Source organism: Streptomyces sp. NPDC060035 (assembly GCF_042736635.1).
Classification (GTDB): Bacteria; Actinomycetota; Actinomycetes; order Streptomycetales; family Streptomycetaceae; genus Streptomyces.
Genome location: NZ_JBHWVO010000044.1, coordinates 1 through 45564, shown reverse-complemented (window position 1 = coordinate 45564; position 45564 = coordinate 1). Strand labels below are relative to the sequence as shown.

The window sequence follows — 45564 nt, the reverse complement described above, 5'->3', positions numbered from 1 at the left end:
CCGCTCGGCGGGGCGCCCCTTCCTCATGCTCCGGTCCTCTCGCTTCCTAGACCACGCACACGAGATAACGGAAGACGTTCGGCATCCATACCGTCCCGTCGGGCCGCCGGTGCGGATGCAGTGCCTCCGCGACCTCCTTCTCCACCTGGGAACGGTCCGTGGCCCGTATCGCCGTGTCGAAGAGGCCGGTCGACAGCAGTCCGCGCACCGCGCTGTCCAGGTCCGCGTATCCGAACGGGCACGAGACCCGGCCCGATCCGTCCGGTTTCAGCCCCGCCCGCGCCGCCACATCCTCCAGATCGTCCCGCAGCGCAGGGCGCCAGCCACCGGAGCGCGGGGTGCGCGCCGACTCCGCGAGCCGGGCCGCCACCCGGAGCACCGGAGCCGTGGCGCACCGCTCGGGCGGTCCCCAGCCGGTCAGGATTACGGTGGCTCCCCGCGCGGCCAGCGGCACGGCGGAGGCCAGCGCGGGCGAGAGCCCTTCGGAGTCACCGGCCGCGCAGCCGATCGGATCGAACGCCGTGAGCAGGTTGTACGGCGGTTCACCGGCCGGCGCAGCCGCCGACGGGGCGCCGGTGATCAGCCGCGCCCGGGCCGCCGTATCCGGCCGCCCGGGCCCGGTCTCCCGGCCCTGGCCGGACACGAGGCGCTCGCGGGCCAGGGCGAGCCGTTCCCGGTCGGTGTCGACTCCGGTGACGCGTGCCCCGCGCGACGCCGCGATGAGCAGGGCGAGCCCGGAGCCGCAACCGATGGAGAGCATCCGTGTGCCGGCCCCGACCTCGAGCCGCTCGTACACCGCTTCGTAGAGCGGCGCCAGCATGCGCTCCTGGATCTCGGCCCAGTCACGGGCACGGGTACCGCCATCCACGGTGGCGGACGAATCCGCATACCGGTGGTGCCGGACGAGCGTTGGTGTCATGGAATGCGCCCCAATCCGCCGAGAGGTCGGTCGTGCCCTAGTGGGCGGCCCCCCATGTCGTAGGTGCGCCCGCAGCCCCCGTATGTCAGAGAACTCCGCATCTGCGGTCCCGTCCAGGGGTTGGATGGCTTTGCTTGCGTGCTCCGGTTGTGCGCCCCCGGCTCCACGTCGTGGCCGGGGGTGCCGGGGGCCGGGGACCAGCACGCACGCTGCTCGCTCTTGTTCCCAGTCTTACCCGACACACGGGACGGAGCACGTCGAACGCTCCCGGAGCCGACCGGCGGGGTTCGTGGCCGCCCCGCCGTGCCGGGTAATGTCGCCCGCGGGGCTACCCCGCCTACGCGCCGGGGCGTACGACACGCTACGTACCGCCTTGGTGTGAGCTGCGAGCCTTCTCCGCAGATCTGCGCACCCGCCCTCGTCCGGACGCATCGACGGCAACTGACTGGTACGTGCAAATTATTTGGGATGCCCCGGAATAGGAACACCGGGGCACTCAGGCTCGTTATCACGACGTGAGCACGACACCACCTGTACTTGCCGCAGAGCTGGCACAGGCGTGGGCCGACATTCAGCGGTACCACTCCGAGCTGCCCGATCTAGCCGCGCCAGAGTCCCTGATCGGAGAGTCCTCGTCCGCCTGTGGCGGCGAGCTCTCCTTCGAACGACTGCTCCACGAGGCAGTCCACGGCATCGCCGCCGCGAGAGGTGTCCGTGACACCTCCCGTGCCGGCCGCTACCACAACCGACGCTTCCTCGCGATCGCCGAGGAGCTGGGTCTCGATCATGCCGAGGAACCCCATGCCAGCAGCGGATTCTCGCTGGTGACACTGAATCCCGAGGCCAAACGCAGATACCGTCCGACGACGGAACGGCTCCAGCGTGCCCTCAAGGCGCACACCGTGGCCACCGCGGCCGACACCAAACGCTCCTTCCGCGGGCCCGCTGCCCGGCACGGCTCCTCCGGAGGAGGCGTACGGGTCAAGGCCGTCTGCGACTGCGGTCGCAATGTGCGTGTGGTCCCCTCGGTCCTCGCACAGGCCCCGATCGTCTGCGGCGGCTGCGGAAAGCCGTTCCGGATCCCGGAAGCAGTGGTCGCGGTGGGGTGAGGCGATGTGGTGTGGCACAATGGCTAGCTGTACTCGACAGCCGCATAGGACCCCTCTCTTCCTCCGGCTGACGCGTCCATCGGGCACTCGAGTACCGCAACCCCACGTGGCATTTCGTTGTGCCCAACCACGTCAGAGACACAGGAGACACCACTTCCGTGGCAGTCAAGATCAAGCTGAAGCGTCTGGGCAAGATCCGTTCGCCTCACTACCGCATCGTCGTCGCCGACTCCCGTACCCGCCGTGATGGCCGGGCCATCGAGGAGATCGGCCTGTACCACCCGGTGCAGAACCCCTCGCGCATCGAGGTCAACGCAGAGCGCGCGCAGTACTGGCTGTCCGTCGGCGCCCAGCCGACCGAGCCCGTTCTCGCGATCCTGAAGCTCACCGGTGACTGGCAGGCCCACAAGGGCCTCCCGGCCCCCGCGCCGCTGCTGCAGCCGGAGCCCAAGGCTGACAAGCGCGCCCTGTTCGAGGCGCTCACCTCGGACGGCGACGAGGCCAAGGGTGAGGCCATCACCCAGAAGGCCAAGAAGTCGGACAAGAAGGCGGACGAGGCGGCCGACGCTGCTGCGTCCACCGAGTCGACCGAGGCCTGAGCATGCTCGAGGAGGCTCTTGAGCACCTCGTGAAGGGCATCGTCGACAACCCCGACGATGTGCAGGTCGCCTCGCGCGATCTGCGCCGTGGACGTGTGCTCGAGGTCCGGGTTCATCCCGATGACCTCGGTAAGGTGATCGGCCGCAACGGCCGCACCGCACGCGCCCTGCGTACCGTCGTGGGTGCTATCGGCGGCCGTGGTATCCGCGTCGACCTCGTCGATGTGGATCAGGTTCGCTGAAAGAGTTGAACACCGGCCGGGGCCGGGGAGGGCTTTCGAGCCGTCCCCGGCCTTTGTCGTCCCTACACCATCATCGGGAGAAGTAGCGTGCAGTTGGTAGTTGCGCGGATCGGTCGCGCCCATGGCATCAAGGGCGAGGTCACCGTCGAGGTGCGCACGGACGAGCCCGAACTGCGGCTCGGCCCCGGGGCCGTCCTCGCCACGGAACCAGCGGCCACGGGGCCCCTGACGATCGAGACCGGCCGGGTGCACAGTGGCAGGCTGCTGCTGCGTTTCGAGGGCGTACGCGACCGTACGGCCGCCGAGGCACTCCGTAACACGCTGCTGATCGCCGAGGTGGACCCGGAAGAGCTTCCCGAGGACCCCGAGGAGTTCTACGACCACCAGCTGATGGATCTCGACGTGGTCCTCGCCGACGGAACCGAGATCGGCCGGATCACCGAGATCACCCATCTGCCCTCCCAGGACCTCTTCATCGTGGAGCGTCCCGACGGCAGCGAGGTGATGATCCCGTTCGTCGAGGAGATCGTCAGCGAGATCGATCTCGAGGAGCAGCGGGCCGTCATCACCCCGCCGCCCGGTCTGATCGACGAGAGCGAGGCCGTGGTCGCCTCCACGCGCGACGCCGCCGACGAGGCGGCCGGCGAGGAAACCGGTGAGGCCTCCGCCGAACCGGCGAAGGGCGACTCGTAATGCGGCTCGACGTCGTCACGATCTTCCCCGAGTACCTGGAACCGCTGAACGTCTCGCTCGTCGGCAAGGCGCGCTCCCGAGGGCACCTCGACGTACACGTCCACGACCTGCGGGACTGGACGTACGACCGGCACAACACGGTGGACGACACTCCGTACGGCGGCGGTCCGGGCATGGTCATGAAGACCGGGCCCTGGGGCGAGGCCCTGGACGAAGCACTGGCCGACGGCTACGAGGCGGGGGCGCACTCCCCGGTGCTCGTGGTGCCCACACCCAGTGGGCGGCCCTTCACCCAGGAGCTCGCCGTCGAGCTCTCGGAGCGGCCGTGGCTGATCTTCACTCCCGCCAGGTACGAGGGCATCGACCGCCGGGTGATGGACGAGTACGCCACCCGTATGCCGGTCGTGGAAGTGTCCATCGGGGACTACGTCCTGGCCGGCGGGGAAGCTGCCGTCCTGGTGATCACGGAGGCTGTGGCCCGGCTCCTGCCGGGAGTCCTCGGCAACGCCGAATCGCACCGTGACGACTCCTTCGCGCCCGGAGCCATGGCCGATCTGCTCGAGGGGCCCGTGTACACGAAGCCTCCCGAGTGGCGCGGGCGCGGCATCCCGGATGTGCTGCTCAGCGGCCACCACGGCAGGATCGCGCGGTGGCGCCGGGACGAAGCCTTCCGTCGTACCGCCCTCAACAGGCCCGACCTCATTGAGCGTTGCGAAGCGGCCGGCTTCGACAAGAAGGACCGCGAGATCCTCTCCATCCTGGGCTGGTCCCCGGAGTCGGGCGGCCGATTTTGGCGCAGGCCCCAGGCCGTGGAAGAATAGGCCCGCTGTACGTCCGGCGTGCGCCCCTGCCACAGGGGGAAAGACGCCCGCCCGATGTGATCAGCACCCGAACTTTCCCTCTCTCCCGTCGATGACCTGTGGCATCGGCGAAGAAAGCAGACAACATGACTTCCCTGCTCGATGGCGTCAACGCCGCCACGCTGCGTACCGACCTCCCGTCCTTCCGCCCGGGTGACACGGTCAACGTCCACGTGCGAGTGATCGAGGGCAACCGCTCCCGTATCCAGCAGTTCAAGGGCGTCGTCATCCGCCGCCAGGGCTCGGGCGTCAGCGAGACCTTCACGGTCCGCAAGGTCTCCTTCAGCGTCGGCGTCGAGCGCACCTTCCCGGTGCACAGCCCGATCTTCGAGAAGATCGAGCTCGTCACCCGTGGTGACGTCCGCCGCGCCAAGCTGTACTTCCTCCGTGAGCTGCGCGGCAAGGCCGCGAAGATCAAGGAGAAGCGCGACCGCTGATTCAGCGCCGGCGTCCACAGCGCGGCCGGATAGGATTCGGCCGCGATGGACACGGAAGCACAGCACACGGAGCGCGATCGCTCCTCCGCCCCTGAAGAAGGGCCGGAGGAGGGGTCGCGCTCCACGCATGTCCCGGACCGGTCGGACGCCTCGATGTCCTGGGGGCGATCCGCCTTCCTGGGGATGCTCTGCACGGCCGCTCTCCTGCTGTTCAGCGCGTTCGTGCTGCAGCCCTTCCTCATCCCCAGCGGCTCGATGGAGCCCACGCTGAGGGTGGGGGACCGGGTGCTCGTCAACAAACTGGCGTACCGTTTCGGCTCCGAGCCACAGCGCGGCGACGTGGTGGTCTTCGACGGCACCGGCTCCTTCGTCCAGGAGACGCCCGCGGAGAACCCCGTCACCGCGCTGCTGCGTGGGGCGGCCTCGTCCTTGGGGCTGGCCGAACCCGCCGAGACCGACTTCGTGAAGCGGGTGGTGGGCGTGGGGGGCGATCGCGTGGTCTGCTGCGACAAGCGGGGGAGGCTCGAGATGAACGGCCGTTCGGTGCACGAGGAGTATCTGTACCCGGGCGACGACCCGTCCGAAGTGGCCTTCGACATCGTGGTGCCCGACGGCACGCTGTGGGTCATGGGCGATCACCGCAGCAACTCGCGGGACTCCCGCGATCACCTGGGGCAGCCCGGCGGCGGCATGGTGCCCGTGGACCGGGTCATCGGACGGGCCGACTGGATCGGCTGGCCGCTCGGCAGGATCGGCTCCCTGGGCGGGACCGACGCCTTCACCGGCATACGGCCGCCGGACGCAGCCCATGGGTAACCGGGGCCGCAGGCGCGGAGAGCCGGACGCTGCCGTTCCGCTGCCCACCGGGACCCGGCCGACCACGGCCCGCTCACTGCCGACGAGAGCGGAGCGCCGCAAGCTGGCCCGCAAGGTCAAGCGGCGCAGGCGCAGGTCCGCGATCAAGGAAATTCCTCTCCTCGTCCTGGTTGCGCTGCTGATCGCGCTGGTGCTGAAGACCTTTCTGGTGCAGGCCTTCGTCATCCCCTCCGGGTCGATGGAGCAGACCATCAAGATCGGCGACCGGGTGCTGGTCGACAAGTTGACACCGTGGTTCGGCTCCAAGCCCCAGCGCGGCGACGTCGTCGTCTTCAAGGATCCTGGTGGCTGGCTGCAGCAGGAGAACGTCGCCAAGGAGGACCCGCCGGTCGGCGTCAAGCAGGTCAAGGAACTGCTGACCTTCATCGGACTGCTGCCCTCCGACGACGAGCAGGATCTGATCAAGCGTGTGGTGGCCGTCGGGGGCGACACCGTGAAGTGCTGCGGCACGGACGGCAAGGTCACCGTCAACGGCGTGGCACTCAACGAGCCGTACCTGCATCCCGACAACGCGCCATCCACTCTCACATTCGAAGTAGAGGTCCCGCAGGGGCGCGTCTTCGTGATGGGTGACCACCGTTCGAACTCCGCGGACTCGCGCTTCCACCTCGACGAACCGGGCACGGGCACAGTTTCGGAGGACGAGGTCGTGGGACGGGCGGTCGTGATCGCCTGGCCGTTCGGCCACTGGCGAAAGCTGGAGGAACCCGGAACGTACGCCTCGGTGCCCGATGCGCGTGCCGGGGCGACGGAAGCGAGCGGTCCGTCGAATAGTGTGTCCTACCAGGATCGCAACGGAATGATCCTGCTCCCGACCCCTGCGGAACTCCCGCTCGTTATGGGAGTGGTGGGCCTGCGCCGAATCGGTCGTGGGTGGTGGCACGGAGTGAGGAGTGGATGTGGGGGATTTGGCGGTCGGCGCACGATCCGGACACGACGAACCCGAGGACCGGCCTTCGAGCGGCGGGATCCCGGCGGAGGGTGACGGCGTCGCCCCGGGCGACGACTTTCCGGGTGACGGCTCTCCGGATGACGACTCTCCGGGCAGCGGCAGTACGGCGCAGAAGAAGCCGCGTTCGTTCTGGAAGGAGCTGCCGCTCCTCATCGGTATCGCGCTCATTCTCGCGCTGCTGATCAAGACCTTCCTGGTACAGGCGTTCTCGATCCCCTCGGACTCCATGCAGAACACGCTGCAGCGGGGCGACCGGGTGCTGGTCGACAAACTGACGCCGTGGTTCGGCTCGGAGCCGGAGCGCGGCGAGGTCGTGGTCTTCCACGATCCGGGCGGCTGGCTCGAGGATGCCGCTGTTCCCGAGCCGAACGTGGTGCAGAAGTTCCTGAGCTTCATCGGGCTGATGCCGTCCGCCGAGGAGAAGGACCTGATCAAGCGGGTCATCGCCGTCGGTGGCGACACGGTGCAGTGCAAGAAGAACGGCCCTGTGACGGTCAACGGCAAGGCGCTGGACGACAAGTCGTTCATCTTCGAGGGCAACAGTGCGTGCGATGACGAGCCCTTCGGGCCGATCCATGTCCCCGAGGGCCGGATCTGGGTGATGGGCGACCACCGTCAGAACTCGCTGGACTCCCGCTACCACCAGGAGCTGCCCGGACAGGGAACCGTGTCCACGGACGAGGTGGTCGGACGGGCCATCGTCATCGCCTGGCCGGTCAACCGCTGGGCGACCCTGCCGGTCCCGAGCACGTTCGACCAGCCCGGGCTGAACAAGGCGGCTGCCGCTGCTCCGGCAGCACTCGGTGTAGCCGGAGCGCTGCCCCTCGTGTTCTGGCGTCGCCGGAGGCTGACCAACGGGCGTACCGCCGGGTAGGGTGCCGACTCGGATCAGCGATTGTCGATCTCCGATGGGGGAGCGCTGGGATGAGCGGAATAGGACGTACGGATGATGGCCGCGGCCGGCTCGGCACTGTGTTGTCGAACCTGGCCGTGGCCGTCGGCTGTGTGCTCTTCCTCGGCGGATTCGCCTGGGGAGCGGTGGTGTACCAGCCGTACACGGTGCCGACCGAGTCGATGACCCCGACGGTGAACGCCGGGGACCGGGTGCTCGCGGAGCGGATCGACGGCGCCGACGTGCGGCGTGGTGATGTGGTCGTCTTCACGGATTCGGCGTGGGGCGATGTACCGATGGTGAAGCGGGTCGTGGGTGTCGGCGGTGACAAGGTCGCCTGCTGCGACAAGAACGGCCGACTGACCATCAACGGCAAGCCCATCGAGGAACCGTATCTGCAGGCGAAGGGCGGGGCGTCGCTGGTCTCGGCCGACGGCGAGGCCCCTGCTTCCGTCCAGGACTTCACGGCCGAGGTCCCCGAGGGGCAGCTCTTCCTCCTCGGTGACGAGCGCACCGGCTCGCTGGACTCCAGGGTCCATCTCAAGGATCCGGGTCAGGGCTCGGTGCCGCGCAGCGCCGTGCGGGCGCGGGTGGATGCCGTCGCATGGCCCATGAACGGCATGATCGACCGCCCGGAGGCCTACGCGGCTCTGCCGGGCGGGGTGTCGTCCAGCGGACCGCTGCTTCTGCAGATCGGGGCGCTGGTGGCCGGCGTGGTACTCATCGTGGGCGGGTCCGCCCTGGGTGCGCTCGCGGCGCGCTCCGCACGCGGGAACAAGCGGGCAGGGGCCTCCGCCGGTGCCCGCTGAGAGGCGCAAGGTCTCACGCATTGTGCTCCTGGACCCGGACGACCGCATTCTGCTGCTGCACGGGTTCGAGCCCGGCGACCCGGCGACGCACTGGTGGTTCACGCCGGGTGGCGGTCTGGAGGGTGACGAGACCAGGGCCGAGGCCGCGCTGCGCGAGCTCACCGAGGAAACCGGAATCACGGACGTTGTTCTGGGCCCGGTGCTCTGGAAGCGGATGTGCTCCTTCCCGTTCGACGGGCGGCGCTGGGACCAGGACGAGTGGTACTTCCTGGCTCGAACGACGCAGACCGCCACCGACCAGAAGGGGCTCACCGAGCTGGAGCTCCGCAGCGTTGCCGGGCTGAGGTGGTGGACTTCCGCCGAACTTCTCGCGGCGCGTGAGACGGTGTATCCGACCAGGCTCGGCGAGCTGCTGCGCACGCTGCTCGACGAGGGTCCTCCACGCGATCCGCTGGTTCTCGCCCCCGAAATCGTCTAATCGTCCAGGGGTGCGTGAGGCTGACGCACAATAGGGGGACGCACGGCTGAAGGGGAACATGCCATGAGCGCCGAGGACCTCGAGAAGTACGAGACCGAGATGGAGCTGAAGCTCTACCGGGAGTACCGCGATGTCGTCGGTCTGTTCAAATATGTGATCGAGACCGAACGGCGCTTCTATCTCACCAACGACTACGAGATGCAGGTTCACTCGGTCCAGGGTGAGGTTTTTTTCGAGGTTTCCATGGCGGACGCGTGGGTCTGGGACATGTACCGGCCCGCCAGGTTCGTCAAGCAGGTCCGCGTGCTGACTTTCAAGGACGTGAACATCGAGGAGCTCAACAAGAGCGACCTCGAGCTTCCGGGCGGATGATCCGCAGGCGTACCGCTCCCGGTTCACTCGTCCGGGTGGCCGGAATATTCACAACGAGTGAGTTGTCCACCAAGATCCAATAGATCGGGCAGTGCGCGTCAGAGTCGGTACCGGAGGTGGTGCCGACATGAACGCACGGGGGGCACTCGGGCGGTACGGAGAGGGCCTGGCGGCGCGGCTGCTGGCCGACGCCGGTATGGCCGTACTGGAGCGCAACTGGCGCTGTCGCGCAGGAGAGATCGACATCGTCGCCAGGGACGGCGACGCGGTGGTGTTCTGTGAAGTGAAGACCCGCAGGGCAGGATGCTTCGAGCATCCGATGGAGGCCGTCACACCCGCCAAGGCGGACCGGCTGCGCCGTCTGGCCGAGGTCTGGCTCGAACGGCACGGCGGACCGCCCGCGGGCGGGGCCCGGATCGATCTGGTCGGTGTGATCCTGCCCCGGCGCGGAGCCCCGGTCGCCGAGCATGTTCGGGGCGTGGCCTGATGGGGTTCGCACGGGCGTGTTCGGTGGCGCTGGTGGGCGTCGAGGGCGTGGTGGTGGAGGTCCAGGCCGATCTGGAACCGGGTGTGGCGGCCTTCACCCTGGTCGGACTGCCGGACAAGAGCCTGGTGGAGAGCCGGGACCGGGTCAGGGCCGCAGTCGTCAATTCCGGGGCCGAGTGGCCGCAGAAGAAGCTCACGGTGGGGCTGTCTCCCGCGTCCGTGCCCAAGGGAGGCTCCGGCTTCGACCTGGCCGTGGCGTGTGCGGTGCTCGGTGCGGCGGAGCGGATCGACCCCGCGGCCATCGCCGATGTGGTGATGATCGGGGAGCTCGGCCTCGACGGCCGGGTGCGACCGGTGCGCGGGGTGCTCCCCGCGGTCCTCGCAGCGGCAGAGGCGGGCTACCGGCAGGTCGTGGTTCCGGAGCAGACCGCGGGGGAGGCGGCGCTGGTGCCGGGCGTCTCGGTCCTCGGGGTGCGGAGCCTGCGGCAGCTGATCGCGGTGCTCGGCGACGAGCCCGTGCCCGACGAGCCGGCTGCCGACAGGGGCCGCCCCGACCCCATGCTGGCCGGGCTGATGATGCCGGGCGCCGGCGTCGGTACGGGCCTTGCGCCGTTCGGCGCGCAGGGTGCGGGGCACCGTCCCGACCTGGCGGACGTTGCGGGGCAGCCCAGACCGCGCAAGGCCCTGGAGGTCGCCGCGGCAGGCGGACACCATCTGCTGCTTTCCGGACCGCCCGGTGCCGGCAAGACCATGCTGGCCGAACGCCTCACGGCGATCCTGCCGCCGCTGACCCGGCAGGAATCCCTCGAAGTGACGGCTGTGCACTCGGTGGCGGGCATCCTCCCACCGGGTGAACCACTGGTCACCAGAGCACCGTACTGCGCACCGCACCACTCGGCGACGATGCAGTCGCTCGTCGGCGGGGGCAACGGGCTGCCGAGGCCCGGAGCTGTCTCCCTGGCGCACAGAGGCGTTCTCTTTCTGGACGAGGCTCCGGAATTCTCCGGACGGGCGCTGGACGCGCTGCGCCAGCCCCTGGAATCCGGACATGTGGTGGTCGCACGTGCGGCCGGGGTGGTGCGGCTGCCCGCCAGGTTCCTGATGGTGCTGGCCGCGAACCCCTGTCCGTGCGGCAGGCACACACTGACCGGCGCGGGCTGCGAATGCCCGCCCTCCGCGGTCCGCCGCTATCAGGCGCGGCTCTCGGGGCCGCTGCTGGACCGGGTGGACCTGCGGGTCGAGGTCGAGCCGGTGGGCCGGGAGGATTTGATGGGACGCGGTGGCCGGGGGGAGACCTCGGCCGAAGTCGCCGCCCGGGTGCGGGAGGCCAGGGCGCGGGCCGCGGACCGGCTTGCGGGCACGCCCTGGACCACCAACAGCGAAGTCCCCGGTCATGAGCTGCGGACCAGGCTGCTCGCGGCGCCCGGTGCGCTGTTGGCGGCGGAGCGCGACATGGAGCGGGGCAACCTCACTGCCCGGGGCCTGGACCGGGTGCTGCGGGTCGCGTGGACGGTGGCGGACCTGAGAGGCGCCGACCGCCCGGACGCCTCGGACATCGCGACGGCCCTGGAGCTGCGGACGGGCATTCACCGGGGGGTTCCCATGCGGGCCGGTGCATCGTGAACGGCCCGTCGGCCGGCGCCGGGCGGGAGCGGCCGGCGCGTGCCGCGCTGACCCGCATCTTCGAACCGGGGGACGAGCGTGCAGGCCGCTGGCTCCGCGAGGTGGGGCCCGTCGAGCTGATGAGACGCCTCACTGTCGCGGATGGCTCGGCAGAGGCGCTGAAGGGCATGACCGCGACACGGCTGGGCGGCTACCGCCTACGGGCCTCGAGTGCCGATCCCGAGCGGGACCTGGCGGACATGGCCGCGGCCGGGGGGCGGTTCGTCTGTCCCGGCGACCCGGAGTGGCCGAGCCAGCTCGACGACCTGTCGGACGCGCGGCCCATCGGCCTCTGGGTTCGGGGGCGGCCCGACCTGCGCCTGTGGGCGCTGCGCTCGGTCGCTGTGGTCGGAGCCCGTGCCTGCACACCGTACGGGGCGCACATGGCGGCGAGTATCGGTGCGGGCCTGGCCGAACGGGGCTGGGTGGTGGTCTCCGGTGCGGCCTTCGGGGTGGACGGTGCGGTTCATCGCGGCGCCCTGGCCGCCGGCGGGGCGACCATGGCGGTACTGGCCTGCGGGGTGGACGTCGCCTATCCGCGGGGGCACGCCGAGTTGATCGGACGCATGGTCGAACAAGGTCTGGTCATGGGGGAGTTGCCGCCCTCCGCCCACCCCACGCGCAGCAGGTTCATCCTCCGGAACAGGGTGATCGCCGCCCTGACGAGAGGCACCGTCGTGGTGGAGGCCGAGTACCGCAGCGGCTCACTGGTCACCGCCAGGAGCGCACAGCGGCTGGGCCGCTTCACCATGGGGGTACCGGGTCCCGCCACCAGCGGCCTGTCGGCAGGGGTCCATGAACTCCTGCGCGGTGAGGGCGTCCTGGTCACGGATGCCTCCGAAATCGCCGAACTGGTGGGGGAGATCGGCGATCTGGCTCCGGCCCGGCGAGGCCCGGTCCTGCCGCGGGACCTGCTGGACGCCGTCTCCGGCCAGGTGCTGGACGCGCTGCCCCGCAGGGGCGCAATGGAAGGGCGCGACGTGGCCCGTACGGCCGGAACCAGCATTGATGAGGCACTCGGGCGGTTGTACGAACTGCACTCACTGGGGTTCGTCGAACGTGAGGGCGACGGATGGCGGTTGACAGTGGGACCGACACGTCATGGCGACGCGCGGCGAGGCGGTACTTGACCAGGAGTATTCGGGTGAAAAGGTGATGCCGACGACCTCGGCAGTGCCTGGTCGGGCCTCCGGGGCCGGTGCGCGCGGTGACGGTCCCGGCCCTCGGTCATGTCCGAGGGCGTGGGATATGGAACGGAATCGCACAGCACGGATCCGCCGTCCTGCGCGCACCGCAACACTTCAGTCACGCTACGCTCACAAGGAATCCGCCCCAGAGACACGTCCCCAGTACTTCACAGCAGAACGGCTCAAGGCACCACATGCCCCAGCACACCTCCGGGTCTGACCGCGCGGCAGTACCACCGGCTGCGCGTGGCACTGTGCGCCCTCCCGCCCCTTCCTCGCTCGAGGAGTTGTGGCGTTCGTACAAGACCACCGGCGACGGGCGGCTCAGGGAGCAGCTGATCCTGCACTACTCGCCCCTGGTGAAGTACGTCGCCGGCCGGGTGAGCGTGGGGCTGCCGTCCAATGTGGAACAGGCTGACTTCGTCTCTTCCGGGGTCTTCGGGCTGATCGACGCCATCGAGAAGTTCGACATCGAACGCGCCATCAAGTTCGAGACGTACGCGATCACCCGGATCCGCGGCGCGATGATCGACGAGCTCCGGGCGCTGGACTGGATCCCGAGGTCGGTGCGGCAGAAGGCGCGCAACGTCGAGCGTGCCTACGCCACGTTGGAGGCGCAGCTTCGGCGTACGCCCTCGGAGGCCGAGGTCGCCGCGGAGATGGGTATCGCGCTGGAAGAACTGCACGCTGTTTTCAGCCAGTTGTCGCTCGCCAATGTGGTGGCTCTGGAGGAGCTCCTGCACGTCGGCGGTGAGGGGGGTGACCGGCTGAGTCTGATGGACACTCTGGAGGACACCGCAGCCGACAACCCGGTCGAGGTCGCCGAGGACCGTGAGCTCAGACGGCTGCTCGCCCGCGCGATCAACACGCTGCCCGACCGCGAGAAGACCGTGGTCACCCTCTACTACTACGAGGGCCTCACCCTCGCCGAGATCGGGAACGTCCTCGGAGTCACCGAGAGCCGGGTCAGTCAGATCCACACCAAGTCCGTGCTGCAGCTCCGGGCCAAACTGGCGGACGCCGGCCGCTGAGCCGGGGCGGCTTCGGCCACTCGATCCCAGCCGCGCACCCCCTCTCGAACAGATGCCGCCGTAGAGTGGAGGCGTGCCCAGGATTCGAGCGGCCTCCGTGGCCGAGCACCGGACCATGCAGCGCGGCGCCCTCCTGGACGCCGCACGCTCCTTGCTGTCCGAGGGCGGTACGGAGGCGCTGACCTTCCCCGCCCTCGCCGAGCGCACCGGCCTTGCCAGGTCCTCCGTCTATGAGTACTTCCGCTCCCGCGCGGCTGTTGTCGAGGAGCTCTGCGCCGTCGACTTTCCCGTCTGGGCCGCCGAGGTCGAGAACGCGATGGACCGGGCCGGGACACCCGAGGAGAAGATCGAGGCCTATGTGCGCCGGCAGCTCGATCTGGTGGGCGACCGGAGGCACCGTGCGGTTGCCGCGATCTCCGCGAGCGAGCTGGACGCGGGTGCGCGGGAGAAGATCAGGGCCGCGCACGGCGGACTGATCTCCATGATCGTCGAGGCGCTCGGAGATCTGGGCCATGGCCAGCCGAGGCTGGCGGCGATGCTTCTGCAGGGCTCCGTGGACGCGGCGGTGCGCCGGATCGAGCTGGGCGCGGCGGAGGAGCCCGGCGTGGTCGCGGACACGGCCGTGGCGATGGTCCTGCGCGGCGTACGCGGCTGAATCGCCTGCTGGGCCCCCTGCGGCGGGTGACAGCTCCTTCCATGAGCAGCAGCGCGACCGGCCCGTAGCCGCCCGCACCGCCCGTGCCGTAACCGGTCGGCCGCGCCGCGACCGAGGCGGCAGGCCGGGTCCGCGGTACAGGCTCCGTACTCCGCGGTGAAACGCCGAGGACCGGCACGGTCCCGGACTGCGGCTTCTGCCCCGGCCCGGTCAGTGGTACGCCGAAGACCGGCAGCAGGCGGGAGGGCCCTCGGCGCAGCAGTGACGGGGGAAGCAGCGACAGCGGATCCAGATAGGCGTCCCCCCGCCGAAGCCCCCAGTGCAGACAGCCGGACGCGCAGTGGGACGGGCCCGGCCCGGTCACTCCGACCACCTGGCCCGCAACGAGCTCGTCTCCCTTCGCGACGCGGGCCCGTACGGGTTCGTAGGTGATGCGCAGCGGCGGTTCGCCGCTTCCGGCGACCTCGACCGAGATCACCCCGCGCCCCGCCACCGGCCCCGCGAACGAGACCCGGCCCGGGGCAGCGGCCCGCACCGGGGTGCCCGGCCGTGCGGCGAGGTCGACGCCCCGATGGCCCCGCGAGTACGGACCGGCGGGCGGCTCCCATCCGCGTACCACCAGAGGCCTGCCCGCGAGCGGCCAGGCACGGTCACCCTCCGGTGCGGGCCCTGGGGCTGCCCAGGCACCGGACCGTCCCAGCAGCACGGTCAGGAGCGCGCACAGCGCGCACAGCACGGGCAGCAGGACCGGCGGCAGGACAGCGCGGATCCGGCGTACGGTCGCTTCAGAAGTGCGGTACATGGCGGAACGATCTCCCGGTGGGCGGTTCCGCGGGGATCATGGACCGGATCTGTGGACAGTCGACGGGTTGTGGACATCGCCGTCACCCGGCACTCGACGGGTCCCGTACACTTCTTTTGGCGATCCGGGTCACCGGGTCGACTTCGCACGCCCCGCCACCTCCCTCTATGGAGGTGGCCGCGCTCCTCGGTCCCTCGTGGCACGGCGCGTCGGGGCGTCAGGCGCGACAGCAAACCTGCGGTCGCGATAACCGAGCACCTCAAGGAGTACGGCCATGGCCGTCGTCACGATGCGGGAGCTGCTGGAAAGCGGCGTCCACTTCGGTCACCAGACCCGTCGCTGGAACCCGAAGATGAAGCGCTTCATCTTCACCGAGCGCAACGGCATCTACATCATCGACCTGCTCCAGTCGCTGTCGTACATCGACCGCGCCTACGAGTTCGTCAAGGAGACCGTCGCCCACGGCGGCTCCATCATGTTCGTGGGTACGAAGAAGCAGGCCCAGGAGGCCATCGCCGAGCAGGCGACGCGCGTCGGCATGCCGTACGTCAACCAGCGTTGGCTCGGTGGCATGCTCACCAACTTCTCCACCGTCTACAAGCGCCTTCAGCGTCTGAAGGAGCTCGAGCTCGTCGACTTCGAGGACGTGGCCGCCTCCGGCCTCACCAAGAAGGAGCTCCTGGTTCTCTCCCGCGAGAAGACCAAGCTGGAGAAGACCCTCGGTGGTATCCGCGAGATGCAGAAGGTGCCGAGCGCCGTCTGGATCGTCGACACCAAGAAGGAGCACATTGCCGTCGGTGAGGCGCGCAAGCTCCACATCCCGGTCGTCGCGATCCTCGACACCAACTGCGACCCCGACGAGGTCGACTACAAGATTCCGGGCAACGACGACGCGATCCGCTCCGTCACCCTGCTCACCCGTGTGATCGCCGACGCCGTCGCCGAGGGCCTCATCGCCCGTTCCGGTGCCGCGACCCGTGACTCGAAGCCGGGCGAGAAGGCCGTCGGCGAGCCCCTCGCCGAGTGGGAGCGAGACCTGCTCGAGGGCGACAAGAAGGACGACGCCGAGGTTCAGTCCTCCGCCGAGACCGAGAAGGCCGCCGACGCCGAGCCGGCCGTCGCCGCTGCCGAGGAGGCCGAGACCCCGGCCGCCGAGGCTCCGGTTGCCGAGGCTCCGGCCGCGGAGGCCCCCGCCGCCGAGGCTCCGGCCACGGACGAGCAGGCCTGACACCCGTCAGTCACGGCTGAATGACGGCGGGGGCCGGTGCGCAGGCACCGCCCCCGCCGTTCACCCGTAGATCTTTCAGACTTCGAGAGAGAAACAGACTCATGGCGAACTACACCGCCGCTGACGTCAAGAAGCTCCGCGAGCTCACCGGCGCCGGCATGATGGACTGCAAGAAGGCGCTCGACGAGGCCGACGGCAACGTCGACGGCGCCGTCGAGGCGCTCCGTATCAAGGGCCAGAAGGGCGTCGCCAAGCGCGAAGGCCGTTCTGCCGAGAACGGTGCCGTCGTCTCCCTCATCTCCGAGGACAAGACCTCCGGCGTCCTGCTCGAGCTGAAGTGCGAGACGGACTTCGTCGCCAAGGGCGAGAAGTTCCAGACCGTCGCCAACACGCTCGCCGCGCACGTCGCCGCGACCTCCCCGGCCGACATCGAGGCGCTCCTCGCCTCGGAGATCGAGCCCGGCAAGACGGTCCAGGCGTACGTGGACGAGGCCAACGCCAACCTCGGCGAGAAGATCGTCCTGGACCGCTTCGCGCAGTTCACCGGCGGTTACGTGGCTGCGTACATGCACCGCACGATGCCCGATCTCCCGCCGCAGGTCGGCGTGCTGGTCGAGCTGGACAAGCCCAACGCCGAGGTGGCCAAGGACGTCGCGCAGCACATCACTGCCTTCGCCCCCAAGTACCTCAACCGCGACGAGGTCCCCGCCGAGACGGTCGAGAACGAGCGCCGTGTCGCCGAGGCCACCTCGCGTGAGGAGGGCAAGCCCGAGGCCGCCCTCCCCAAGATCGTCGAGGGTCGCGTCAACGGCTTCTTCAAGGACGTCGTCGTCCTGGAGCAGGCGTTCGCCAAGGATGCCAAGAAGTCCGTCCAGAAGGTCCTGGACGAGGCCGGTGTCAGCCTGAAGCGCTTCGCGCGCATCAAGGTCGGCATCTGAGTCCGTCCGCGAACAACGGCGGACCCCGATAGGGTCTGGTGCAGTCGTCGGCCGCACTCATGCCGGACGACCGCAGAACTGACGAGGAGGCCATTGCCGCTGAGGGACACCGGACCCACGGCAATGGCCTTCTTCGTATGTGTACGAGGAGAATCTCCATGAACAAGGACGCAGACGCCCCCCAGGGTGACCACAAGCGCGACGACGGCAAGATTTCCGGTCGCTTCATGCTGAAGCTGTCCGGCGAGGCGTTCGCCGGTGGTGGGGGCCTCGGTGTCGACCCCGATGTCGTGCACGCCATTGCCCGCGAGATCGCCGCGGTCGTACGGGACGGCGCGGAGATCGCGGTCGTCATCGGCGGTGGCAACTTCTTCCGTGGCGCCGAGCTCCAGCAGCGCGGCATGGACCGGGCACGGTCCGACTACATGGGCATGCTCGGCACGGTCATGAACTGCCTGGCGCTGCAGGACTTCCTGGAGAAGGAAGGCATCGACTCACGCGTCCAGACCGCCATCACCATGGGTCAGGTCGCGGAGCCGTACATCCCGCTCCGTGCCGTACGGCACCTGGAGAAGGGACGCGTCGTCATCTTCGGCGCCGGCATGGGCATGCCGTACTTCTCCACCGACACCACCGCGGCCCAGCGCGCCCTCGAGATCGAGGCGCAGGCGCTGCTGATGGGCAAGAACGGGGTGGACGGCGTCTACGACTCCGACCCGAAGAACAACCCGGGCGCGGTGAAGTTCGACGCGCTGGAGTACAGCGAGGTGCTCGCACGTGACCTCAAGGTCGCCGATGCCACCGCCATCACGCTCTGCCGCGACAATCAGCTCCCGATCCTCGTCTTCGAGCTGACCACGGCGGGCAATATTGCCCGCGCGGTCAAGGGTGAGAAGATCGGCACGCTCGTGAGTGGCGAGAGCACCCGGGCCTGACGGCCCAAAGGATGGACAACGGCCTGCCGGTCGGACACCGTGCAGGTGAGGACGCGACGCAGGATCCGCAGGGCCCGACGATGCCGGGTCCACTCAAGACACGCAGGAGCACGTGGTGATCGAAGAAATCCTCCTCGAGGCCGAGGAGAAGATGGAGAAGGCCGTCGTGGTCGCCAAAGAGGACTTTGCGGCGATCCGTACCGGCCGGGCGCACCCGGCGATGTTCAACAAGATCGTCGCCGATTACTACGGCGCGCTGACCCCGATCAACCAGCTGGCCTCGTTCTCGGTTCCCGAGCCGCGCATGGCAGTGGTGACTCCGTTCGACAAGACCGCGCTGCGCAACATCGAGCAGGCGATCCGCGACTCCGACCTCGGCGTCAACCCGAGCAACGACGGCAATATCATCCGTGTGACGTTCCCCGAGCTCACGCAGGACCGCCGCAAGGAGTACATCAAGGTCGCCAAGACCAAGGCCGAGGACTCCAAGATCTCGATCCGCTCCATCCGCCGCAAGGCCAAGGAGTCGCTCGACAAGCTCGTCAAGGACAAGGAGTCCGGCGAGGACGAGGTCCGCCGCGCGGAGAAGGAGCTCGACGACACCACTGCGAAGTACGTCGCACAGGTGGACGAGCTGCTCAAGCACAAGGAAGCCGAGCTGCTCGCAGTCTGATGAACGACTCTTCCTGGGGCGCCCCGCAGGGAGCCGGCTACTGGGGTGCGCCCGAGATGGGGGCCGCTCCGGCGGGTCCTGCCCACGATGTGTACGGCGCCCAGCAGACTCGGCCCATGCCCATCGTGCCGGACGTTCCCGATGCAGGTAGAGACGCAGACGACCGCGACAACCGGGACAGGGAAGCCGCGCGCGTCAGCGGCCCCCTGTTCCGTGACGAGAAGCCGCAGGAGCCCATGTCCACCCCGTTGCCGTCGTCCCCGCCGCAGAAGAAGCGAGCAGGGCGTGATCTGCGCGCTGCCATAGGGGTCGGCCTCGGACTCGGCTTGGTCGTCGCCGGTTCGCTCTTCGTCGTCAAGGCCGTCTTCGTCGGTGTGGTCGTGCTGGCGGTGGTGGTCGGGCTCTGGGAGCTCACCTCACGCCTCAAGGAGCGCAAGGGGATCAACGCCCCCCTCGTGCCGCTCGCCGTCGGAGGCGCCGCCATGGTCGTCGCCGGCTACGTGCGGGACGCGGAGGGCGCCTGGGTCGCCATGGCACTCACCGCGCTCGCGGTGCTCGTCTGGCGGATGACCGAGTCGCCCGAGGGCTACCTCAAGGACGTCACGGCCGGGGTCTTCGCCGTGTTCTACGTGCCGTTCCTGGCGACGTTCGTCGCGATGATGCTCACCGCGGACGACGGTCCGTGGCGGGTGCTGACCTTCCTGCTGCTCACCGTGGTCGCCGACACCGGTGCGTACGCCGTCGGCTGGCGCTTCGGCACGCACAAGCTCGCACCTCGCATCAGCCCGGGGAAGACTCGCGAGGGCCTGTTCGGCGCGATCGGTTTCGCGATGGTCGCCGGAGCGCTGTGCATGCAGTTCCTGATCGACGACGGCAGCTGGTGGCAGGGTCTGCTGCTGGGCCTCGCAGTCGCCGCCAGCGCCACCCTCGGCGACCTGGGCGAGTCCATGATCAAGCGGGATCTCGGGATCAAGGACATGGGCACACTGCTGCCGGGCCACGGCGGCATCATGGACCGGCTCGACTCGCTGCTGCCGACCGCGCCGGTGGTCTGGCTGCTGCTGGTGCTGTTCGTCGGATCCGGCTGATCCGACTCCCTATGGACACCGCTTGACCTGCGATTCCTTCGAGTGAGGGTCCGTTGCCCACGGGGCGGCGGGCCCTCACTCGTCTGTCTGTGACAGGACTGAGCCCGGAGAACCCGGCCGGGAACGGGCAGGGGCGCGCCCGCCGAGCACGGAGGGACGAACCGGAAGGCCTCGGCCATTCGGGGGTTCCTGGTGGCCCCGGACCTTCGGCTCGGAAACCTTGTGGGCGGTGCCCTGCGTCGTTCCACGCAAAGGACCGGCTGAGGGCGGGTGGCCCTCAGCCGGTCCGGTGGGTATCACCCGGTCACTGGGTGATGGACGACTCCAGGTGGAAGGGGTTGCTCAGCTGAGGGCTGGTGCGGCGAGCCTCGACCACGAACTCCCACACGCCCGGCTTGGGGTTGGTGTAGGTGCGGGTGGCCGGGGCGCAGCCGTTGCCGTCGAGGTAGCCGGCGTAGCAGAAGGTCGTGCCGGCGGCGGCCGTCTCGCCGCTGAGGCCCTCGGGGGTGAAGGCCCACCAGCGCGTCTGACTGCCGTCGGTGAGGCCCGAGAGGTTCACGGTCAGGCTCGTGGTGCCGGCCGGAACGGCCACGGTGTAGTGGACGGTCTCGTTGCGGTTCACGCTGCCCTCGGCCGACCACGTGGTCTCCGCGGTCAACGGGGTGGCCGCCTCGACGGTCAGGAGCGTGGACTGCTCGACGCCGCGGGTGCGGTCGTTGTCGATGGTCAGGACGGCGCTGTGGGTGCCCTGCTTCTTGGAATCGGCGGTCACCTTGATCACCGTCGGGACGTCCTTCTCCAGGGTGACGCGCCTGGGCGCGGAGAAGGTGCCGTCATTGCCCTTGAGGCCGAGGTCGTAGGACTGGGCGCCGTCCTTGCCGCCGGTTCGGGTCAGGGTGACGTCGTACGTACGGGACTCGCCGACGCCCTGGCCGCCGCTGCCCGGGGCGCAGCTGTTGAACAGGCCGTTGCCTGCGTGGGGAGTGATCAGCTTCTGGGAGAGCACGGTGCAGACCGGCGCGGAGACGCTGACGTCCTCACTGGTGGAGACGCCCTTGTGCAGGAAACTCCACGCCTTCTCGACGTCGAACTGGCCGTTGCCCTGGGCGATGGCGTCCACGTCGCGGTTGTAGTCGGCCGAGGAGTAGATGGCCCTGCGCAGCTCGGCCGGGGTGGCGCTGACGCCCGCCCGCTTGGCGGCGCCCAGCAGGAGCGCCGCGGCACCGGTGGCCTGCGGGGAGGACATCGAGGTGCCGTTCATCATGGAGTAGCCGGCCGGCAGCGTGTAGCCGGTCTCGGGGACGGAGCTGCTGGCGATCCAGTCCGGGGTGGGGGAGACGGCCGAGCCCGGTGCGGTGATGTCGGGCTTCATGGCGCCGTCCTCACGCGGGCCGCGCGAGGAGAAGGGGAAGATGCCGTCCTTGAACCCCACCTCGGAGGCGTAGTTGGACCACCACGTCTCTCTGGAGACCGCGGCGCCGACGCTGACCACCTTGTCGGCGGCAGTCGGGTCCCCGAGGGTGTTGGTGCCGGAGCCGGAGTTGCCGGCGGATATGAACATCTGGACGCCGGTCTCGTCGATCAGGCGGTTGTAGAGCAGCGATCTGGCGCTCTGGCCGTCGTTGAGGGCGGGGAGGGAGCCGATGGACATGTTGATGACGTCCACACCGTGGTTGGTGGCGAGGTCGATCATGCCGTCGGTGAGGGCGGCGCTGGAACAGCCGCCGGCGTCGGAGCAGGCCCGCGCCGAGACCAGCTTGGCGCCGGGTGCCTGGCCGTCCATCCTGCCGCCGAACATCCCATGGGCGGCGGTGATTCCGGCGACGTGGGTACCGTGGGCCGCGTCGATCGTGTTGATGTTCACGCCGGAGAACGTCGCGGAGAACTGCCTGAACTCGACGGTGAACGGCTGCCGCTCGTTGAGCTCGGTGTCCGGGTTGTCGGTGCCGATGTAGCCGATCTCGTGGGCGACCTTGTAGGGCCGGATCAGCTCGTCCTCGGAGAAGACGTGGTCGAAGTCGGTGTCCACGAAAATGGCACCGTCCGAGGGGCGGTACACCGTGCCCTGGTGGCTGCCCGCGAGGGCGGGGTCGACGTAGCTGGTCGCGCTGAGTATCCGGGTGTTCAGGCGCAGGTCCTCGCCGGCCGGCATCGTCCAGGTGACGCCGTTCCTGACGACGGTCGGCTCCGTGACGACGCTGGTCGCGGTGAAGTTCCTCCAGGTGCGGTCGAAGAGCAGGTCGACGAAGTTATTGGGGTCGGTGGCGGTGACCGTGTCCACCAGCTTGCGCTCACCGGTCGTAGTTCTGGCCAGCGCAGGATGGGTCGGGTCGATCCCGCTGTCAATGATGCCGATGGTCACGCCCCGGCCGTCATAGGTGCGGTGTTCGTCCTTGAAGTCGACGGACCCGGTCTCATTGGTCGGCATGTACGGGTTGTCGTCGCGTGTCTTCGCGGACGGTGCCGCGGGGAGACCGTCCGAGCCGCCTGCAGGCCGCCCGGGAGCGTCCGTCCCGGAGGAATCGGCCCGGGTGTCCTCCAGCGCGAGGCGCTCGTCGGCGTCCACCCGCAGCACACTGTCGAGTGCGAGGACCTTGTCGACGTCGGCGAACGGCACGTTGACCTTGACGTAGCCGATCTCGGAGTCGGTCCTGGTGACCACGGCACCGAGGTCGGTCAGGGCCTGGCCCGTCTCCTCCGCACGGCCGTCCTTGACGGCCAGCATCAGGGTGACGAAGTCGGGGACCGCCTGCTCGGCACGGGCGAGAAAGCTGCGGGCCCGGTGCTGCTTCGCGTACGTGGCTATCAGTGCCCGGTCGTGGTCGCCGAGCTTGTCAACAGTGGCGGACTGCGCGTTCGCGGTGTCCGCGCTTGCCGGTACGGAGATCAGGGGCACGCCGGCGACGGCCAGGACGGCGGCTATGGCGGCTGCGGTCCGCATGGGCGTGTACGAAGAGAGGGGTCTGCGACGGAACATCAGGTTCCTTTTGTTTCAAGGGGCGTGTCGAATAGCGACACCGTGCCACCCGGGGAACCCGCCGATCAGCCACTGGACGTGGCGGTTTGATGTCTTGTCGTAGAAACGCCAAGGGTTCGTGCGGCGATCCCCTCCCCAGAGGTCAGGGAGGTTTCCGGCCCGTATGCGCCGTGTTTCAGATCCAGTTGCGGCGCGCGGCCTGCCAGCCGAGCTGCACCCGGCTCTGCGCCCCGGCGAGGGCGAGCAGTCGCTGGACCCGCCGTTGGACGGTGCGCAGGCTCACGTCCTGCTGATGCCGGTCGTCGGCGGCCAAGGGCCCTTCGCCGCCCCGCGCCGCCAGCGCGACAGGGAGCGGGAGGGCGGACTCCCAGACCCTGTCGAAGATCCAGCCGAGGGCGTCCAGCAGGGCGCTGTTGCGCACCACCAGGGCGGTCGGTTCGCCGGACAGGTACTCCCTCGATGCAAGGAAAGCGAGTTTCCTGTCGATAATGGAAATTTTCAGTGGAATGTCCACTGAGATTCGCATTTCCTCGCCCAACTCGACCCATTCCTCGAGCAGTAGCGGAGTGTCCGACTTTTCCAGGTCCAGTGAGTCCCTCTCGTAGACGGACCGGTATCGCACTCCCGCGCGCATGGCATCCCGCTGGCCGGTGTTGGCGGAGGCGGGGACGGCCATCACGGGACTGCTCATGAGGGAAAGGACCTCCTCGCGGGCGGCCCGCTGGACCTGGGCGTACCGCTCCGCGATCGCGTCCCCGCCCTCGATGACCTCGACCGATTCGGCGGTGCCGGCTCCTGGGCCGTCGCCCCGGTAGTTCTGGGTCAGCTGGGCAATGGCGAGTTGCGCCTTGCGTACGTCGTCCATGCGCTGCAGCGCTATCAGGCTCAGATTGATGTCCGGCGGGGCGGCCCTCAGGCCGTGCCGCTGCCCGGGGTGACTCGTCACCAGGCCCTTGAGTTCCAGCTCGGCGAGGACCTGCTCGACATCCGGTTCGAGGAGGCCGGTGCGATCGGCCAGTTCTCGTGCGTCGGCCGCAGGCCGGGCGACGAGCGTCACGTACACCTGTTCCTGGTCGGGTCCGATCCCGAGGCCCTCGAACATTTCAACCCCCGGCGCAGATAGATGGGTGCGGACAAGTGACCAGCCGGTAAGGACGGACCGCTGGCCGCAGGTTATCGCTGCAACCGGCGCCGCAAGCGAGTGAGATCCACTTTTATCTCAGTGGTCGCAGGTGATACGTGTAACTTGCACCCATGGGGCGGGTGAGGTCGGGCACGGACGCAAAATCCATATGTGTGTTCGATTTATGGTGGGGGTGGCCGCACCGCATACAGCTGCCCTCTTCCGTGCGATCGGTCACGGTCCTACCCACGGCCGGGACGGTCCGTGAGCCGTCACAGGGCCGCCGACGTCGGCCGACAGCGACCGGACGCCGTCGCGCCCCACTGCACCCGGTCCGGCGACGACCTCTGGTACCACGGCGTGTCTGCGACACTGGAGGAACCATGCCTAAGCCCGGAGAACTCCAGTTTGTCGCGCCCCGCGGAGCCAAGCAGCCGCCGCGGCACCTCGCCGACCTCACGCCCGACGAGCGCAAGGAAGCAGTCGCCGCGATCGGCGAGAAGCCCTTCCGCGCCAAGCAGCTGTCGCAGCACTACTTCGCGCGGTACGCGCACGACCCGGCCCAGTGGAACAACATCCCGGCCGGTTCGCGGGACAAGCTCGCCGAGGCGCTTTTCCCCGACCTGATGTCCGTGGTGCGCCACATCAGCTGTGACGACGACACCACCCGTAAGACGCTCTGGAAGCTGCACGACGGGACGCTCGTCGAGTCCGTCCTCATGCGGTATCCGGAGCGGGTGACGATGTGCATCTCGTCGCAGGCCGGGTGCGGGATGAACTGCCCGTTCTGTGCGACCGGGCAGGCCGGCCTCGACCGGAACCTCTCGACCGCCGAGATCGTGCACCAGATCGTGGACGGAATGCGGGCGCTGCGCGACGGTGATGTTCCGGGCGGGCCCGCGCGGCTGTCCAACATCGTCTTCATGGGCATGGGTGAGCCCCTGGCCAACTACAAGCGGGTGGTCGGAGCGATCCGACGGCTGACGGATCCGGACCCGGACGGCCTCGGGCTCTCGCAGCGCGGGATCACCGTGTCCACGGTGGGCCTGGTGCCGGCCATGCTGCGCTTCGCCGACGAGGGCTTCAAATGCCGTCTCGCCGTCTCGCTGCACGCCCCGGACGACGAGCTGCGCGACACCCTCGTCCCCGTGAACACGCGCTGGAACGTCCGGGAGGTGCTGGACGCGGCGTGGGAGTACGCGGACAAGTCCGGCCGCCGTATCTCCATCGAGTACGCGCTGATCCGTGACATCAACGACCAGGCATGGCGGGGCGACCGGCTCGGCCGACTGCTCAAGGGTAAGCGTGTGCACGTCAACCTCATCCCGCTGAACCCGACGCCCGGGTCCAAGTGGACCGCCTCGCGGCCCGAGGACGAGAAGGCGTTCGTCGAGGCTATCGCCGCTCATGGTGTGCCCGTCACGGTCCGTGACACCCGTGGTCAGGAGATCGACGGTGCCTGCGGACAGCTCGCGGCCTCCGAGCGCTGAGACCGACCGCTACCGGCGGTACGGCGGCCCGGTACAGGCGGTGCACCGGCTTGATCGCGCCGGTGTAGCCTGGTCCGAAAATCAACTTCATATTCCGACAGGGGAGCGCCACAGCGCTGAGAGTGCGGCACCGAGGACAGGTCGGCCGCAGACCCTCTGAACCTCGCCCGGGTCATTCCGGGTAGGAAGTTCGGACCTTACTCAAGCTGTTGCGCCCTGCCCGCTCACCGAGCGGGCAGGGCCGCGTCTCTTCCTGGTCACCTCCAGGAGGAATCACCATGAACACCACCACGAAGTGCGCCGCGACGGCGCTTGCCGCCGCGCTCGGCGTCACCGTGCTCGCGGGCTGCGGCGGATCCGAGGGCGACGCCTCCGGTTCCGGGAACTCCAAGGGTTCCAAGACCGTGACCCTCGTCAGCCACGACTCCTTCAACGCCTCGGACGCGGTTCTGAAGGCGTTCACCAAGGAGACCGGATACACGGTCAAGGTGCTGAAGAGCGGTGACGCCGGTGCCGCGCTCAACCAGGAGATCCTGACCAAGGGCTCCCCCCGCGGAGATGTGTTCTTCGGCGTCGACAACACGCTGCTCTCCCGTGCCCTGGACAACGGACTGTTCACGCCGTACGAGGCGAAGGGCCTCGACCGCGTTGCGGCCGACACCCAGCTGGACGCGGACAAGCACCGGGTCACGCCCGTCGACACCGGCGACATCTGCGTCAACTACGACAAGAAGTACTTCGCCGACAAGAAGCTCGCGCCGCCGCAGTCGTTCGACGACCTGCTGAAGCCCGCGTACAAGAACCTTCTCGTCACCGAGAACGCCGCGACCTCCTCGCCCGGCCTCGGCTTCCTCCTCGGCACCGTCGCCACCTACGGCGAGAGTGGCTACCAGGACTACTGGAAGAAGCTGAAGAGCAACGGCGTCAAGGTCGTCGACGGCTGGGAGCAGGCGTACAACGAGGAGTTCTCCGGCTCCGCGGGCGGCAAGAAGACCGAGGCCGACCGGCCGCTCGTCGTCTCGTACGCCTCCAGCCCGCCCGTCGAGGTGCTGTACGCGGAGCCGCAGCCCACCGAGGCACCGACCGGTGTCGCCACCGGAACCTGCTTCCGCCAGATCGAATTCGCCGGCCTGCTGAACGGTGCGAAGAACGAGGCGGGCGGCAAGGTGCTGCTGGACTTCCTCATCAGCAAGCAGTTCCAGGAGGACATGCCGCTGAACATGTTCGTGAACCCGGTCGCGAAGGACGCGGCGCTGCCGGAACTCTTCACGAAGTTCGGTGCGACGGTCGACAAGCCGGCGACGGTGGACCCGGAGAAGATCGCCAAGAACCGTGAGCAGTGGGTCCAGTCGTGGTCCTCGCTCGTCGTGAAGTAGCCGCTCGGCCCTCGTGGAGGGGGAACGCGGTGCGGCTCGGGCTCATGGCCGTGCCCGTCGCGTTCTTCGCGCTGTTCTTCGCCTACCCCGTCGTCGCGATCGTCGGACGGGGGCTGAAGGCGGACGGCGTCTGGCAGTTCGGCCGGATCGGCGAGGTGCTGAGCCGGCCGGACATCCTCGACGTCCTCTGGTTCACCACCTGGCAGGCCCTCGCGTCGACCGCGCTCACCCTGCTGATCGCGCTGCCGGGCGCCTATGTCTTCGCCCGGTTCGACTTCCCCGGCAAGCAACTGCTGCGTGCCGTCGTGACCGTGCCGTTCGTCCTGCCGACCGTCGTCGTGGGTACGGCGTTCCTGGCCCTGCTGGGACGTGGCGGATTCCTCGACGAGCTGTGGGGCGTCCGGCTCGACACCACGGTGTGGGCGATCCTCCTCGCGCACGTCTTCTTCAACTACGCGGTCGTCGTACGGACCGTCGGCGGCCTGTGGTCGCAGCTCGACCCCCGTCAGGAGGAGGCTGCCCGGGTGCTCGGCGCCGGACGCCTCGCGGCCTGGCGGCGGGTGACCCTGCCCGCGCTGGCCCCGGCCGTGGCCGCAGCGGCCCTGATGGTCTTCCTCTTCACGTTCACCTCCTTCGGAGTCGTCCAGATCCTCGGCGGTCCTGCGTACTCCACGCTGGAGGTGGAGATCTACCGGCAGACCGCCCAGCTGCTCGATCTGCCGACGGCCGCCGTGCTGACCCTGGTGCAGTTCGCCGCGGTCGGCGGGATCCTCGCCGTACACGCGTGGACCGTACGGCGCCGGGAGACCGCGCTGAAGCTCGTCGACCCGGCGCAGACCGCCCGCCGACCGCGCGGGGCCGGGCAGCGGGCGCTGCTCGGCGGGGTACTGCTGACTGTCGCGCTGCTCATCGTGGTGCCGCTCGGTGTGCTGGTGGAACGCTCCCTGGACACCTCCGGCGGTTATGGCTTCGGCTTCTACCGCGCCCTGCAGTCCGCCGATGCGAGCGGCTCCACCTTCCTGGTCCCGCCGCTGGAAGCCATCTGGAACTCGTTGGGGTACGCGTTGGTCGCGACCCTGATCGCACTCGCGATCGGCGGTCTCGCCGCGGCGGCCCTCACGAGGCGGGCGGGACCGTTGGTGCGCGGCTTCGACGCGCTGCTGATGCTGCCGCTCGGGGTGTCCGCGGTCACCGTCGGCTTCGGCTTCCTGATCACGCTCGACGAGCCGCCGCTGGACCTGCGGACGTCCTGGATTCTCGTTCCGCTCGCCCAGGCGCTGGTGGGCGTCCCCTTCGTCGTGCGGACGATGCTGCCCGTCCTGCGCGCGGTCGACGACCGGCTGCGGGAGGCGGCGGCGGTGCTCGGTGCCTCGCCGCTGCGGGCCTGGCGCGAAGTCGATCTGCCGCTGGTGCGCCGGGCGCTGCTCGTGGCCGCGGGCTTCGCGTTCGCCGTGTCGCTCGGTGAGTTCGGCGCGACCGTGTTCATCGCACGCCCCGACAACCCCACACTGCCGGTTGCCGTGGCCCGGCTGCTGGGGCGGTCCGGGGAGCTCAACTACGGGCAGGCGATGGCACTCAGCACGATCCTGATGCTCGTCTGCGCGGCGTCGCTGCTCCTGCTCGAACGAATCCGCACCGACCGATCCGGGGAGTTCTAGAGATGCTGGCACTGGATTCGGCCACGGTCCGCTTCGGCGAGCGGACCGCGCTGGACGCGGTGGACCTGGAGGTCGCCGACCACGAGATCGTCTGTGTCCTCGGACCGAGCGGCAGCGGCAAGTCCACGCTGTTGCGGGTCGTCGCCGGGCTGCAGCCGATGGACGGCGGCCGGGTGCTCCTGGACGGCGCCGACCAGGCCTCTGTGCCCGTGCACCGGCGCGGGGTCGGGCTGATGTTCCAGGACCACCAGCTGTTCCCGCACCGGGACGTCGGCGCGAATGTCGCGTTCGGGCTGCGGATGCACGGCGTCTCCCGGGCCGAGCGTGACCGCATGGCCGACGAGCTCCTCGACCTCGTCGGCCTGCCCGGCGCCGGACGACGGGCCGTCGCCGCCCTGTCCGGCGGTGAGCAGCAGCGCGTGGCCCTCGCCCGGGCGCTCGCACCCCGCCCGAAACTGCTGATGCTGGACGAGCCGCTCGGGCAGCTCGACCGGAGTCTGCGCGAACGGCTCGTCGTCGAACTGCGCACCCTCTTCGGCCGGCTCGGTACGACGGTGCTCGCCGTCACCCACGACCAGGGCGAGGCCTTCGCCCTCGCGGACCGGGTGGTGGTCATGCGGGACGGCCGGATCGCCCAGGCGGGGACCCCTCTGGAGGTCTGGCAGCGCCCGGCCTCCGCATTCGTCGCCCGGTTCCTCGGCTTCGACAACGTGGTGGACGCGACGGTGACCGGTGCGGCCGCCGACACGCCCTGGGGCACGGTGCCGGTGCCGGACGGTTCGCCCCAGGGCGGGTGCGAACTGCTGGTCCGGCCGGCCGGGGTACGGATCGGCGGCGCGCAGGACGGGCTGCGCTGCACGGTGGGTGTGCGTACCTTCCGGGGCCACCATGTCGCCGTGACCCTGCACCCCGGCGACGGGCCCGTGCTGGAGGCGGAATGCGGGCTGCGGGACACCCCGCAGGAGGGTGCCACGGTGGGCGTGACGTTCGACGCGGCGGAGACGGTGGTCCTGTCCCCGGCCGACGAGGTCTGACCCTTCCGGCTGGCGGTGCTCCCCGGAGCCTGATCCCCTGGACACGGGATCGTCGAAAAGGACAGGGATCATGACTGAGTCAGCGCGCGAGGGCATCGACATCACCCGCGTCGTCGAGGCACCGCGGGATCGGGTCTTCGCAGCCTGGACGGTCCCCGAGGACTTCGCCGCCTGGTACGGCGGCGACGCGGACGTGCCGCTGGACCGGGTGTCGCTGGATGTCACTCCGGGCGGTGAGTGGAGCCTGGTCATCGTCGTGCCCGGCGCGGAGATGCCGTTCCACGGCGTGTACCGGGAGGTGTCCGCGCCCGAGCGCCTCGTCTTCACGCTGAAGGACAGGCTCGCGCCCGCGGACGAGGAGGGCGAGATCGTCACGGTCACCTTCACCGAACGCAGCAGGAAGTCCACGGAGATGGTCTTCCAGCAGCGCGGCGGCGATCTCACGCCCGAGCAGTACGCGGCGGCCGAGGACGGCTGGGAGGCGTTCTTCGACGCCCTCGACGTCCGGCTCGCCACCCGCTGAGCACGCCGCCCGCCGAGCCGGGTCAGCCCGTCAGCCGGGCGAGTGCCCCGGCGGCCTCCTCCACCGTGTCGACGAGCGCGATACGGGACTCCATCGCCCGGTCCGCAGCGAGCGCGCTCAGCAGCGGCCAGGCGGGCAGCTTCTCCGTCCAGTGCGCGCGGTTCACCAGCACCATCGGCGTGGGCGCGGAACGCGACTCGTAGTAGTTCGGCGTCGCGTTGTCGAAGATCTCCTGTACGGTGCCGGCGGCGCCGGGCAGAAAGATCACACCGGCGGTCGAGCGGGCCAGCAGCCCGTCCTCGCGCAGAGCGTTCGCGAAGTACTTGGCGATGTGGTCCGCGAAGGCGTTCGGCGGCTCGTGGCCGTAGAACCAGGTGGGGATCGCGACCGAGGATCCGCCGTCGGGCCAGCGACTCCGTACGGCGAAGGCTGCCGTCGCCCAGTCGGTGACCGAGGTACTGAACGACGGCGCCGAGGCGAGGAGTTCGCAGGCCTTGAGCAGCATCGCGTCGGAGTGCGGGGCGGCGTACGCGCCGAGGTTGGCCGCTTCCATGGCACCCGGGCCGCCGCCCGTCGCCACGGTCAGACCGCTGCGGGCCAGCTCCCTGCCGAGCGTGGCGGCACCGCGGTACGCCTGGGAACCGCGGGCCATCGCGTGGCCGCCCATCACGCCCACCACCCGTGCCCCGGCGAGGTGTTCGTCCAGGGCGTCGGAGACCGCGTCGTCGTGGAGGGCCCGCAGCATCGAGGCGAAGACATCGCCGTCCGACTTGGTCAGCTGGAACCAGCTGTACGCCCGCGCGTCCGGCGTCGACTCGTAACCGCCCTCCGCAAGGCCCTCGTACAGCGCGTCGGGGGTGTAGAGCAGTCCGCGGTACGGGTCGAAAGGAAGCCCCGGCACCGGCGGGAAGACGAAGGCCCCGTCCGCCCGTATCTTCGCCTCGGCACGGTGCCCCATGCGGCAGCCGAGGAAGACCGCGCCCCGGGTGTCGGTCGCGAGGAGTGTCTCACCCCGGTCCGTCAGGTCGACGGACTGGACACGATGGCCGGCCAGGGTTCCGGCAGCGACGGCCAGGTCGAATGCGGTGAGCGTCTCGATCTCGACGCCGGGTGCGTACGTGCTCTCGTCCGGATTCTCCACGCCGCCATGCTACGTACCGCCCCGGCGGCGGGTGTCACTTCGTCAGAGGCTGGGCCGCCAGCACCGCGATCACCCAGGTCAGCGGGGTGAAGACGGCCAGCAGCACCAGCGCCCGCAGGGCGGCGGCGGTGCGGAGGGAGGAGGCCGGGGCGCCGAGCCGAAGCAGGGTCTCGGCCGTACGGGCCCGGGCCTGCTTGGCCTCCAGAGCGGAGGTCAGCAGCGTCGCCGTCGTACAGCCCAGGACGAGTGCGGCGCCGAGCGCGGTGAGCGGGCCGAAGGGGCGCGGCCCCCCGTTGTACAGCACCGACCCCGCGATCACCCCGGACAACACCGCGCAGACGACCCCGAGCGGACGGCCGATGCGGCGCGCCTCGTTCATCAGCACCCTTCCCGCCAGCAGACGTACGGCTCCGGGTCGCACCGCCTGGAGCAGCCGTCCGCAGAGATGGGTCAGGCCGGGACCGGCCATGGCCAGACCGATCGCCGTGAGGGTCCAGCCCACGAGCACGCTCGCCGGAGTGGAGTCCAGCTTCCCGGGCAGCGGAAGGGGGCTGCCCGCCGAGCCGCGGCTCGCGTACGCCTCGACAGCGAGGCCGGCGGCCGTCAGCGCGACTCCCCACGGCAGCCCCGTCGGCGTCGGTGCGGGGGCGAGAGCCTCCTCCGCCGCCTGGGCCTCGGAAGGCGCGACCGGCCGGGAGCGCAGCGCGAGCCCGCTCGCCGCCGCCGAGGCCAGTGGCACGAGGGACAGCAGCACGAGCGCGGCCGCCAGCGGCAACGGGGCCTCGGCGCCGAGGAGTTCGGCTGCTCCGCCGTCGAACGGCAGCCCGGTCAGATCGCCCCGCACGTGGAGGAAGAAGAGCAGGGCGACCATCGATCCCAGCGTGGTGGACACCGCGGTGGACACGGCGGCGAGCACGCTCAGCCGGACCGGCCCGAGACCGGCGGCGAAGAGTCCCGGGCGCGGGCGTGTGCTCGGATCGGTACGAGCCACCGCGACCGCGAACTGCACCGTCGTGGCCAGCGGAACGGCACACCACAGCAGCCTCAGCACGGAGGTCGAGGCGTGCGCAGGGTGCGCGGAGGCGTACCCGAGGGTGCACAGGAGCAGGAAGCCGACCCCGGCCGACGCGGCGGCGACGAGCAGCCGCCGTGTCAGGACCAGGGGATGGGAACCGCGCGTCAGACGGAGAGCGAGCACGCCGAGCGGCCTTCTGTATCCGGTACGGCGGGCAGGGCGACGGTGGTGACGCGGCGGCCGTCCAGCAGGGAGACCGCACGGTCGGCGAGGGTGGCGACCTCGGCGTCATGGGTGGCGAGCACGACCGTGATGCCGTGGGACCGTGCCGCCGTGGTGAGGGTGCGCAGCAGTTGTGTGCGCTCCGGGCGGTGGAGGGTCGCGGTCGGCTCGTCCGCGAAGATCACGGACGGTGACGCGGTCAGCGCACGGGCCACGGAGATCCGCTGACGCTGCGCCTGGAGCAGCGTGTGCGGGCGCTTCTTGGCGAGCATGCCGATGTCGAGCCGCTCCAGCCACTCCGTCGCGGCCTTCTTCGCCGCCCGGTGCGAGACGCCCCGCAGCAGCAGCGGGAGGGCGGCGTTCTCCCAGGCGGTCAGTTCCGGGACGAGCTGGGGCTCGGCGGCGATCCAGCCGAAGCGGTCGCGGCGAAGCTGCTCGCGCAGCCGCGGGCCCATGGTGTGGACGGGGACGCTGTTGAACCAGACTTCGCCCTGCTGGGGCACCAACTGGCCGGAGAGGCAGTGCAGCAGCGTCGTCTTGCCGCTGCCCCGGGGGCCTGTCACGGCGACGACCTCACCGTCGCGGACGTTCAGGGAGACACCGACGAGCCCCGGTGATCCATTGTGGGAGTGGTGCAGGGAACGTGCCCAGATCACGTCGTTGTCCGGCGGGGCAACCATGGCGTACACCTCGGTTCAGATCAGATTTCCCGTCCCCCGTACGGGGGAACGAAGTCAGGGCCGATCGGTCACTCGGCACGCTAGGGAGTCGGACCGGGGTGTCGGGACAGCACGCGGCCCGGATGCACCCCTTCTCACTCGAACGGGTGTATCCGGGCCGCGTGGACCGTATGAAATGACTGCCGGAAGCGGTCCGGCCGGTGGCCGGAGCGTCGGTCAGAGCTTCGTCCAGGCCTCCGTCAGGACGCCCCGCAGGATGCCTTCGATCTCGTCGAACGTCGACTGGTCGGAGATCAGCGGCGGAGCAAGCTGGACGACCGGGTCCCCGCGGTCGTCGGCCCGGCAATACAGGCCGTTCTCGTACAGCGCCTTGGAGAGGAAGCCGTACAGGACGCGCTCGGTCTCCTCGTCGGTGAAGGTCTCCTTGGTGGCCTTGTCCTTCACCAGCTCGATGCCGTAGAAGAAGCCGTTGCCGCGGACGTCACCGACGATCGGCAGGTCGTGCAGCTTCTGGAGCGTGGTGAGGAAGGCGTTCTCGTTGTCCAGGACGTGCTGGTTGAGACCCTCGCGCTCGAAGATGTCGAGGTTGGCGAGACCGACCGCGGCGGAGACCGGGTGGCCGCCGAAGGTGTAGCCGTGCAGGAAGGTGTTGTCGCCCTCGTAGAACGGCTCGGCCAGGCGGTCGGAGATGATGCAGGCGCCGATGGGGGAGTAGCCCGAGGTCATGCCCTTGGCGCAGGTGATCATGTCCGGTACGTAGCCGAACTTGTCGCAGGCGAACATCGTGCCGAGCCGGCCGAAGGCGCAGATGACCTCGTCGGAGACGAGCAGCACGTCGTACTTGTCGCAGATCTCGCGGACGCGCTGGAAGTAGCCCGGCGGCGGCGGGAAACAGCCACCGGCGTTCTGCACGGGCTCCAGGAAGACCGCGGCGACGGTGTCCTCGCCCTCGAAGAGGATCTCCTGCTCGATCTGGTCGGCGGCCCAGCGGCCGAAGGCCTCCGGGTCGTCGCCGAAGAGCGGCGCGCGGTAGATGTTGGTGTTCGGCACCTTGCGGGCGCCGGGGACCAGCGGCTCGAAGGGGGCCTTCAGGGCCGGCAGGCCGGTGATCGACAGGGCGCCCTGCGGAGTGCCGTGATAGGCGACCGCACGCGAGATGACCTTGTACTTGGTCGGCTTGCCCTTGAGCTTGAAGTACTGCTTGGCCAGCTTCCAGGCGGTCTCGACGGCCTCACCGCCACCGGTGGTGAAGAAGACCTTGTTGAGGTCACCCGGTGCGTGGACGGCGAGGCGCTCGGCCAGCTCCACGGCTTTCGGGTGGGCGTAGGACCACACCGGGAAGAAGGCCAGCTCCTGCGCCTGCTTGTACGCGGCCTCGGCGAGCTCATGGCGGCCGTGTCCGGCGTTCACCACGAAGAGGCCGGACAGGCCGTCGAGGTAGCGCTTGCCCTGGTCGTCGTAGATGTAGGTGCCCTCGCCACGCACGATGGTGGGAACGGGCGCGTTCTCGTAGTCCGACATGCGGGTGAAGTGCATCCACAGGTGGTCGTACGCGGTGCGGCTGAGGTCCTTGCTCACGGCTATCGGGTTCCCCACATGTAGGTCTGCTTCTTTAGCTTGAGGTAGACGAAGCTCTCGGTGGAGCGCACCCCGGGTATGGCCCGGATGCGTTTGTTGATCGTCTCCAGCAGGTGGTCGTCGTCCTCGCAGACGATCTCCACCATCAGGTCGAAGGAGCCCGCGGTCATCACCACGTACTCGCATTCGGTCATCGCCGACAGTGCCTCGGCCACCGGGTCGACATCGCCCTCGACGTTGATGCCGACCATGGCCTGGCGCCGGAACCCCACGGTCAGCGGGTCGGTGACGGCGACGATCTGCATCACGCCCTGGTCGAGCAGCTTCTGGACGCGCTGGCGCACGGCCGCTTCGGACAGGCCCACGGCCTTGCCTATGGCGGCGTACGGCCGACGGCCGTCCTCCTGGAGCTGCTCGATGATTGCGAGGGATACGGCATCGACCGCGGGCGACGATCCGTTCCCGGTCCTGGAGTCTGCGCTACGACTGGCCACGCATCCACTCTGCACCCCGACTCGTCTGTCTGGCAAGCCTGAATCGATGAAATTCGTTGTCTGGGTGCCCTGATATCACCGAATCCGAAGTTCCCGGCGGTTGGGTATGTCGAAAGCGTCACCGCAGCGTTTAGGGTGGAAGTCTCACCCATCGGACAGCCGACAGGAGTGGTGGTTGTGACCACCGACGTGCGCCGTCTGCGCAACTACATCAACGGAGAGTTCCGGGACGCCGCGGACGGGCGGACCATCGACGTGGTCAACCCGGTGACGGAAGAGGTCTACGCGACCTCCCCGCTCTCCGGACAGGCCGACGTCGACGCCGCCATGGACGCTGCCGCCGCCGCGTTTCCCGCATGGCGCGACGTGACGCCCGCCGAGCGCCAGAAGGCGCTGCTGAAGATCGCGGACGCCTTCGAGGAGAGGGCGGAGGACCTCGTCGCGGCGGAGTCGGAGAACACGGGCAAGCCGCTGGAGCTCACCCGTACCGAAGAGATCCCGCCGATGGTGGACCAGATCCGCTTCTTCGCGGGTGCCGCCCGGCTGCTCGAGGGCCGCTCGGCCGGCGAGTACATGGAGGGCCTCACCTCGATCGTGCGCCGCGAGCCCGTGGGCGTCTGTGCGCAGGTCGCCCCGTGGAACTACCCGATGATGATGGCCGTCTGGAAGTTCGCCCCGGCGCTCGCCGCGGGCAACACCGTCGTCATCAAGCCGTCCGACACCACCCCGGCGTCGACCGTGCTGATCGCCGAGATCATCGGGCAGATCCTTCCCAAGGGAGTCTTCAACGTCATCTGCGGCGACCGCGAGACCGGCCGTGCGATGGTCGAGCACCCGACGCCGGCGATGGCCTCCATCACCGGCTCGGTACGGGCCGGTATGCAGGTCGCCGAGTCCGCCGCCAAGGACGTCAAGCGCGTCCACCTGGAGCTCGGCGGCAAGGCCCCGGTCGTGGTCTTCGAGGACACCGACATCGCCAAGGCCGTCGAGGGTATCTCCGTCGCGGGCTACTTCAACGCCGGCCAGGACTGTACGGCCGCGACCCGCGTCATGGTCCACGAGTCCATCCACGACGAGTTCGTCACCGCGCTCGCCAAGGCGGCGGCCGACACGAAGACCGGCCTGCCGGACGACGCGGACGTGCTGTACGGCCCGCTCAACAACGCCAACCAGCTGGCGCAGGTCAGCGGATTCATCGAGCGGCTCCCCGCGCACGCCAAGGTCGAGGCGGGCGGCCACCGGGTCGGCGACAAGGGCTACTTCTACGCCCCGACCGTCGTCTCCGGCCTCGAGCAGGACGACGAGATCATCCAGCACGAGGTGTTCGGCCCCGTCATCACCGTCCAGTCGTTCACGGACGAGGCCCAGGCGCTCGAGTACGCCAACGGCGTCGAGTACGCGCTGGCCTCCTCGGTGTGGACCAAGGACCACGGCCGCGCGATGCGGATGTCCAAGAACCTCGACTTCGGCTGTGTGTGGATCAACACCCACATCCCGCTCGTCGCCGAGATGCCGCACGGCGGATTCAAGAAGTCCGGCTACGGCAAGGACCTCTCCGCCTACGGCTTCGAGGACTACACCCGGATCAAGCACGTCATGACGTCGCTCGACGACTGACGGAGCCGCGCGCGACGGCCCCGGGCTCCGGCCCGGGGCCGTTCGGCGTCCCGGGAGCCTGCGAGCGGGGCACGCGTCATGGACATGATGTGCGTACGGGGCGGCTTCCGCTGGACGGTTGGTCCATTGCCCGCCGCCGTGCCGTACCGGCATCCTGCGCGGGTGCGCTCGATTCCGGAACACCTCATGCCCCGTCGTTCCCTGCTGCGCGCCCTCGGCGGGGGAGCGGCCGGTGCCACCCTGGCCGGCTGCGGAGTGCCCGCCGCCTATGTGGAGCCCGGTGACCGCTCCGGACGCGACCGCTCGGACAGCGACCGCTCGCTCCACTTCGCCAACTGGCCGCTCTACATCGACACCGACGACGAGGACGAGTCGAAGCGGCCCACGCTCGACGCGTTCTCCCGGCGTACCGGGATCTCCGTCACGTACACCGAGGAGATCAACGACAACGACGAGTTCTTCGGGAAGATCAGCCCGGCGCTGATGAACCACCAGTCGACGGGCCGGGACCTCGTCGTCGTCAGCGACTGGATGGCCGCCCGGTTCGTACGTCTCGGCTGGGTGCAGGAGATGGACCGGGCGAAGCAGCCCAATGTCGCCAAGTACCTGGACCCGCAGTTGCGTTCACCCGCGTTCGACGAGGGGCGGCTGCACTGCGTGCCATGGCAGTCCGGGATCACCGGCATCGCGTACAACCGCGCGAAGCTCGGCCGGGAGATCCGGCACACGAGCGAGCTCTGGGCGGACGATCTGCGCGGCAGGGTGACGCTGCTCTCCGGGCTCGACGAGGCGTTCGCCCTGCTCATGCAGGGCAACGGGGCCGACATCACCCGGTGGACCGCCGACGATTTCCACCGGGTGTGCGAGCAGGTGGAGAGGCGTGTGCGATCCCGGCACATCCGCCGCTTCACCGGCAACGACTACATCAAGGACCTGGCCAACGGCGATGTGCTCGCCTGCCAGGCGTACTCCGGGGATGTCATCCAGCTCCAGGCCGACAACCCGGGCATCGAGTTCGTGGTGCCCGAGGAGGGGGCCGAGCTCTGGGCGGAGTCGCTCATGATCCCCGACCTGGCCGGCCACAAGCGCAATGCGGAGAGGCTCGTCGACTACTACTACGAGCCGGAGGTCGCCGCCGAACTGGCCACCTGGGTCAACTACGTCTGCCCGGTGCCGGCCGCCCGCGAGGTCCTGGCCTCCTCGAAGGACGAGGAGACCGCCGCGCTGGCCGAGGATCCGCTGATCTTCCCCGACGGCGCGATACGGGAACGGCTGGCTGTCGCCCGCGACATCACCTCCGAGGAGCGCACCGGCTTCGCGAAGAGGTGGAACTCCATCGTCGGCCTCTGAGCGGCCACCGAGCTGCCAGGAGGGCCGTTCCTGACGTGTCACCCCGGCTTTTGAACATGTTCATGATGGGCGTACGCTGCGGACATGAGCGAGCGAGCCCTCTTGCGGCGTATACGCGTGTGGTTGGTCCTCTTCATCGTCTGCCTGGTGCTGAGCGGTCTGACCGCCTTCCCGCTGGTGCACGAACTCCACTGGGTGGAGGACCTGTTGAGGTCATCCGCCTCTCCCGTCCCCGAGCACTTTCCGGCCCTGATGGAGTGGATCAGCAGGGTCCGCACCGGCCTCGACGAGGCCGACGCGAACTACCCCTTCGTGCTCTACGGCACCGACTGGCTGGCCTTCGCCCACCTGGTCATCGCGGTCGCCTTCTACGGTCCCTACCGCGATCCGGTCCGCAACATCTGGGTCATCGAGTTCGGCATGATCGCCTGCGCCGGGATCATCCCGCTGGCCCTGATCTGCGGACCGATCCGGGACATCCCCTTCTGGTGGACCGTCATCGACATGTCCTTCGGGGTCTTCGGCATCCTCCCGCTGCTCGTCGTCCGCCGCATGATCAAGGGACTGGAAGCGGTGCAGAAGGCGCCTGTGCCGGTGCCGGCCCGACTCACCCTGCCTGACTCCACCGGCTGACGGCTCACCCGGCCGACGGGGCGCCGAACGCCGCCACGACGACGTCCATTGCCGTGGCATTCACGTCCTGGCCCTTCGCGTCCGTCGAGTTGATGCTGTACACCAGCGTCCGGGACAGATCACGGGTGGCCGCCACCACCGAGTTGTACCCCCAGCGGCCACCCGTCTTCCCCCAGACCTGGCGCCCGCCCAGGGTCATCACACTCAGACCCGCGCTGAACTGGGCGGGCTCGCCGGTTCTGTACGTGCGTACGGAGGAGTCGGGCAGCGTGAACATCTCCTCCAGCAGCGGACCGCGCACCACCTGTCCCCGGAACAGCGCCGTGGTGAAGCGCTCCAGATCGGCGGTGGTCGAGATGATGTCCCCCGCCGCCCAGGCGTCGGTGGCCCCCCACACCGACACGTCCCTCAGCTCCGTTCCTCCGCCGGGTGTGCCGAACGCCTGGTAGCCGTGATTGTGCGGGCCCCGGATACGCGGATCGGTACCGGGGAACGACGTGGAGCGCAGACCCAGCGGGCGCAGGACGCGCGCACTCACCTGGTGAGCGTAGGAGTCGCCGGTCACCTTCTCGATCAGGAGCCCCAGCACCGTGTAGTTGATGTTGAGGTAGTGCTGGCTCCGGCCGGGTGCGAACTCCGGGTCCTTCGCCGTGGCCGAGGCGACCGTGGCGCGCGGTGTGTGCAGGTCGAAGCGGTGCGCGTACCACTCCTCGATGGTCTCGCCGGGCCCCGTCGCGGCCGGTATCCCGCTGGTGTGGTTGAGCAGCTGCCGGACGGTGACCTGCCCGTACGCGGCGGGGATCAGATCCGGGAGGTAGTGCCTGGCCGTCCGGTCGAGGTCCAGCCTCCCCTCGCCCGCCAGTTGCAGGGCCGTGGCCGCGGTGAAGACCTTGGTCACCGATCCGGCCCGGAACCGTGCCCGCGGATCGGCCGGACGGTTCGAGGTCAGATCGTGCACGCCCGCGCTGCCGCGCCAGGTGCCGGCGCTGCCGCCCACCCGTACGAGTGCGGCGGTGGCGTCCTCGGTCGGGAGTTCGGAGATCGCCGCGCGCAGCGCCGCCGCCTCGGGGATCTCGTCGGAGCGTGCGCCGGAGCGGGCCGCAGCGGCAGGGTTGCTCGCGAGGGCGGGTGCGGCCGGGCCCGTCACGACAGCGAGGACGAGGGCTCCGGCGAGAAGCGTGCGGGTGCGGGTGTTCATCGGTGCCTCCGGGGGAGTGGAATCCGTAACTGCTCGACGGATCCATCCTGTTCGTCCCCGGCCTTCCGCGGATCACCCGCCCGAGGGGTCCTGCGGGGGAGACCTCCTCCCCTGTGCGGGGGAGGGCGGAGCGGCCCCTCCCTCCGGCGAGGGAGCGACGAGCCCCGTCTCGTACGCGCAGATGACCGCCTGGATGCGGTCCCGCAGCCCCAGTTTGGACAGCACATTGCCCACGTGGGTCTTGACCGTGTGCTCGCTGACCACGAGCGCGGCCGCGATCTCCGCGTTGGACAGGCCACGCGCCAGATGCAGCAGCGTCTCCCGCTCGCGGGCGGTGAGCGCCGCCAGCCGTTCCGGCTCCGGCGCGGGCCGGACCGCCGGGCGCGAGGTGTATTCGGCGATCAGCCGACGGGCCACGGACGGGGCGAGCAACGAGTCCCCTGCCGCCACCACCCGTACTGCGTGCACCAGGTCGTCGCGCCGGACGTCCTTGAGCAGAAAGCCGCTCGCGCCCGCGTGCAGGGCCTCGTAGACGTACTCGTCCGAGTCGAACGTCGTCAGCATGACCGTGCGGCAGGCGGTCTGGGCGCTGATGGCCCGGCAGGACTCGATACCGTCCATGACGGGCATCCGGATGTCCAGCAGTGCGACGTCCGGCCGCAGCCTGCGCACCGCGTCCAACGCCTGCGCGCCGTCCCCCGCCTCGGCGAGGACCTCGATGTCGGGCTGCGCGTCCAGGATCATCGCGAAGCCGCTGCGTACCAGCTCCTGGTCGTCGGCCACCACCACTCGGATCGTCAACTCCCCACCCCCTCGGGGGAGGTTACAAGGGGCAGGGCGACGAGCACCTGGAACCCCTCGCCCCCGGGGCCCACCCCGGCCCGGGCCGTGCCGCCGTGCGCGGCCGCCCGCTCCCGGATGCCGGCCAGCCCGAGCCCGGTCGTGCCCCCCGGGCCTCGCCCGTCGTCCGTGACGGTGATGGTCAACCCCGTCCTCGAGTATTCGAGTTCGACATGTGCGCGGTGCGCTCGGGCGTGCTTGACCACGTTCGTCAGCGCCTCCTGCACGATCCGGTAGACCGTGGCCTCCGAGTCTGCCGGAAGCGGCCGCGGCTGCCCCGTCGTCGTGTACGCCACCGCCGGTCCCCCGGCCCGTACCCGTTCCAGCAGACCCGGCAGCTCGGCCAGTGCGGGCTGCGGGGAACGCGGTGGGGGCGGCTGTCCGGGACCGTCCTCCCGCAGCACGCCGAGCATCCGGCGCAGCTGCACCATCGCGTCCCGGCCGGTCTCCGAGATGGCGTCGAACGCGGCCTCCGCACGTTCCGGCGCCGTACGCACCGCCACCGGGCCGGCCTCCGCCTGCACGATCATCAGGCTCACCGCGTGGGAGAGGATGTCGTGCATCTCCCGGGCGATCCGGGCCCGTTCCCGGGCGGCGGCCTGCTCCGCCTCGATCCGGTGGGTCGCTTCCTGTTGCCGCGCCCGGTCCTCCATCGCCCGGATGTACGCCTTGCGGGTGTGGGTGAACCGCCCGAAGGCGTACGCCGCCGCGAACACGAACAGCGAGAACAGCAGCTCCCTGGCCTCACCGGTGTTCCGCGCCACCGACGGGAACACCGCCGCGAGGACCAGCGCCGCCACTGCCGCCCGCCGCCGCGGCGAGGACAGCTCGGCCACGGTGTAGAAGGCCACCAGTCCGGTGTACGGCAGGGGCTGTCCCGGACCGTCGACGGAGAACTTGTACAGGGCGCCGGCGGCGAGCACCAGGAGCAGCACGGCGACCGGGGCCCGCCGGCGGGCCACCAGCGGCAGAACGGTCAGCGTCGTCAGGCCGTACGAGGGCCAGGTGGCCGCGGGGAGGTCGGCCGAGCGGGGCACCACGAACGGCATGGTGACGGCGGCCTGCACCAGCAGGGCGACGCCGACGTCGACGGCCCACGCCCGGCGTGGAAGCCACCGGCGCCCCGGTATCCGCATCAGGGCTTCCGGCCCACTGCGCCGAACTGGGCGACTTCGGGGCCTCCGGTACGGCCGTCGGCGCGCCAGCGGGAGCACGACACGATGCCCGGGTCCAGGATGTCCAGGCCGTCGAGGAACGAGACGAACTCGAAGCGGCTGCGGGCCGTGATCGGCGGGGTGGCGTTCTTGTTCCAGAATCGCATCGCGGCCTCGTTGCCCTCGCCACCCAGCTCCAGCGTGGGGTGGGTGAGCACCAGGTGGCTGCCGGACGGCAGCGGGTCCATCAGCCCGGCCACGACGGACCGCGCCTCGTCCGTGTCCAGGACGAAGTTGAGGATGCCGAGCATCATCACGGCGACCGGGCGCCCCAGATCCAGGGTCCGCTCCGCGGCGCTCAGGATGCGCTCCGGATCGCGGGCGTCCGCGTCGAGGTACTCGGTGGCTCCTTCGGGGGAGCTGGTGAGCAGGGAACGGGCGTGCGCGAGCACGGCCGGGTCGTTGTCGACATAGACGATGCGGGCGTCGGGAGCCGTGTGCTGGGCGACCTCGTGGGTGTTGTTCACGGTCGGCAGGCCGGTGCCTATGTCCAGGAACTGGCCGATGCCGACGTCCCCGGCCAGATGGTGCACCACCCGGCCGAGGAACGCGCGGTCGGCGCGCGCCACTTCGCCGATGCTCGGATACATGCCGGTGACCCGGTCGCCGACCACCCGGTCCACGGGGTAGTTGTCCTGGCCGCCCAGCCAGTAGTTCCACACGCGGGCGTTGTGGGCGATGTCGGAACGGACACGGGCGGGTGCCGTGCGGGGGTCGGTCACGTCTGCTCCTCGGGCGCCGGTGGGGACATCACGAATGATGCGGCACCCATGATGCCGGACCGATCAAGAAGCGTCGCCAGGCGAAGAGTTGACCAGCAGAGCGCGCAGGACGTCGATCCGGTTGGTGGTGATCGAGTCGACGCCGTACGCGATCAGCCGGCGCATCGTGCGCCTGGTGTCGGCCGTCCAGGCGGAGACCAGCAGCCCGTCCCGGTGGATGCGGTCCGTCAGTTCACCGCCCACCAGACCGAACCGGTAGTTCAGCCAGTGCGGCTTCACGGCGTCCAGCAGTACGGGGCGGGGCGGTGCGAGCGACGTCCAGGTCAGTGCGATCTCGGCGGACGGATCCGCGGCGCGCACCCGCAGCATGGCCGCCGGGCCGGCGCAGTAGTACACACGCTCGCCCGCCCCGCACTCACGGACCGCACCGACGGTCGCCCGCACCGATGCGTCCGTGGAACCGGGCAGGTCCACCATGACCCGGTGGGCACCGACGGCGGACAGCGCCTCGCGCAGGGTGGGGACCCCGCCGCCGGTCACCTCCACGAGCTCCCGGTGATCGATCCGGTCCAGGCGGATGTCGTGACCCCACAGACGCTCCAGGGTGGCGTCGTGGAGAAGGACGGGTACTCCGTCACGGGTGACGCGGACATCGATCTCCACCGCGTCCGCCCCCCGTTCGAGGGCGGAGCGGATCGAGGGGAGCGTGTTCTCGCGGGCACGGTACGGATCGCCGCGATGTCCCACGGCGGTGACGGTGGTGGCCATGCGTCCATTGTGACCTCGGAGGTCACCGGCCGGGAGTCTCCAGCCAGTTCGCCGTGTACGTGTCGATCTCGGCGGCCAGTGTCCGCTTGCCCGCCGGGTCGAGGTACGAGGCCTCCACCGCGTTCTTCGCCAGGCCGGCCACTCCGCGCTCGTCCAGACCGAGCAGCCGGGCCGCCACCGCGTACTCGTTGTTGAGGTCGGTGCCGAACATCGGTGGATCGTCGCTGTTGATCGTGACGAGGACACCCGCCTCGACCATCTCCCTCACAGGGTGCAGTTCGATGTCGGCGACGGCGCGGGTGGCGATGTTCGACGTCGGGCAGACCTCCAGCGCGATGCGGTGCTCGGCGAGATGGGCCAGCAGCTTCGGGTCCTGGACGGAGCTGGTGCCGTGGCCGATGCGCTCGGCACGCAGTGCGGTGAGCGCGTCCCAGACGGTCTGCGGGCCCGTGGTCTCCCCGGCGTGCGGAACGGAGTGCAGGCCCGCGGCGATCGCCCGGTCGAAGTAGGGCTTGAACTGCGGGCGGTCCACCCCGACCTCGGGTCCGCCGAGACCGAAGGAGACGAGCCCCTCGGGCCGCAGGTCCAGGGCGAGCCGGGCGGTCTCCTCGGCGGCCTCGAGACCGGCCTCGCCCGGGATGTCGAAGCACCAGCGCAGGACGACTCCGAGCTCGGCCGCGGCGGCCTTCCGGGCGTCCTCGATGGCCTCCATGAAGCCCTGCTCCGGGATGCCCCGACGGGTCGAACTGAACGGGGTGACGGTCAGCTCCGCGTACCGGATGTTCTGCCGTGCCATGTCCCGGGCGACCTCGAACGTCAGCAGGCGGACGTCCTCGGGGGTGCGGATCAGGTCCACCACCGAGAGGTAGACGTCGATGAAGTGCCCGAAGTCGGTGAAGGTGAAGAAGTCCGCCAACGCCTCCGGGTCGGTGGGGACCTTGGAGTCCGGGTGGTGGGCCGCCAGTTCGGCCACGATGCGGGGCGAGGCGGAACCGACGTGGTGGACGTGGAGCTCGGCCTTGGGCAGCCCCGCGATGAAGGGGTGCAGATTGTTCATCGGATTCTCCCGGATCTCGGATATCGGCCGGGCGCACCGGCTGCACCGATCATCGTAGGCGGGGCCCGGCCGCCCGACGGCGGGCCGTAGCATGGCGGGACCACGATGGGGGAGGCCCATGTCAGACAACACACAGCAGCCCGGGGGCGGGCCGCGCGATCCATGGGCACCGCCGGAGAGCAGGGTGGAGCTGGGCAAGCCGGCCGCCGACCCCCGTCCGCCGGGCGTGCACGACCAGCAGACGGTCACGTCCATGCCGGGTGTCGATCCGGGAACCGGGCAGATACCCGGGGCAGGCGGAGGCTTCGGGCCGCCGCAGGCCGACGTACCGCCACCGCCGATCGCTCCGAACGGACCGGGGCAGCCCACCCCGCCGCCCGCAGGACAGTACGGCTACCCGGCCGCGCCCGTGGCGCCCGCCGCTCCGTACGGCGGCTACCCGGGATACCCCGGCTACGGCGGCCAGCCGGCCTGGGGCCCGGCGCCCGCGAACGGGCTCGGGATCGCGGCGATGGTGCTCGGCATCATCGCGGTGGTCGGCTTCTGCATGTGGGGACTCGGCGTCATTCTCGGGATCCTCGCGCTGATCTTCGGCATCATCGGCCGAGGCCGCGCCAAGCGGGGAGAAGCGACCAACGGCGGCATGGCGCTCGCCGGGATCATCCTGGGCTCGATCGCCGTTCTGATCGGCGCGGTGTTCCTCGGATTCCTGATCTGGGCCGTCGCCAATGACGAGTCCGGCAGCGATGACTACGACTACGACGATCCGTACTCGACCTCACTGGTCGTCGGCGGCACGAGCTGACCGCAGGAACCGCCGCCCGTGGCGGGGGCGGGGGGGGGCGAGCCCAGCACCCCCCCCCCCCGACGGTGGGGGGCACGGCCCACTGGGCGGCCGGACTAAAAACCTCAGAGCACAACACAGGAGGGT

The 45564-nt window shown here is 69.7% G+C and carries 45 protein-coding genes, 1 pseudogene and 1 riboswitch; of the genes and pseudogenes, 31 read left to right on the top strand and 15 right to left on the bottom strand.

Annotated elements, in window-relative coordinates:
* Positions 1-46 precede the first annotated feature (46 nt).
* The gene (locus ACFWBQ_RS36405) at positions 47-919 is read right to left on the bottom strand and encodes a methyltransferase domain-containing protein (protein WP_385507573.1); all 873 of its coding nucleotides are present in this window, start codon (positions 917-919) and stop codon (positions 47-49) included.
* A gap of 515 nt (positions 920-1434) precedes the next feature.
* Here ACFWBQ_RS36405 and ACFWBQ_RS36400 point away from each other — a divergent pair.
* From ACFWBQ_RS36400 to ACFWBQ_RS36320, 17 genes are all read left to right on the top strand, one after another.
* Positions 1435-2028 (top strand): hypothetical protein, encoded by a 594-nt coding sequence (locus ACFWBQ_RS36400; protein WP_385507572.1) that lies wholly within the window; start codon positions 1435-1437, stop codon positions 2026-2028.
* 158 nt (positions 2029-2186) lie between these two features.
* On the top strand, positions 2187-2627 hold the full coding sequence (gene rpsP / locus ACFWBQ_RS36395) for a 30S ribosomal protein S16 (RefSeq protein WP_384500429.1): 441 nt from the start codon (positions 2187-2189) through the stop codon (positions 2625-2627).
* 2 nt (positions 2628-2629) lie between these two features.
* Positions 2630-2869: an RNA-binding protein gene (locus tag ACFWBQ_RS36390; RefSeq protein WP_014153811.1), complete on the top strand. Its 240-nt coding sequence runs from the start codon at positions 2630-2632 to the stop codon at positions 2867-2869.
* An 87-nt stretch (positions 2870-2956) separates the two neighbouring features.
* Complete coding sequence (gene rimM, locus ACFWBQ_RS36385) at positions 2957-3562, top strand: ribosome maturation factor RimM (RefSeq protein ID WP_385507567.1); 606 nt, start codon at positions 2957-2959, stop codon at positions 3560-3562.
* Entirely contained in the window at positions 3562-4383 is an 822-nt protein-coding gene (gene trmD, locus ACFWBQ_RS36380) for a tRNA (guanosine(37)-N1)-methyltransferase TrmD (protein ID WP_385507565.1), read from the top strand. The genes rimM and trmD overlap by 1 nt, the downstream gene beginning before the upstream one ends.
* A 125-nt stretch (positions 4384-4508) precedes the next feature.
* Positions 4509-4859, top strand: a complete 351-nt coding sequence (gene rplS, locus ACFWBQ_RS36375; RefSeq protein WP_385507563.1) for a 50S ribosomal protein L19 — start codon at positions 4509-4511, stop codon at positions 4857-4859.
* 45 nt (positions 4860-4904) lie between these two features.
* Positions 4905-5675 carry a signal peptidase I gene (lepB, locus tag ACFWBQ_RS36370; RefSeq protein WP_385507561.1) on the top strand — a complete coding sequence of 257 codons (771 nt, stop codon included), beginning with the start codon at positions 4905-4907 and terminating at the stop codon, positions 5673-5675.
* On the top strand, positions 5668-6720 hold the full coding sequence (gene lepB, locus ACFWBQ_RS36365) for a signal peptidase I (protein ID WP_385507559.1): 1053 nt from the start codon (positions 5668-5670) through the stop codon (positions 6718-6720). Before lepB (ACFWBQ_RS36370) ends, lepB (ACFWBQ_RS36365) begins: the two co-directional genes overlap by 8 nt.
* Entirely contained in the window at positions 6644-7561 is a 918-nt protein-coding gene (gene lepB / locus ACFWBQ_RS36360; RefSeq protein WP_385507583.1) for a signal peptidase I, read from the top strand. The genes lepB (ACFWBQ_RS36365) and lepB (ACFWBQ_RS36360) overlap by 77 nt, the downstream gene beginning before the upstream one ends.
* 50 nt (positions 7562-7611) lie before the next feature.
* Positions 7612-8388 carry a signal peptidase I gene (gene lepB / locus ACFWBQ_RS36355; RefSeq protein ID WP_385507557.1) on the top strand — a complete coding sequence of 259 codons (777 nt, stop codon included), beginning with the start codon at positions 7612-7614 and terminating at the stop codon, positions 8386-8388.
* Positions 8378-8866, top strand: coding sequence for an NUDIX hydrolase (locus tag ACFWBQ_RS36350; RefSeq protein WP_385507555.1), 489 nt, complete (start codon positions 8378-8380; stop codon positions 8864-8866). The genes lepB (ACFWBQ_RS36355) and ACFWBQ_RS36350 overlap by 11 nt, the downstream gene beginning before the upstream one ends.
* A 63-nt stretch (positions 8867-8929) precedes the next feature.
* Positions 8930-9238: a DUF2469 domain-containing protein gene (locus ACFWBQ_RS36345; RefSeq protein WP_003965949.1), complete on the top strand. Its 309-nt coding sequence runs from the start codon at positions 8930-8932 to the stop codon at positions 9236-9238.
* A 127-nt stretch (positions 9239-9365) separates the two neighbouring features.
* Positions 9366-9725: a YraN family protein gene (locus tag ACFWBQ_RS36340; protein ID WP_385507553.1), complete on the top strand. Its 360-nt coding sequence runs from the start codon at positions 9366-9368 to the stop codon at positions 9723-9725.
* On the top strand, positions 9725-11347 hold the full coding sequence (locus ACFWBQ_RS36335; RefSeq protein ID WP_385507551.1) for a YifB family Mg chelatase-like AAA ATPase: 1623 nt from the start codon (positions 9725-9727) through the stop codon (positions 11345-11347). Before ACFWBQ_RS36340 ends, ACFWBQ_RS36335 begins: the two co-directional genes overlap by 1 nt.
* The gene (gene dprA, locus ACFWBQ_RS36330; RefSeq protein ID WP_385507548.1) at positions 11344-12516 is read left to right on the top strand and encodes a DNA-processing protein DprA; all 1173 of its coding nucleotides are present in this window, start codon (positions 11344-11346) and stop codon (positions 12514-12516) included. The genes ACFWBQ_RS36335 and dprA overlap by 4 nt, the downstream gene beginning before the upstream one ends.
* Before the next feature lie 251 nt (positions 12517-12767).
* A complete protein-coding gene (gene whiG, locus ACFWBQ_RS36325) occupies positions 12768-13604 on the top strand; it encodes an RNA polymerase sigma factor WhiG (RefSeq protein WP_385507547.1) in 837 nt (278 codons plus the stop codon).
* Positions 13605-13701: 97 nt separating this feature from the next.
* Positions 13702-14259: a TetR/AcrR family transcriptional regulator gene (locus tag ACFWBQ_RS36320; RefSeq protein ID WP_385507580.1), complete on the top strand. Its 558-nt coding sequence runs from the start codon at positions 13702-13704 to the stop codon at positions 14257-14259.
* A gap of 211 nt (positions 14260-14470) precedes the next feature.
* Here the strand turns inward: ACFWBQ_RS36320 and ACFWBQ_RS36315 are convergent.
* Positions 14471-15061, bottom strand: a pseudogene (locus ACFWBQ_RS36315) (murein hydrolase activator EnvC family protein); the annotation flags it as partial.
* 274 nt (positions 15062-15335) lie between these two features.
* Between ACFWBQ_RS36315 and rpsB the strand changes: the two are divergent.
* From rpsB to ACFWBQ_RS36290, 5 genes are all read left to right on the top strand, one after another.
* The gene (rpsB, locus tag ACFWBQ_RS36310; protein ID WP_385507544.1) at positions 15336-16289 is read left to right on the top strand and encodes a 30S ribosomal protein S2; all 954 of its coding nucleotides are present in this window, start codon (positions 15336-15338) and stop codon (positions 16287-16289) included.
* 101 nt (positions 16290-16390) lie between these two features.
* Complete coding sequence (gene tsf, locus ACFWBQ_RS36305) at positions 16391-17227, top strand: translation elongation factor Ts (RefSeq protein ID WP_385507542.1); 837 nt, start codon at positions 16391-16393, stop codon at positions 17225-17227.
* A 158-nt stretch (positions 17228-17385) separates the two neighbouring features.
* Positions 17386-18162: a UMP kinase gene (gene pyrH, locus ACFWBQ_RS36300; protein ID WP_385507539.1), complete on the top strand. Its 777-nt coding sequence runs from the start codon at positions 17386-17388 to the stop codon at positions 18160-18162.
* A gap of 115 nt (positions 18163-18277) precedes the next feature.
* Positions 18278-18835 carry a ribosome recycling factor gene (frr, locus tag ACFWBQ_RS36295; RefSeq protein ID WP_385507536.1) on the top strand — a complete coding sequence of 186 codons (558 nt, stop codon included), beginning with the start codon at positions 18278-18280 and terminating at the stop codon, positions 18833-18835.
* The gene (locus tag ACFWBQ_RS36290; protein ID WP_385507534.1) at positions 18835-19923 is read left to right on the top strand and encodes a phosphatidate cytidylyltransferase; all 1089 of its coding nucleotides are present in this window, start codon (positions 18835-18837) and stop codon (positions 19921-19923) included. The genes frr and ACFWBQ_RS36290 overlap by 1 nt, the downstream gene beginning before the upstream one ends.
* A gap of 304 nt (positions 19924-20227) precedes the next feature.
* Here the strand turns inward: ACFWBQ_RS36290 and ACFWBQ_RS36285 are convergent, their stop codons facing one another.
* Positions 20228-22900 (bottom strand): S8 family serine peptidase, encoded by a 2673-nt coding sequence (locus ACFWBQ_RS36285; protein ID WP_385507532.1) that lies wholly within the window; start codon positions 22898-22900, stop codon positions 20228-20230.
* 175 nt (positions 22901-23075) lie between these two features.
* Positions 23076-24002, bottom strand: a complete 927-nt coding sequence (locus tag ACFWBQ_RS36280) for a TrmB family transcriptional regulator (protein WP_385507529.1) — start codon at positions 24000-24002, stop codon at positions 23076-23078.
* 404 nt (positions 24003-24406) lie between these two features.
* Here ACFWBQ_RS36280 and rlmN point away from each other — a divergent pair, with 404 nt between their 5' ends.
* The 5 genes from rlmN (at position 24407) to ACFWBQ_RS36255 (ending at position 30104) form a co-directional block, all read left to right on the top strand.
* Positions 24407-25513: a 23S rRNA (adenine(2503)-C(2))-methyltransferase RlmN gene (gene rlmN / locus ACFWBQ_RS36275; protein ID WP_385507528.1), complete on the top strand. Its 1107-nt coding sequence runs from the start codon at positions 24407-24409 to the stop codon at positions 25511-25513.
* An 89-nt stretch (positions 25514-25602) separates the two neighbouring features.
* Positions 25603-25719: riboswitch (TPP riboswitch) on the top strand.
* Between the two features lie 72 nt (positions 25720-25791).
* On the top strand, positions 25792-26889 hold the full coding sequence (locus ACFWBQ_RS36270) for a thiamine ABC transporter substrate binding subunit (RefSeq protein ID WP_385507525.1): 1098 nt from the start codon (positions 25792-25794) through the stop codon (positions 26887-26889).
* A gap of 44 nt (positions 26890-26933) precedes the next feature.
* Positions 26934-28547, top strand: coding sequence for an ABC transporter permease (locus ACFWBQ_RS36265; RefSeq protein WP_385507577.1), 1614 nt, complete (start codon positions 26934-26936; stop codon positions 28545-28547).
* Between the two features lie 2 nt (positions 28548-28549).
* Positions 28550-29581: an ABC transporter ATP-binding protein gene (locus ACFWBQ_RS36260; RefSeq protein ID WP_385507523.1), complete on the top strand. Its 1032-nt coding sequence runs from the start codon at positions 28550-28552 to the stop codon at positions 29579-29581.
* A gap of 70 nt (positions 29582-29651) precedes the next feature.
* Complete coding sequence (locus tag ACFWBQ_RS36255) at positions 29652-30104, top strand: SRPBCC domain-containing protein (RefSeq protein ID WP_385507521.1); 453 nt, start codon at positions 29652-29654, stop codon at positions 30102-30104.
* A 22-nt stretch (positions 30105-30126) separates the two neighbouring features.
* On the opposite strand, the gene ACFWBQ_RS36250 is transcribed toward ACFWBQ_RS36255, so the two are convergent.
* From ACFWBQ_RS36250 to ACFWBQ_RS36230, 5 genes are all read right to left on the bottom strand, one after another.
* A complete protein-coding gene (locus tag ACFWBQ_RS36250; RefSeq protein ID WP_385507519.1) occupies positions 30127-31245 on the bottom strand; it encodes an LOG family protein in 1119 nt (372 codons plus the stop codon).
* A gap of 34 nt (positions 31246-31279) precedes the next feature.
* On the bottom strand, positions 31280-32443 hold the full coding sequence (locus ACFWBQ_RS36245) for a hypothetical protein (protein WP_385507518.1): 1164 nt from the start codon (positions 32441-32443) through the stop codon (positions 31280-31282).
* Complete coding sequence (locus ACFWBQ_RS36240) at positions 32425-33162, bottom strand: ABC transporter ATP-binding protein (protein ID WP_385507515.1); 738 nt, start codon at positions 33160-33162, stop codon at positions 32425-32427. Before ACFWBQ_RS36240 ends, ACFWBQ_RS36245 begins: the two co-directional genes overlap by 19 nt.
* Before the next feature lie 216 nt (positions 33163-33378).
* The gene (locus ACFWBQ_RS36235) at positions 33379-34758 is read right to left on the bottom strand and encodes an aspartate aminotransferase family protein (RefSeq protein WP_385507513.1); all 1380 of its coding nucleotides are present in this window, start codon (positions 34756-34758) and stop codon (positions 33379-33381) included.
* Positions 34743-35234, bottom strand: coding sequence for an Lrp/AsnC family transcriptional regulator (locus ACFWBQ_RS36230; protein ID WP_385507510.1), 492 nt, complete (start codon positions 35232-35234; stop codon positions 34743-34745). Before ACFWBQ_RS36230 ends, ACFWBQ_RS36235 begins: the two co-directional genes overlap by 16 nt.
* 177 nt (positions 35235-35411) lie before the next feature.
* Here ACFWBQ_RS36230 and ACFWBQ_RS36225 point away from each other — a divergent pair, with 177 nt between their 5' ends.
* The 3 genes from ACFWBQ_RS36225 to ACFWBQ_RS36215 all read left to right on the top strand — a co-directional run bounded on the left by ACFWBQ_RS36225 (position 35412) and on the right by ACFWBQ_RS36215 (position 38834).
* Positions 35412-36851: a gamma-aminobutyraldehyde dehydrogenase gene (locus tag ACFWBQ_RS36225; protein ID WP_385507508.1), complete on the top strand. Its 1440-nt coding sequence runs from the start codon at positions 35412-35414 to the stop codon at positions 36849-36851.
* 186 nt (positions 36852-37037) lie between these two features.
* The gene (locus ACFWBQ_RS36220; RefSeq protein WP_385507506.1) at positions 37038-38201 is read left to right on the top strand and encodes a spermidine/putrescine ABC transporter substrate-binding protein; all 1164 of its coding nucleotides are present in this window, start codon (positions 37038-37040) and stop codon (positions 38199-38201) included.
* Between the two features lie 84 nt (positions 38202-38285).
* Positions 38286-38834 (top strand): hypothetical protein, encoded by a 549-nt coding sequence (locus ACFWBQ_RS36215; RefSeq protein ID WP_385507503.1) that lies wholly within the window; start codon positions 38286-38288, stop codon positions 38832-38834.
* Positions 38835-38838: 4 nt separating this feature from the next.
* Here the strand turns inward: ACFWBQ_RS36215 and ACFWBQ_RS36210 are convergent, their stop codons facing one another.
* From ACFWBQ_RS36210 to ACFWBQ_RS36185, 6 genes are all read right to left on the bottom strand, one after another.
* Positions 38839-40032 (bottom strand): serine hydrolase domain-containing protein, encoded by a 1194-nt coding sequence (locus ACFWBQ_RS36210; protein ID WP_385507501.1) that lies wholly within the window; start codon positions 40030-40032, stop codon positions 38839-38841.
* Between the two features lie 72 nt (positions 40033-40104).
* Positions 40105-40833: a response regulator gene (locus tag ACFWBQ_RS36205; RefSeq protein ID WP_385507499.1), complete on the bottom strand. Its 729-nt coding sequence runs from the start codon at positions 40831-40833 to the stop codon at positions 40105-40107.
* The gene (locus ACFWBQ_RS36200; RefSeq protein WP_385507497.1) at positions 40830-42008 is read right to left on the bottom strand and encodes a sensor histidine kinase; all 1179 of its coding nucleotides are present in this window, start codon (positions 42006-42008) and stop codon (positions 40830-40832) included. Before ACFWBQ_RS36200 ends, ACFWBQ_RS36205 begins: the two co-directional genes overlap by 4 nt.
* On the bottom strand, positions 42008-42808 hold the full coding sequence (locus ACFWBQ_RS36195; protein ID WP_385507494.1) for an SAM-dependent methyltransferase: 801 nt from the start codon (positions 42806-42808) through the stop codon (positions 42008-42010). The genes ACFWBQ_RS36200 and ACFWBQ_RS36195 overlap by 1 nt, the downstream gene beginning before the upstream one ends.
* Before the next feature lie 63 nt (positions 42809-42871).
* Positions 42872-43576, bottom strand: a complete 705-nt coding sequence (locus ACFWBQ_RS36190) for a glycerophosphodiester phosphodiesterase (RefSeq protein WP_385507493.1) — start codon at positions 43574-43576, stop codon at positions 42872-42874.
* A 22-nt stretch (positions 43577-43598) separates the two neighbouring features.
* Positions 43599-44633, bottom strand: coding sequence for an adenosine deaminase (locus ACFWBQ_RS36185; protein ID WP_385507491.1), 1035 nt, complete (start codon positions 44631-44633; stop codon positions 43599-43601).
* A 118-nt stretch (positions 44634-44751) separates the two neighbouring features.
* On the opposite strand from ACFWBQ_RS36185, the gene ACFWBQ_RS36180 reads away from it, so the two are divergent.
* On the top strand, positions 44752-45438 hold the full coding sequence (locus ACFWBQ_RS36180) for a DUF4190 domain-containing protein (RefSeq protein WP_385507489.1): 687 nt from the start codon (positions 44752-44754) through the stop codon (positions 45436-45438).
* The last annotated feature ends 126 nt before the right edge of the window (positions 45439-45564 follow it).

Coding starts and splice junctions, on each gene's coding strand:
- ACFWBQ_RS36405 (WP_385507573.1), bottom strand. CDS start 919: ATGACACCAACGCTCGTCCGGCACCACCGGTATGCGGATTCGTCCGCC.
- ACFWBQ_RS36390 (WP_014153811.1), top strand. CDS start 2,630: ATGCTCGAGGAGGCTCTTGAGCACCTCGTGAAGGGCATCGTCGACAAC.
- trmD (WP_385507565.1), top strand. CDS start 3,562: ATGCGGCTCGACGTCGTCACGATCTTCCCCGAGTACCTGGAACCGCTG.
- rplS (WP_385507563.1), top strand. CDS start 4,509: ATGACTTCCCTGCTCGATGGCGTCAACGCCGCCACGCTGCGTACCGAC.
- lepB (WP_385507561.1), top strand. CDS start 4,905: ATGGACACGGAAGCACAGCACACGGAGCGCGATCGCTCCTCCGCCCCT.
- lepB (WP_385507559.1), top strand. CDS start 5,668: ATGGGTAACCGGGGCCGCAGGCGCGGAGAGCCGGACGCTGCCGTTCCG.
- lepB (WP_385507557.1), top strand. CDS start 7,612: ATGAGCGGAATAGGACGTACGGATGATGGCCGCGGCCGGCTCGGCACT.
- ACFWBQ_RS36345 (WP_003965949.1), top strand. CDS start 8,930: ATGAGCGCCGAGGACCTCGAGAAGTACGAGACCGAGATGGAGCTGAAG.
- ACFWBQ_RS36340 (WP_385507553.1), top strand. CDS start 9,366: ATGAACGCACGGGGGGCACTCGGGCGGTACGGAGAGGGCCTGGCGGCG.
- ACFWBQ_RS36335 (WP_385507551.1), top strand. CDS start 9,725: ATGGGGTTCGCACGGGCGTGTTCGGTGGCGCTGGTGGGCGTCGAGGGC.
- whiG (WP_385507547.1), top strand. CDS start 12,768: ATGCCCCAGCACACCTCCGGGTCTGACCGCGCGGCAGTACCACCGGCT.
- rpsB (WP_385507544.1), top strand. CDS start 15,336: ATGGCCGTCGTCACGATGCGGGAGCTGCTGGAAAGCGGCGTCCACTTC.
- tsf (WP_385507542.1), top strand. CDS start 16,391: ATGGCGAACTACACCGCCGCTGACGTCAAGAAGCTCCGCGAGCTCACC.
- pyrH (WP_385507539.1), top strand. CDS start 17,386: ATGAACAAGGACGCAGACGCCCCCCAGGGTGACCACAAGCGCGACGAC.
- ACFWBQ_RS36290 (WP_385507534.1), top strand. CDS start 18,835: ATGAACGACTCTTCCTGGGGCGCCCCGCAGGGAGCCGGCTACTGGGGT.
- ACFWBQ_RS36285 (WP_385507532.1), bottom strand. CDS start 22,900: ATGTTCCGTCGCAGACCCCTCTCTTCGTACACGCCCATGCGGACCGCA.
- ACFWBQ_RS36280 (WP_385507529.1), bottom strand. CDS start 24,002: ATGTTCGAGGGCCTCGGGATCGGACCCGACCAGGAACAGGTGTACGTG.
- rlmN (WP_385507528.1), top strand. CDS start 24,407: ATGCCTAAGCCCGGAGAACTCCAGTTTGTCGCGCCCCGCGGAGCCAAG.
- ACFWBQ_RS36270 (WP_385507525.1), top strand. CDS start 25,792: ATGAACACCACCACGAAGTGCGCCGCGACGGCGCTTGCCGCCGCGCTC.
- ACFWBQ_RS36265 (WP_385507577.1), top strand. CDS start 26,934: ATGGCCGTGCCCGTCGCGTTCTTCGCGCTGTTCTTCGCCTACCCCGTC.
- ACFWBQ_RS36260 (WP_385507523.1), top strand. CDS start 28,550: ATGCTGGCACTGGATTCGGCCACGGTCCGCTTCGGCGAGCGGACCGCG.
- ACFWBQ_RS36255 (WP_385507521.1), top strand. CDS start 29,652: ATGACTGAGTCAGCGCGCGAGGGCATCGACATCACCCGCGTCGTCGAG.
- ACFWBQ_RS36240 (WP_385507515.1), bottom strand. CDS start 33,162: ATGGTTGCCCCGCCGGACAACGACGTGATCTGGGCACGTTCCCTGCAC.
- ACFWBQ_RS36220 (WP_385507506.1), top strand. CDS start 37,038: ATGCCCCGTCGTTCCCTGCTGCGCGCCCTCGGCGGGGGAGCGGCCGGT.
- ACFWBQ_RS36215 (WP_385507503.1), top strand. CDS start 38,286: ATGAGCGAGCGAGCCCTCTTGCGGCGTATACGCGTGTGGTTGGTCCTC.
- ACFWBQ_RS36210 (WP_385507501.1), bottom strand. CDS start 40,032: ATGAACACCCGCACCCGCACGCTTCTCGCCGGAGCCCTCGTCCTCGCT.
- ACFWBQ_RS36200 (WP_385507497.1), bottom strand. CDS start 42,008: ATGCGGATACCGGGGCGCCGGTGGCTTCCACGCCGGGCGTGGGCCGTC.
- ACFWBQ_RS36190 (WP_385507493.1), bottom strand. CDS start 43,576: ATGGCCACCACCGTCACCGCCGTGGGACATCGCGGCGATCCGTACCGT.
- ACFWBQ_RS36185 (WP_385507491.1), bottom strand. CDS start 44,633: ATGAACAATCTGCACCCCTTCATCGCGGGGCTGCCCAAGGCCGAGCTC.
- ACFWBQ_RS36180 (WP_385507489.1), top strand. CDS start 44,752: ATGTCAGACAACACACAGCAGCCCGGGGGCGGGCCGCGCGATCCATGG.